We start from the raw sequence: 57,138 nt of genomic DNA, 5'->3' as shown, positions 1-57,138 counted from the left end.
CCATATGGAACCATAAACAAACCAACTACAAAATCTAAAATCTCCAAAATCCAGAAAAAGAAAGACCGTCCCAAATTTTGTTTTGAGACGGCCTCGGACGGGTGGTGACGACCTTAAAAGAACAGTTTAACATCTTCTAATAGAAAGAATGGCATTTAATTCCTAAAAGCGATTTCCCTGCAATCGGTTCACGCTGATTGAATACTTTGGCGACGTTTCACCCCCACATTCCACAAAAAATGCAAGTTCCCCTCTTTTTCAGGTAATAAAAAACTCCGCCATGCGCGGAGCTTTTCATTATTGTGTACCAAAGCGTTTTTACTTCGCTTGCTGAAAAATTCAGAAACTGCCTTCTTGCGTTTACCGAACAGCGAATTGCAACCACGAACTGTTTTCGTGGTACTCTTCCACCACCTGTTCGTTGGCCGTTAGGTTGAAAGTGCCCATCAGCTGGCGGATTTCCTGCTGGAGCATATTGATGCCGCCATCAATCAGATCACTACGGAATCCCTCGTCGGCCAGTTTATGCACCAGGTCCATCGAAATAACGCGGCCCATCACCTGCCCCAACTCCACCAGTTTGCGCTGCGGCAATTGCAGGTTCAGGTTGAAGTTGAACAAGTCTTTCAGTTGGTCGGCAGAGCGGCTGGTCAGTTCATAGTCTTTCAGAAAGCGGAACAGGTTGGTTTCCTTCACCCGTTTCATTTGTTTTACCAGTCCTTCCGAAATTTGCGCATACAAAATATCGTTCGAACCCTCGAAAATCTGGAACGGACGGCTGTCGGTAATCCCGCGCCCGGCAATGTGGCTGTTGCGGTAAGCTTTCGCTCCCACCAGCTGGGTAACCGACTGGGCTGCCTGCTGCATCAAATCGGTCACGACCGATTTTACGGCGTTGGCTTCGATGCCAATGCCCGTCAGGTCTTTATCGAGCCCTGCATTCTTGGCGCTGTTGGCGCACATGGCCGAACAAACCGTAAACGATGCCTGCAATTTCGACAGGCGTTGCTGCACCTGGTCGTAGCTGAAGAGGCTTTTACCACCCACCAAACGCTGTTTGCAGTGGTTCAGCCCTTCATCCAGCATGCGGTGGATAAAGCCCATGCCCATGCCCGGAAATTGCATCCGGCTGCGGTGAAGCAGGTCGAGCATCATCTTCACCCCGGTACTTTGGGGCTGTAATTTGTGCGTTTTCGGGATTTTTACATCAATATGGTTGCGTCCGTAAGGAATTTGATACAGCCCGAGGTTGTCGTAAAACTCTTCCACTTTGATGCCCTGATCGGGTTGGGTGACATCGCAAATAAAAAAGTCGATGTCGCGTTGCAGGTCGCCTGCCGGAGTTTTTTGCCGGGCGGTGAGCAGCCAGAATTCGGCCCAACCGGTGAGGCCGGCCCAGTGTTTCTTGCCGTTCAATTGAAAATGGTCTTCTTCTTCGGTAAACGAAGTTTGCATATTCAAGGCATCGCTTCCGTAATCGGGTTCGGTAATCATCAGTCCGCCCATGTTTTTCTGTTCCAGAAAGCGTTTAAAAACTTCGGCTTTGGCCTTATGCGAGGCATACTTGCCAACCGGCTGCAGAAACAGGGCCGAGTTGATCCCAAATGTAAGTGAAAGCGCCAGCGACTCGTAGGAAGCCGCTTCGAGCAGCGCCAAATTTTCGTGCATCAGAGCACCGCGCCCGCCGTACTCCGTGGGGATGCCTATCGAAAGCGGATTGCTTTCCATGATCTCACGCAATACAAAGGGGGGTAATCCACGCTGCTGCGCATATTGGTTAATATCGCCACGCTGGTGATATACCAGTCTCATTTTGGCTTTTAGCTTTTCCAGAAATTGTTGGATCGGTTCTGTTGTATGAAATTGGGTCTCCAAGGTGAGGGTGTCCGTTAAAATAGTTTCATTCATTCTTCTAATAATCTGAGTAAAAAGGGAAAAAATTACCCCTGTGCAGAATGTAACACGGACTTGGGTTGAATGTTTTCAGTCGGGGTGTATTTAGAATGGCTGGGATTATGTGTGGCAGGCTTTCGCCCAAATGAATCGCTGTCGGAAACCGGCACTTTGGGGTATAAAAAAAAGCTTGTTCCCACGTGGAAACAAGCCTTTTATATATTAAGCTTTGTTTATGCTTATTCAGCAGGCGTTTCTTCCTGAGCTGCATCCTGGGCAGCATCCTGAGTTTCCGGCACTGTAGTCGGGAAGTTAGGAACAGCATTCGGATCAACTGCATTCTCAATCTGGTTTTTCATCGACGATTGATTGATCTGCTCGGCGGTACGCGGGATAAAAGCGCTTCCGGCAACCGACAGGAACAATAAGGCCCCAGCCAAAAACCAAGTTGCTTTTTCCAGGAAATCGGTGGTTTTACGAACCCCCATAATCTGGTTGGATGATTGGAAGTTGCTGGCTAAACCGCCACCTTTTGAATTTTGTACCAAAACAATCAGGATCAAAAGGATGCAAGTGATGAAAATTAAAACCGTGATCAGCGTGTACATGATTTACGTTTATTTAGTTCATTAATCTTTTTATTTCTTCAATTTGACCGGCAAAGTAAGTATTTTTTTCCGGATATTTCAAACTTAATTTTTCGTAGGCCAAAATTGCCTGCTTGTACAGTCCTTGCCGGGCATAGATCTTGGCCAACGTTTCAGTAACAAATTCGCTTTCAGCCTTTTTTGCAGAATTCGCGTCCTCGCTTGCCTCCGGCACCAACGCTTCTTTTTCAACCTGCTTTTTGCGGAACGATTTCACCAAGTCGGCCAATGATTCTTCCTGTTCTTCATGGCGGTTCAGCTGATAAGCTCCGGTCGCCAGATATTCCTTTGAAAGTAAATCCAGTTCATCCGCAGATTGAGCTGTATCCCCGGATTGCCCTTCCTCCATCAGGAAATAGTACAAGCGGCGGCGGTCTGCCACCCGGATCGCCCCTAATTTCAGGTAGTTGTCAAACTCCGGATCGTTCAGCGTTTTCAGGTTTTTCAGCAGCAACATCCAGGCCGCTTGAAATGCCGGATACTGCTGCACCAACGACTTCAACAGCGGTAAACTGTTTTCATCCAACGTTTCGGGATGTTGCAGGTAATTATGAAAATCGGAAAACAACATTACCAGTTTGCAATTGACGCGTTGAAAATATCTTCAGTAAGCTTCACCAGTATTTCCTCCATCAGGGCATCCTCTACTTCGTTCAACGATTGGGTGCTGTTGTAATCTTCATAAGCCGAGAATGATTTCTCCCAGTCATCGTCGTGATTCTTATTGTTGGTGTACTTTACTTTTATAGTGACAGTCAACCGGTTTTGGGCAGCTACATCCCCTTCCTTGATATTCATCGGGCGGGTTTCGTAGCCGGTAATTTGCCCTTCAAACTCCAGGTCTCCACTTTCAGAAAGCATGTCCAACGAGGTTTGGCGGGTTAGCTTGTCCTGCAACGCCTCGGTTAATTGCTGGCTCAGATTGGGGTTTACCAACCGAGCCCTATTGGGAAAGTAATATACGGTAAATGTCGCCACCTCCGGGGAAATGGCTGCCCCTGTAAACGAATACGAAACCCGGCATCCCTGTATCAGCGGGAACGAGCACAGCGCCAGCATAACATAAAAGAGAATTTTCCTGAATGATTTAGTCGATATCATATTCTTTAATTTTCCGGTAAAGGGTACGTTCCGAGATGCCCAGCTCCTGAGCGGCATATTTCCGTTTTCCCTTGTGTTTTTCCAAGGCTTTCTTAATTAATTCAATCTCTTTGTCTTCCAGCGAAAGCGACTCCTCCACAAACTCTTCGGTATCCTGGATATCATCGCGGTCAACAGATTCGAACTGCACCGGGTTTTGCGGAGCAGGCTCGGCTACAAAATGAGCTGGCTCTTTGCTATACAGGTTCCGGATGATCTGGGCATTTTCGGCATGAAACTCAGAGGGACTGGCTCCTTCATGCATCAGGTCGAGCACCAACTTTTTCAGGTCGTTCATATCCTTTTTCATGTCGAACAAAACCTGGTACAGGATCTCCCGTTCGTTGGAAAAGGTTTTTTCATCCACGCCCCGGTATAAAGCGGGCAGCTGCGGCTTGCCACCTGAGGGCAGGTAACTGCGCATGGCAGGCCCGGTAATGTTGCGTTCCTGTTCGATGATCGAGATTTGCTCGGTAATGTTTTTCAACTGCCGCACATTGCCTGGCCAACCAAAATGTTCGAGTACCTGACGGGCCTCCTCGTCCAGGCGCACCGGGGGCATACGATAGCGCTCGGCAAAATCCATGGCAAACTTACGGAATAGCAGAAAGATGTCTTCGGGACGGTCCCTAAGCGGCAACACCCGGATGGGCACCGTGTTGAGCCGGTAATACAAGTCTTCGCGAAACTTTCCGTTTTCGATGGCAAGAGGAATGTCCACATTAGTAGCGGCCACCACCCGCACATTGGTTTTCATCACCTTCGACGAACCCACCTTGATAAATTCGCCGGCCTCCAAAACGCGGAGCAAACGCACCTGGGTAGAAAGAGGCAACTCGCCAATTTCGTCCAAAAAGATGGTACCGCCATCAGCTTCCTCAAAGTATCCTTTCCGGTCGGCTAGAGCGCCTGTAAAAGCGCCCTTCTCATGGCCAAACAGTTCCGAATCGATTGTCCCCTCGGGAATGGCACCACAGTTTACAGCAATATATTTGCCGTGTTTCCGGGTCGAAAACTGATGGATGATTTGCGGAAAAACTTCTTTCCCGGTACCACTTTCACCGGTAATCAGAACCGACAAATCGGTAGGCGCTACCTGAACGGCCACTTCGATAGCCCGATTCAGCCCCAAAGCGTTTCCAATAATACCAAACCGTTGTTTTATTTCCTGAACGTCCATATTTCGGTATCCTAATTAATTCAGCAAAGTTACAATTTTAAGGCTAACTTTGGTTGCCGCATCAAGCGGCATACGAATAAAACCAACGTGTTTAACATTGCTTAAGAAAACCTTTCAGAAATAAATATACTCATCCGTCATGCATATTAATCATTTTTTGACAGGAGTAAATTGCTGATTTCAATATTGGTTGCTAAATTACCAGCGCCGTGACACTCTTCGAAACAGAGAAACTTAAAAACAATTGAACATGGGAAAAATTCTACTTATCCAATTCACATTCCTGCTTTTATCAGGCTTTCCCTCATTTGCGGCCACACCTGACCACAAAGAAGCAGACCTGGCCGAACTAAGCACGTGTACCGAAAACACCCTCATCCCGTTTAAAGCCAAAGGGGACTATTTTTCGGTGTGGGACGGAAAAGATTACACCCGGCTTTTTCTGAAAGGAATGAACCTGGGGATTGCCGTGCCAGGAACCTTGCCGGGAGAACTGGCTGCATCCAGCGAACAATATGCCCGCTGGTTTGCCCAGATGAAAGCAATAGGGTATAACAACTTGCGTATTTACACGCTGCACTTCCCACGGTTTTACGAAGAACTGGCCAAGTATAACGAAGCCCATCCGGAGAGCCCCTTGTTGCTGTTTCAGGGAATCTGGCTCGACGAACAGGAAACCGACCTGGATTTGTACCACCAAACCGATGCTTTCAACACCGAAATTGAGGAAGTGATTGATTGCGTACATGGCAACAGATCGATCGGGTTCCGTTACGGAAAGGCATATGGCACTTATACTGCTGATGTATCACCCTGGGTAATTGGCTACATCATCGGGCGCGAAGTTTTTCCGGGCGAACTTACCGTGACCAACGCGAACAACAGCGGTGTCAATTCATTCGCAGGCGATTTTTTGTCAATCAGCAACAGCACTCCAGCCGAGGCCTGGGTTTGTGCGCGGATGGACAAAACAGTTGCTTACGAATATGCGCAGTATGCCACCCAACGACCGGTTTGTTTTTCCAGCTGGCCAACCCTAGACCCACTCACCCACCCCACCGAAACCAACCGATACGACGGCGTGGAAGACCGCGAGTCGATCGACCTTTCCAAAGTGGACGGGTCGAAGGCAGAGGCAGGCTTTTTTGTTTCGTACCATGCCTACCCATATTACCCGGAATTTATTTCCGACCAGCCCGATTATATCCCCTATTCCGACGATTACGGTCCCAACAGTTACCTGGGCTATTTGTACGATTTGAAAGATCATTACCACAATATCCCCCTGGTAATTGCCGAGTTTGGAGTTCCTACCAGTTGGGGGATAGCCCATCTGGCGCAAAGCAAGATGCACCACGGAGGGGTGACGGAAAAACAACAGGGGACCTACACGATTCGTATGTTCGAAAATATGGAAACCGCCGGGCTTGCCGGGGGCATGCAGTTTTCGTGGCTGGATGAATGGTTCAAGCAGGCCTGGATTACCAACCCGTTGTCGGACAGCGAACGGAGATTTGTTTGGCACAACCTGACCAACCCGGAACAAAACTTCGGGATCATTACCTTCTCACCGGCTCCCAAAGCCAAAACGTCTATCGGGAAATATGCCTCATCCGCCATTACGGAGATCAAAGCATCAGCCGATCCAACCTACTTCAACCTGGACATACTCACTAAAACGCATAAATCCTTTGGCGAAGACTATTGGGTTGCGCTGGATACTTACGGGCCGGACATGGGTGAATCGATTTTGCCAAACGGAGAAAGCATTACGAACAACGGCGAAACACTCCGTGCCGAATTTGCACTGAGAATAAACCTGGCTGACTCGATGGCGCAACTTTATGTGACCAAGGCCTATGACACTTACGGCATCAAACTGCTCGACCGGTACGACACCATCATCTCGACGGTGACAGATGGTGAGCCCTGGAACGAGGTACGCTGGAAGGTAAACTATTCCAAAAACGACATTCAATACATTGGCCAGCTAAAAATCAGCCCGGCCAGCGATCCGTACAGTTTCCTGTCGCCTGTAAGCTGGAACTCTGACAGCATCAGCATCAAGCTGCCCTGGACCCTGATCAATTTCCGCGATCCGTCGCAGAAAAAAGTCACTCACTATACTTCCGAGAAAGTGGGCGACGTACTGACCATCCTTACCCGTGATGAAACATCCACGGGAATTGCCGCAACCGTGCTGCACCAGACGGAGAAACTTCAGACCAGCCGCTACAGCTGGGACAACTGGGATGCGATCGACATCATCCAAAACCCGCAATATGAACGGGAAAAACAGTCGGTACACTACCTGAAAGAACAACTTGGCCAATTCAACAACGCCCCCATTGCCAACTGCGAAACCTACCAGGTGAATGTTGGCGAATACTTGGAAACAACCGATGTAAACGGCCTGCTGGCCAACGACTTTGACTACGACCGGGGAACACTGGAGGTGGTGATTCCCAATGGCTACACCACCATGCAAGGAAACCTGTTTGTACACCCCGACGGGTCGTTTGCCTACGAGCCTTACGAAACGGCCAGCGGTACCGACCAATTTATGTACTATGTAACCGACGGCGATAAATACAGCCGCTTGGTTACGGCAACTATCCAGATCAATACGAATGGCACTTCGGCCAATACACCAATTGCCGACAATAAGGTTTCTGTGTATCCCAACCCTTCATCCGGGAGATATCTGGTTAACTTTTCGGACAACCAACAGATTTCCGATATCACCATCACCAATTCAACCGGCATGTTGGTACGGAAGATCAACACCTTGTCCAACAACGAAACCATCGATTTGAGTGACCAACAACCCGGGATCTTCTTCCTCAACTTCGGGCTGAACAACAGGCGGGTAACCAAACAATTGATCAAGCTGTAAGAAACCTGCCATCGCCTCAAAATACAACAGCCCCATCCGGTTATCTTTCGGATGGGGCTGTCAGTTTGAATGATATTACATGTTATTTGGGCCGATTATTACGTTCCTCCATATTCCGCAATCCAACGCGCGCCATATTTCCCCAGCTCCTCTTCCTCAGCACAAAATAATCGAAGTTCCCCCGGATGGCCGAGTAAAGCACAATGGGGTGAAACAGGAGCGGCTCAAACAAAGCTGCAACTAACTGCCGCAGTACCATACTTTTCTTCTTGTACCGGTAAAAAGCGATATGGTCGAAAAGAATGGCATAGCTGGTAAAAAACACCGAAAAGAAATAAACAAAAAAGAGGGTTATAAAAAAGTAAGGCCAGTTTGCATACCCCAACAGGGCAATGGTAATAAAATATACAATACCAAATATTTCAACAATCGGGGCCATCCATTCAAACAAAACCCAGAAAGGATGGGACACCAAGCCCATGGTTTTGTATTTCGGGTTGAGGAAAATATTCCAGTGCGAAAATAAGGTTTCGATGGTTCCGCGGGTCCAGCGGTTTCGCTGGCGCACCAGCACCTTCAATTTACCGGGAGCTTCGGTCCAGCAAAGCGGGTCGGGAATATATTCCACCCGGTAATCTTTTTTATTTTCGGCCATGTACTTACGCATGCGCACCACCAGCTCCATGTCTTCGCCCACTGTAAACCGGTGATATCCGCCGCAAGCAATAACAATTTCCTTATCGAAGAGGCCCAATGCTCCGGAGATAATCAACAAACCGTTTAGACGGCTCCAAGCCAGGCGCCCCATCAAAAAAGCGCGGTTGTACTCCAGTACCTGAAACAGCGGCAAGGGCTTTTTGGGCAGGTTTATTTTCACCAAATGCCCGTCCTGAATTTCACACGAATTGGCAATCCGGATTACCCCGCCTGTTGCAATTACCTTGGTATCTGTTTCTTCCAGGAAGGGCTTCACCATTTTTTGCAAAGCATACGGATCGATGATCGAGTCAGCATCAATGGAAATGAAATATTTTCCACGGGCCACATTTAAACCGGCGTTTAAGGCATCGGCCTTTCCACCGTTCACCTTATCGATAACCGTCAGGTTGTTTAAAGCCCGCTTTTTCGATTTATAAACCCCCCTGATCTCCGTACAGAATATCCGCTCATCAATCACGTAGGGTACCTTTTCCAGGTCGAAAGCTTCGATGGTTTTCAGCAGCGTATCATCGGTGCTTCCGTCATTAATTACCACCACCTCAAAGTTTGTGTAATACAGGGCCAACAGCGCTTTGATGTTTTCAACAATATTCAACCCCTCATTAAAAGCAGGCGCCAGAATGGTAATAGAAGGGGCAAATGGCGACGAAAGCACCTCATCCTGCCCGGCAACCTTGGCAGATAAGTAATAACGACGAAGTACGAAAGCAGAAATTACGGCCAGGATGGTGTATGCGAAAAAGATAGCAATCGCATAATAGAAAATGAAACTCTCCACCCAAAACGATATGATTTTAGCGATGATATCCATTAGTTTCTTGTGTCTTTGATGTGTTCAACAAATTTATTCAGACTTATGTCTTCTGCTTCGCTATATTCTTTCAGAAAGGCTTTTCCTGCTTCTCCCATACGATAGAGGACCCGCGTGGCCTCAGTTTTCAGCCGAACATCATCGCCGGAAACCACTTCGGCCAAAAAATCAATGTCTGACTTATCGCCCAAAACATCCAGGACCTGCAGAATCTCAATTTTATTTTGATAATCTTCCTGTCCGTACCGTTTTTTAATTTCCGCCTTTGCCTCAAACAAATTCAAACTACGGATGGTCTGATAGACATAGGCACGGGTTTCAGCATTCGGGTGGTCCAACATTTTTATTAGTTGCTCCTCATTTTCGTTTTGTTGAAAATAGTTGATCATCCTCACCGAAAAATCCTGCACGTCCTTGTTGGGCGAATGAAGCCAGGCTCCAAACGAAGGGACTTCCTTTTCATGCAATTTCACATAGTTCAAAATATTCAGCTGAACCCACTTTGACAACGGGCTTTTCAAATCGTCCAGAAAATCAAAAGAGGCCTCTTTATCCAGATAAGCATATGCGATTTGGGCTTCGCTGCGGACAAGGTCGTTCTTGTCGCGAACGTATTTAATGATTAGCTCACGCGCACCCGACGGATACATATTGGAAAGCTCGCGGATGCCACGCACCCGGCGATGGGTATAAAATGAGGAGATGCGTTTTTCCGAAACCTTCTGCAAATCCAGTCGTTTGTATAGGTTCAGTATCCGGTCGCGGTATTCGCCCGAAAGGTTTCGCTGATAATTGAACAGCATATCAATCAGCACATTTCTGCCCAATGGACTATTCACCTTTCTCAATTTTCTCAGGGTTTCTTCTTCATCCACATCGTAGAACAGGTAATCCGTAAGCAACTGCTCTAATTGCTCATTCAATTTTTTCCGGTAAAGCTCACGGCCACTTTTGTAGAAAGTGGTAATTAACAGGAATAACGCCACCAGGATGATATTCAGGATAAAGGTCAGACTCAGAAAAATCAACAGAATTAACACGGGTATATCGAACACCACCCCCAGTACATATGCTAAAAATTCATGGGTTTTCGGAGAGAAAATACGCTCGCTGGTTGCCAGTAACAGCTGGTGCAACTCATTGCAACGTTCCGACCAGAAGGAGCGGTGAGGAATTTTATCGGCTTTTTGCTCAACGTATTTTTCAACAATTGACATGGCCGTCCCCTGACTTTCCGAAGTCGTTGTTTCGCCAACGTTGGTAGTTTCGGCTTCCTGGACATGGCCGGCCACGGCTGTTTCAGGAACAGGCTCCTGAGCAGCTTGTGCCCAAACTGACAGCTGACTGATCAGGAAAATGGCAAATAGGTTTAAAATTTTCTTCTTCATACGCTAAAACAAAAATGAAAGGGCGGTTCTGAAACTAAATTGGTCGCGTCTGAGATTATGCTGATATTCGGCATTTTCGTAACCCCCTTCGATTTCGAAAAGCAAAAAGTTCGAAATTTTTTGTTTCCACTCCAGCTCTACCCGCCACGAGCTCAGATCGGGAATCGCCTGTCCGCTGGTATAGAAATACGGATTATCGGGTGATATTCCTGTTCCCAGCACCAGTTCCAGGTAACTCTCATCCTTTTTCAGGTAGTTCCGGGCCGAAAGCATGTAGCGCGAAGAGGTATCGGTTCCGTCGTAAATGAAATACGGGCGGAACGAGAACCAGAACTTACCCAGGTATTTGGCCAGCGAACCAGTATAAATGTGGATATTCAGGTCATCGGCCCCGGCTAACGGAAAATTCATAAACCGATAGCCGAGCGAGGCTTCAATTTCGTACTTAAACACATGCCAATACTCAATGCCAAAGCGGTTTTGCGGGAAATAATCGTCGCCCGACCAGGCATAGTTCAGGAACATGTTATTGTGCTCATCGATCTTTGGATACAGTTCCAGCGCATATTGCGTGGAAACCTGGTTGGAAAAAAGGCTTTCGCCGGATTGAACCATATCGCCCCAATATACTTTCGCGTAAAAGTCGCCAAAGGTAGTACGCCGCCCGTAGCCCAATGAGCTCATGTGCCAACGACGTTTATACGGATCATCAAACGTATCGAAATAATGCTCCAGCCGGATGATGTGCTGGTAATCAGCTCCGGCGGCTTTCTTTAACTGCGGCAGGTCTTCCAACCCGGGGTCAAGCACTTCTATCGCACCCAGGGTTTGCCTGGCCGCTTTAAAATCACTGTCAGCCGTTTGTATTCGGGCTTTTTTCACCAGCAGGGGCACGTCGTCGGGGAACAAGATTAACGCCTTATTCACCTGATCCAAGGCTGATTTCAAATTCTCGTCCCACAAATAAAAATCCACCAATGCACTGTTGGCTTCGTAGTTTTTGGGATCGCTGTCCAGCACCGGCTGAATATTTTCGCGGGCAGCAGGATAATCCTTTTGCCAGGCATACGAACGGGCCATCAGGATCCGGGCATCGGTATAGGTGGGATAGGCCTCCAGTATTTTTTGTGTCAGCTCAATTGCCTCCTGATAATTACCGTCCACCGATTTCTGGCGGGCCACCTGGAATAAGGAGTCAGCATTTAAACTTATCTCCTCCTGGGAAATAGCCGGAACAACAAATAATAGCGTGAAAACGGAAAGTAGAAATAGTCTCATTTACTGAAGAAGTTTTCGGATTCGTATAGTGAGTTCACTAAGGCTGAATGGCTTGACTACATAATCGTCGGCCCCAAGCTCAAAGGCTTTCAGAACGGTGTCTTCGGCGCCGTCGGCCGATAAAACCAGGATTGGGGTTTTGTTTTGCCATTCGTTGCGCAGTGTATTGATTACTTCGTGCCCGTTCACATACGGCATGTACAGATCGGTGATCAACAGGTCCACCTCGTTGTTCTCCAGGTAACTCAGGCATTCTTTACCATCCTGCGCTTTGATGACTTCATAGCCATCCCGTAAAAGTTTATGATTGATCGTCTCCAGGATAAGTTTATTATCTTCCGCGACAAGGATCTTTTTCATGAAAGTGATTTTTGGTTAAGCAATTCCGATAATTCCAGCAAATATATTATATAGGTAATGATTATAAACAATTTAGATCATAATTGTGCCAAATTATAATTAATGAACGAAATTACCAATACAGTCTGAAAAATTTATTCTCATTAACTACCCCGCCAGATCGATTGTTCAGCTCAATTCGACTTTTTATTACCTAATGAACAGACCTACGTCCCTGCGTCGAATGAAAGCCTTGCATATATCCCTGCCAATGAAGAAATTAATCTATCGCTAAAGAATTGAGCATTTCACCCCGCCGGAAGAATATATTTTAGGTGTCAACCTGCCAAAAAAGCTGGTCTTTTCTATTTTTGCAAAACAAAAAAGTACGCACATGAAATTTGTTGCCATCATTCCGGCCCGTTACCAGTCCACCCGTTTCCCAGGCAAACCGCTGGCCATGCTGGGTGAGAAACCCATCATCCAGCACGTTTACGAAAATGCATCATCGGCCATCGATGCTGTTTACGTAGCAACCGATGATGATCGGATTGCCAGCGTAGTGAACAATTTTGGCGGGCAGGTGGTGATGACCCGTGCAGACCATCCAAGCGGCACCGACCGCTGTGCCGAAGCGGCAGCCTCTATTTCGAAGGAGTGCCCCGTGGATGTGATCATCAACATCCAGGGCGATGAACCCTTTGTCCGGGCAGAACAACTCCAGGCGCTGAGAGATTGTTTCGCCGACCCGGCCACCGATATTGCCACCCTGGTAAAAAAGATCGACAGCGAAGAGGTTCTTTTTAATCCCAACCGCCCCAAGGTAGTTTTCGATGCAAACCAGTATGCGTTACTGTTCAGTCGATCAACCATTCCGTACATTCGCGGAAAGGAACCACACGGCTGGCTGCACGCCCATCCGTTTTATGCACACCTGGGCATGTACGCCTATCGTGCCGGGGTTTTAGACGAGATCACCCGGCTCAGTCCCTCGTCCCTGGAACTGGCTGAATCGCTCGAACAATTGCGTTGGCTCGAAAATGGCTACAAAATTAAAATTGCCGAAACCGAATTTGAGAGCATCGGTATTGATACGCCGGAAGACCTGGAACAGGCAAAAGCATTTTTAGGCTTGTAAGATCCACGGCAAGACTTTGCATATTCGAACCTGAACAAATTGCCCTTTGTAACGTATTCATCTTGAAACAAAAACAGCACAAATGGCAAACCGACGTTTCTTTATCAAATCAATCGCAGCACTGACTGCCGGTCTTTCCGCGACTCCGGGAATTTCATCCAACCCGCAGAACAGCGAGTCTGACCGGTTGGGCAGCATACTGCCAAAACGAAAACTGGGAAGGACAAACGAACAAGTGACCATGCTCGGTACAGGCGGCTACCACATTGGCTGGACCACCGAACGCGATGCCCAGGAAGTGATTGAAGCGGCCCTGGAAGGCGGCGTCCGATTTTTTGATACGGCTGAAAGCTACTCGGCCGGCCTCAGCGAAACACGGTATGGTAAATACCTGACCCCCAAGTACCGAGACCTGATTTTCCTGATGAGCAAAACAACCGGCAAAGACGCCAAAACCGTCCGCGACCATCTGGAAGGCACGCTCCGCCGCCTGCGGACCGATCAGCTTGATTTGTACCAGGTGCATGCCATCAGCACGCCGGATGATGTGGACAACCGCATCAGCCAGGGTGTTCTGGAAGAAATGCAGAAAGCCAAGAAAGAAGGGAAAATCAGGCATATCGGCTTTACGGGACACCAAAATCCCTTTGCCCACCTGCGAATGTTGGAACAGACCAACAACCTGGAAGTATTCGATACCGTACTGATGCCTGTCAACGTACTCGACCAGTCGTATTTTAGTTTCATTGAAAATGTGATGCCTAAGGCCCTGGCCCGTAACCTGGGCATTTTGGCTATTAAATCATTGGCTGACGGTCGTTTCTTCTCCGAAAAAAACAAGCCAACTGGACCACTGACGATCCGGTCATCCCCAATTACCTGAGCATCAAAGAGGCCATGTACTTTGTTTGGTCGCTACCGGTCTCCGTACTGATCGCAGGTTGTGAAAATGCTACTTATATGCGTGAAAAAATTGAGTTGGCACGCAACTTCGGCTCCTTATCCGATGGACAAAAACAGGCGCTAATCGAAAAAGTAAAAACAAAAGCGCTGGAAGGCACCATCGAATATTTCAAACGAAAAGAAGCCTGATTCACAACCATCAACAATCCGCAGCAGCCGACTTAAGCGCTTACAACAACCTCATTATGAACTTGTTTCCGGATTTGTTCACGCAAGCAAGAGCCCCCAATCCGCAAATTACCGGATTGGGGACTATTGCTTTCAGGAAACCTGACAACATCTTCTCAGTCAGCCTTCGTGATCCCACAGAACAGCTAGCTATTGTTTTGCCACTTCCAGCGCTTTGGTGGTGGTATAGTACTTGGTGATCATGTTTGGCACTTCCCATTCGGGCAGTTTTCCCCATTTCAGGTAGCGCAGGTATTTTTCGGTAACCTGTCCGAAATGGGCCTCATGCCCCACTTTATACTGGTTCGGAATTTCAACCGTCCACAGTTTATCTTCCAGTTTCACCAGTTTAAGTCCGGGGTACATGGTAGCAATATCCTGGTTGATGGCTTTCGACAAACCTCCTTCAAAAGTTTCCAGCCCTTCGTCAATCGTGGCACGAATGTAAACAGTGGGCAGATAATTTTCTTCGGCTCCTTGTTTGATAACCACATCGCACAACGACCCGCGCATAATGCTGTAATGGGTATCGCCGGTACCTTCCGGAGCTTCAAAGTTCCAGATTACCGACACCTTGGCATATTTTCCTTTCAGTTTATACGTAAACTCACCGTTACAGAAATAATGCAATTTGCCATCCACAATGTCTTTTTGAAGGAAAGTCGGAAAATCATCCAGCTGGGTAACCTTTTTAAATTGGTCCAAGGTCATTTCGGTGGGCCAACGACTGGCTTTCAGCATTTCAACGTCCGATTTCTGCAGTGGCTGCTCCGGGAAGGCTTCCCATTGGATCAGGTCAACCAGGTGGGTGGTCACGTCAACAATCCCTTCGCCTTGCTGTTCGGTATCGAAAAACCAGTCGGGACGTTTCAGCGGATTGCCGGCCACGTATTTGAAGATATGGTGTACACTTTCCTTGGTGATGGCCGGTTCATCAGGCGTTCCTTCCTGTAGCACGCCAAACACCTCGGGCACTTTCGACAGCTCCCGCTGAATGATGGTGGTGATCTCATGGCGCTCGGTCATGATGTCGTACAGCAACACGCCGTTCGCCGCCGCCGACTGAAAAGCCTGCTCCAGCAAAGCAAAATCGCCGGTATTAATGGCCATGGGTTTGTCAGCAAAAATATGAATGCCGGCATCGGCCGCCGCCTTAATGTATTCTGTCTTTTTGGCGTTATTGCCCGAAACCATCATGACGTTTCCCGGCTTTTCGGCCAGCATCTTGTCCAGGTAATCAGCGCCGGTATATACTTTTTCTACCCAACTGGTTGGATCCATCTCCCGTGTATTAAACCCGTCAATCCGGGCCAGGTGGTCCTGCAGATCCGAACCTTCTGGAGCATAAACAAATACAGTGGGATCCACCTGTTCGTACATCGTTTTTTGAACCAGCGCAGCATGAAAATGCCCCGGATCAAGGGTCATCAGTTTCACTTCGCCTTTAGCGCCGGTAAAAGTGGATTGGGTTTTTTCCGTTTCGGTCGCTTTTTGTCCGCTGCCGGCGCAAGCTGCCGTAACAGTCACCAAAAGGATCAGGGAATAGTGGGATAGGTTTTTCATTTGTATCGATTATAAAAGATTAGTTTGCTCGTATTTACAAAAATAAACTTTTTCAGCCAGCAAACACAAAAGCCTGTCTATCCGCCAGGCTTTTGTTGTTTCTTCCAAGTTTATTCCACTACGAATTGGCCAGCATCCGTTCGATGCCCATCTCCAGGCCCGACAGCTCGGCCAGGCCTTTGAGCCGTCCGATGAGCGGATAGCCGGGATTGGCCGCTTTGCTGTAATCGTCGAGCATTTTGATACCGTGGTCGGGACGCACCGGGATGCGTACATCGGGGCGGCCTTCTTCGGCACGCCGCTGTTGCTCTTCGAGCAAAGCCTTCATGATCGGGAACATGTCCACATCGCCGTAAATGTGTCCCGACTCGTGGAAACAGCCATCGGGCAAAAACACATTGTTGCGCAGATGGGTGAAATGGATGCGGTGTCCCAGCTTTTTTACGATGCCGGGCAGATCGTTCTCACGATTCACCGACAACGATCCTGTGCAAAAGGTAATCCCGTTCGACACAGAATCCACCTGATCGCAAATCCATTCCAGGTCGCTTTGCGTGCTCACAATGCGCGGCAGCCCCAACACCGGGAAGGGCGGGTCGTCGGCATGAATGCACAATTTCATGCCATATTCTTCGGCTACCGGGACCACATCGTTCAAAAACATCGCCAGGTGCTGCCGCAAGCGGTCGGCGTCAATCTCTTTGTAGGTATCAATAAATTCGAGGAACAGCTTTTTGTAGTCGGGCGCCGAGCCATCCACCACCCCGTCGATAAAACCTTGGGTAACCACAATGATGTTGTACGCCAGCCGTTCCTGCTCTTCAACGCTCATCGTTTGCGCCAGCTTCCGGGCTTTCTCTATAATGTCAGGCGGATAATCCTGTTCGGCCCCCGGCCGTTTCAGGATGAAAGCATCGAAAGCCACAAAAGTCGGAAAGTCGAAAAACATGACCTCTCCCCCGCTGTCGAGCTTGTAATGCAGGTCGGTTCGCACCCAGTCGAGCACCGGCATAAAGTTGTAGCACACCCGGTCGATCCCGCACTTGCCCAGGTTGCGCAGCGATTCCTGGTAATTAGCCACCAGGCGGCCATAGTCGGCGTTGTGCGTTTTAATGCCTTCGGATACCGGCAGGCTCTCCACTACCGACCAGCGCATGCCGTGTGCTTCAATCTGTGTTTTCACGCGCATAATTTCGTCCACCGGCCAAACCTCCCCGTTCGGGATGTGGTGCAAGGCTGTCACCACCCCCTCGATGCCCATCTGCCGCAAATCGGCCAGGCTCACCTGATCGTTGGCGCCAAACCAACGCCATGTTTTTTCCAATCCCATAAGAAGTTTCGAGTTACAAATTCCAAGTGTTTACTCCGGCCACTGCCGGATTCAAGTTACAAATTCCAGGTTGTCCATTGTAAATCACCAACCGCCAATCGCTAACCACAAATCCCTCTCTGTGTCTCTATGCCTTTGCGGTAATACGGGTTTCAAATCATTAATCGTTGATCTTTAATCGTCAATCATCATTCATCATTCCCAAATCCCTACACGCCGCTAAACGAACTGAACCCTCCGTCAACGGGGATGATGGTTCCGGTGATAAAGCTGGCTGCATCGGAGCACAAAAACTGCACGATGCCGTTCAGTTCTTTGATATCGCCAAAGCGTTTCATCGGGGTACGGGCCAGCACTTTCTTGCTTCGTTCGGTATATGAACCATCCGGGTTAATCAACACAGCGCGGTTTTGGTCGCCAATAAAAAACCCTGGCGCAATGGCATTTACGCGTACCTTTTCGCCAAACTTCAGGGCCATCTCCATCGCCATCCACTGCGTGAATATGTTGATGCCGGTTTTGGCTATCGAGTAGCCCATCACACGTGTGATGGCCGAATAAGTCGCCATCGACGAAATATTGATGATATTTCCCCGTCCGGCCTTAGCCATCACCTCGCCAAAAATGAGGCTCGGCAAAACGGTACCGTGCAGGTTCACATCGGTTACCTTTTTGTAGTCTTCAATTTTCATGTCGAAGATGGTCTGGTCTTCCGTCAGGGTGGCGCCGGGTATATTTCCTCCCGCCACATTGAGCAGGATATCAATTTTCCCAAACTGGTCGAGAATGAGTTGCCGTACTTCATGCAACCGTTCCTCATCGATCACATCGCAGGGATAGGCAACAATGTCGCCAAGATGTTCCAGCTCGGCCACCTTTTTCATCAGCCGTTCCTCATTGCGGCCCAGAATGACCACTTTCGCTCCTGCTTCCAGCAAACTTTGCGAAATGCTGCCTCCCAGCACACCGCCACCTCCGGTAACAATGGCTACTTGTCCTTCAATACTAAAATTATTCATAGTTCCTTTCTTTTAATTAACAAGACATAGCGTTTCAAAAATACAGGAAACCGGGAACTTCCTCCAGTACTATCCTTGCGTGAAATTATACTATATTTACAAAGTTTTCAAAGATGCTGCTATGAAAATCATGCATGAGCAGGTAAATTTTAAAGGGGCCAACTCATTCAATATAAAATGGGACGAGTTCCCTCACTTTACGTTCCCGTGGCATTTCCATGCCGGGTATGAATTGGTATATGTAATAAAAAGTTATGGGAAACGATTTGTTGCCGATCATGTTGAGGCCTTTTCGGATGGCGACTTGGTTCTTTTAGGCCCTAACCTGCCCCATTTTTGGAAAAATGACGAAGCGTTTTTCAACCATGACCCCAGATATAAAGTCAATGCCATTGTCATTCATTTTCCACCCGATTTTTTTGAGCACCAATTAAAAAATTACACTGAATTTTTGCCTATTAATGAACTGTTAAAACGAGCATTAAGGGGGGTCTGCTTTCACGAACAGGTCAGCAACTCGATCGGTAAAGAATTGCGCAAACTATTGCGGTTAAAAGGAGTTGAAAAGATCCTCCAATTATTAAGAATCCTGGATAAGTTAGCCCGGACAAAGAATTATAAATTATTGGCAAGTGAAACTTATTGCCCCGATTTGCACGACTGGTCAAGCAACCGGCTCGAAAAAGTGATGCACCTTATTAATTCAAGCTACAGGCAGCCCCTGAAACTGGAACAGGTTGCCAGTCATATCGGGATGAACCCAACCGCATTTTGCCGGTATTTCAAAGAAAAAACCGGGAAACCCTTCATTGGTTTTGTCAACGATATGCGAATCGGCTATGCCTGCAAACTATTACTGGAGGGGCGTCAAAATGTTTCACAGATCTGTTTCGAAAGCGGGTTTAACAACCTGTCCAATTTCAACCGTTGTTTTAAAAAGAAAACCGGCTTTGCACCGGTACATTACCGCAGCCAATTTCACAAAGCCAACCAGGGCCAACCCCTTTCGCCGGATACCGGCAATCGGTAAAATCCATTAGCCCAGCTGCCTGTGACGAAGGTAAACGCTGGTCGATCATCAGTTGCTTCAATTCGATTTATAGAGCTGCCTAAGTATGATGCTTTCATTCATTGAGATTTTCCAACACTCTTCTATTATCTTCTTTTGAAGTTTCATGTCAACTGGGAAGGTAATATTTTTTCCTGAACGGTAGTATCTAACGATACTGATTTCTGTTGTGCATCCTTGCCTTGCAACTGAACAGACAAACGGAAAATCTTTTCAATGCCTTCCTTCCCAACCCGGTGACGGAAATGGACCAGGTCGCTCGGGTCGCAGGGAATCGACCATTGAAAGTGGGTTTCGCCGCTAAAATACTGGAAGTACGGATTTTCAACCCACCTTTCCACGACCGACTCATCGCTCAGGTTGTACAACTGCCTTAAAATCAACAGTGAAACCATCAGCCTGACCGGTTTGGCCGGACGTCCAAAATTGGTGTAATACTCCGCAAAGTCCGAATCAACCGCTTTCCAGTCAATTTTGGCACTTAGCTGGTACAGCGGGTGTTGGGGGTTCAACTGATCTTTTAACGTTTGGAACAAGAAATTCATTTGCCCGGATTGTTTGTTTTTCCCAATCATATTTCTGCAAGGTTTTCCACTAAATTGCTAAAATCCTTGCAAATAATTCCATACTTCCCAAGTGCGAAATCAACAAAATCGTGTTAATAATCAACATATTCGCATATTTTTAAGGGACGACTAGTTATTAATAAAATTATTAATAATTGGGTTATCCCAAAATTTACTTGCTCCATAAGAGGAAAAAATTGTTACACCACATCTCCATCCATACTGTTTGGCAATATTGGTATTTTCATTGGGATCTGGTTTCGGGTAAAAACCTGCAGATGAAACCGAGGGTTCTAATTGAAACGATTTTCGAACGAGGGGATCCAACATATAAATCAATTCAATGTGGCACTGCAAGTGCCGTACCTCCTGCCCTCCGTTATAAACGAAGGACAGGAGGTGTATCTCCAAATTTAGATAAGCTACAAGAGAACTTTCAATCGTAACATATAGAATCTAGAATTATTAAATTATTCCCTCGAATTTGCTCATAAAGCCTAAATTAATTCTACTCCGATTTGTTAATTACCGTTACAACCCAATCAAACCAAAGCTTATTCGCAACTTCTGCTATTTTCAGGTTTAAGTTATTGAAGCCATGTGCACATTCTGGGAATAATGCGAGGTAGGTCTCATTTCCTGCCATCCGCCAACGAGATTCCATGAAATTGGTGTCATCAATAAAAGCATCTGCTGTACCACATAGAAAGAAAGTGGGAGGTAATCCTTCCAAATCGGCATACAAGGGAGAAAAACCTGGACTTTGAAGTCGTGCGAGTGAAAATTGACCATAAGCAACTCGCATGATTTCTTCCAAAAAAAGTTTATTTAAACCTGGTGTGTCATTTGTCGCTAGTCTATGAGAGGGAGTTTTACTCAAATCATAAATTCCATAATGAAGGCATAATCCTAAAACTTTGCTTGCAGCATTCAAGGTATCACGAACATAGAGCATCGTTGCAGCTGCATTTTGTGCTCCCGCGGAACCTCCGCCAATCAAAATCTTTTCGGTACCAAAAAGCTGTTTCGAATTTTCTAATAACCATTTTGCGGCAATGCTGCATTCTTCGATTTGTGCGGGATAGGGATACTCAGGAGCTAGATGATATTCAATACTTACAACAGCTACTTGACAAGTTCTTGCCAATACATCATTTATTGAATCGTCAGAACATGAAGATCCCCATAAATTTCCACCGCCATGAATATGTAAATAAACTGCATCAACCATTTCAGGTTGAAAAATCCTTAGTCCTATTGTTCCATAAGGACCATCTATTTCTTTTTCTGTTGGAGTAAGAACAGTAGATTGAGGTTTATCAAAGAGTTTTCTAGCCATTTTTATACTCTCCGGTGTCAGTGTAATTTTTGGAAATGGCGGCTGCACTGCATAAAACGACCGAATTTCCGATAGGTAAGATGAATAATCCTCATCAAGGTTATTTTGTTGGGCAATACCTAAATTTCCACAACCTAGAAATGTCAATAAAAATAGTATTTGCGTTAGTTTCATTCCTTTACTTTTTTTATTTAATCAAAATGTTTTTGTAACCTTTTCTACCCACTCTGTTTTGGGAATTTCTAAAGAAGGTTTTGCTTTCAGTTCTTGCGAAGAAGCCCCTACTAAAACGTCATTACTCCCTGCATCTACAATCCAGGCTTGTTCTGGTATATTAAACGAGGCTAAATCCGCTTTCTTAAACGCCATGTTTAGGTGGTCGATTAAAACTCGGAAACGAATGTATAGGTACCTGACTTCAATTCGGCGACAACTTTGCCTGACTCAAATTTTACATTAGAGATTCCGTTGGTTTTAGTTACCGGATTGCTACCTTCTTTGACTGCATTTAAAGTTTTTGCCGGCAGGTGTAAGGTCGCGGTTGTATTTGCCGGAACAGTTGCGGTGTAAATAAGATTTCCGTTTTCTATTTTCCACGCACTTTCAATGCGTCCATACATGGAATCGTAGTACCCTTCGGCCCAAGTCATTTCTCCTGTCGGATCGGGAGTTGGCTGAAGTATGAACCTTTGGAACCCAGGTTCATCCCGCTGAATTCCCAGTGAGTAAGCCATCATCCATTGCCCTACGGCGCCAAACGAATAATGATTGAATGAGTTCATGCTGTTATTCCCGCCAAAACCGTTTTCAACTGTATAACCATTTAGTCGTTCCCAAATGGTAGTTGCTCCCTGATCGATGGAATATAACCACGATGGGTATTGGTTGTTTTGCAATAGCCTGTATGCTTGCTCATTATACCCATGATCGGATAGTGCCTTGCTAACCCATGCAGTGCCAATAAAACCAGTCATCAGGGAATATTCGGGGTGAAGGACACCCTCATCGTCTGTATTTTTTCTTTCGATTGCGGTTGCCAGATTTTTAGCTATTTGAGAAACAAGGTCATCATCAAAAGCCCCAAGAGCCACACCAACCGCATATGAAGTTTGCGTGTCGGCAAGTCTGAATTCTGGTTTTTCCGGACCAACTGGACCAAATCCACGAGCGCCGCCAATCAGTCCCATGGTTTTTCCTTCTTCATTGATAAAGGTTTTATTGAAGAATGCTTTTCGTTCGTTATGCATCTTTTCAAAACGTGCTGCATCAGCTTCTTTTCCGAGCGCATTCGCCACGTTTTTCATGATCCATAAATCGAAAACATGGTAAGCTGTTGTCAGGAAAGGTGTTCCCAGGATATTATTTTGCGGGCCGAGCCAGTCGCCCAGCTGTCCGTCGCTGGTGATGCCGGTTTCCGGGTTGATGGTGGTTGCCAGATAATCGATGTAATCAATCATGGCATCGTAATGCTCTTCCAGCAAGGCAAGGTCGTTGTATTGCTGATAAACTTCCCAGGGAACAGTTATTCCTGCGCTTCCCCACAGGACACCACCAAAACCACCCCCAATGGGAGCAATATCAGTAAACTTGCCACTTTCCTTTTGTAGATCACGCATGGAAAACATGTGCCGTCTCAAAAACTGATCGCTGTTGGAAATATAAGTCGCTGTACGTGAAAATACCGAAATATCACCCGACCATCCCATACGTTCATTCCTCTGCGGACAATCGGTAGGAAGTGTCAGGAAGTTATCGACATTTGACCAGACTAAATTTGACCACAGTTGATTGACTTTTGAATTAGAGGTTTTATAATCAGCAGTAAGATCAAGTACTGAACTGATGACAATGCCTTGGACAGACTCCAGTTGCAATGGTTTGTCAACGCCGGTAATTTCAATATATTGGTATCCGTGTGAAGTGAATTTAGGCTGAAAAACCTGTTCTCCATTTTTCATGATATAAATATCCTGACTAATTGCTGCCCGGTAATTCTCGGTCATAATCATCCCCACATTGTCACCTGATTCCTCCAGATCGGGATAAAGAATCTCGGCATACCTAAGAACCAGCGTATCACCGGCTGTTCCGTTGGCAATCGAAATCTGCGGAACTCCCACAAAATTCTGACCCATATCGTACACATAAACTCCCGGGCGCACCTCACTTATGCTTTGTGCCCTCAATGTTTTAAAAACGCCAGCGTTATTTCCTATCTGACCGATTAATTTTACATTATTGAAATCGAACTGAGTAACATTACCCATAAACTCTCTTTCTTCTCCGGAGAAGGTAGTTTCTGCCAACGGAACAATTTCGACTTGTTTCCAAGATGAATCATCAAATCCGCCCTTGGCCCATCCTGCTATTTCTTCCTCTTTAGTGGCGTCAAATATTTCCCCTAAATTGAGGCTGCTGTATCTAATCGGACCATCGTTATAAAACTTCCAGTCTTCATTTGTAACGATAACTTCCTGCGAACCATCGCTAAACGCTACAACCAGTTTTGCAAGCAGTGACTGACGATCACCAAAATGATTCCAAACAGACCCAAAACTCAACAGTCCACTCCACCAGCCTTCTGCCATCATAGCCCCGATCGCATTAGAGCCTTCTTCCAACATATCGGTTACATCGTATGTTTGGTAGAAATGTGATTTATTGTATTGTGTTAGACCTGGATTATAAAAATCCTTGCCTACCTTTTCGCCATTGATTTGTACTTCATATATCCCCCGTGCAGTAACATATAATCTTGCAGATTCAACTTTTTTATCCAGGCTAAATTCTGTCCTCAACATTGGTACAGCATTTTGACTTGGATCGGTTACGATAAACAAACCGCTTTGTCCTCCATCAAGCAGGTATGCACCGTTGGATATCGAAACATGAGGGGAAAATATACTCTTGTTGGAGCCAGATAGTTCCTCTTTAAAAAGCGTAATATTAGGCTTTCGGTCGTTGAATATTCTCAGGTTTGAAAAAGTTGCTTTTTGACCGGTTTCCATCGCAAATCCTATATCACATAGCATTCCAAAGGGAATGTAGTTTGCCCCATCGCCAACCGGATTGAGATTTACCGAAGCCCCTTTAAATTCAGCTTGTAACCATGGTGGCATTGGATCGCCCGATGCTTTATCTTTTGCATTAAAATCAGGATTGTCATCTACAACTATGGTGATTTTACCAAAAGCACTTCTTACCAGAAAATCATGCTTATCGTGTTTGTTTTTATTATTAATCACCGATGATTGTATCGTGAAAGTTTCAAATGGGGTATCTGATCTATCAGTAGGCGAATAGCCTACCCTGTACACTTTCAATTTAGCCAGTCCATTTGATGAACCATCAACATCAGATATATCCAATTCCAGTTTTATGTAGCTTTCGTTTCTTTTATTTTCAAGCTGATAAATATTTTTGTATTTATCCATCAGCCGCATATCATTGGCCCCATAAACCAATGCTGCTTTGGAACTGCCCTCGGTAATGGCCAACGAATATTTCAATATAAAAAGAAGCTGGTAGTGTGAATAAAAGACCAGATTATTGTCACCTCCGCCTATCCATTGCGCACCCTCCCAAGCTGAAATTTCGGTATTCATCAAACCGGTTTCGAACCACGAACTAGCCAAATGTTGTTCGTTTTTTTGATCCCAAACTGTGACCGTCCACTCATACCGTATAGCAGGTTGAAGCGCGGAACCTTCATATTTGATAGCCAGAGAGGTGCTTTTTCCCACTTTCCCGGTGTTCCAAACTAATTCACCTTCCGGATTTTTCACTTCTATCTGATAAGCAGTCTGATATACTCCCCGAACATTGTCAGCGACTTGCATTTGCCATGCAAAACGAGGTTGAGTTTCATCAATTCCCAAAGGTGTACTGGTATATTCTACAGTGAGATTGTCAATAGTAATTGATTGTTTGAAAAATCCCTTGAATGAAAGGAGACCTACAGATAGGATAACAAGCAACATTGCAAGCCTTCCCTGATTTTGATAATATTTGATTTGCTTTTTCATCTTTAGTGATTTGCTTTAAAAGTCCATTGCATATTGACAAATATCCTTTACTTTCATACCTGTTTTTATATAGTTTCGTACTCAATTTTCACTTCCAGCCCATCTCCAATTATCTTCACTTTGAACTCATGTTCACCGATCTTTTCAATTTTTCCAATATTAACTTTAGGCAAACTCGTACTGTTAAAAATAATGTATCCTTCACCTTCAGTTGCAGTCACCCTAATTTCTTTTTTAGCTGCATAAACGTCTATATTCCCATTGGGAGTAGGTACTCTGCTTTCAAACCATTCCAATCCACCCAAAACCGGTCGGATTTCAAATTCTTCGTAACCTGGTTTTGTTGGTTTTACCCCTACAAAATATTTTCCCAAAAGATAAACGGGACTTGCTCCCCATGCGTGGCAAAGGCTTTTCCCATAAGGACGACCGTACATGGTATAATGCTCAAGTCCGGTTTGTTCAGGGTTATATTTTTCCCAGAATGATGTAGCTCCCAATTTGAGCATTCCGCCCCAGTAGTCTTTCATTTCATTTAAAACATAGTCTTGTTCACCTAAACTGCACATGGCTTCCAGTTCATAGAACCGCATGTAGGGGGTTGAGATAGCGGGAATTTTAGGGTTTAAAATGACGGCGTTTTTTATTTGTTCCTTTTGTTTTTCAGAGACATAATCGTAAAATACTGCAAACATATTGGCATGCTTGGTGATCTGTTCGCTGTTTTCCCCATTTTTGCGGTTAAAGACGATGGCATGTTTTTCTTCGTCCCAGAAATCACCTAATTTTGATTTTACATCATTAACCAGTTTTTCATATTTTTCGGCTTCACGGTCGATTCCAAGTATATCTGCACACGTAGCCATGGTTTCAAGACTTTTGCAAAAAACAATCTGTTCAAAGCTTACTTCACCAGTTATGTCAACATCGTGATCAAACCAGTCAATATAAACCCAGTCTCCCTTCAATCCTTCAACCAATCCACGCTCATTTCTGCGTTCGAGAATGAAATCCATCAGCGATTCCATTTTAGGATATATTTGCCTTAAAAAATGTTTATCTCCTGTGTAAAGGTAATAGTCATAAACGCCAATAAACCAATAGAAAGAGTAATCCAAAATGTTATTCAGATGGCATATGACAGGGTCGTTTCCACGCAAGGTGTACATGGTCCTTTTGGTTGTTTCCTTGTCAAAGAACATATAATAGTTCATCAGGTAGCTTTGTAGTGCATCTCCTGACCATGCCCAACGGTCGCGTTTTATTCCGTCGATAAAAACCTCCCGGGTGGTTAGTTGAAGGGTGTATCTGCCCACCTCCCAAATTTTATTTAATTCGTCATCGTTACACTTAAATGATGCACGGTATTCAACGGGAGAATATTCATAAAGCAGGGAAACATCATCAAATTGAGCGTTTTCAGCTACTATGAAAACATACCTCAAAGAATTTGAGTGTGCAACTATATAATCAGCTTTCCCTTTTGGAACATCATAGGTTCGAAAAGTCTCACAATGTTCACTATCCAGCGCTTCTTCCGCAGTTTCTCCATATTGAAGTTTTATTTTGCCGGTACCGATGAGGTTATGAAATTTTACAAATCCAAAAGTTTCCTTTCCAAAATCATAAAGTTTGCCTCCTGCCATTTCTTTCAGTTCAACATATCCCATGGGAGTAGTTGGAAGTTTAAATTTAGAAGGCTTCACGTTTGGATCATTTAGGTTTCCCGAACCGGCATTCATATAATATCCGGATGGCGAATCGGGATGTTTCATATTTACAGTTATCCTTTGATTTTCCAAAGGACTTGCCATCCAAGAAGTATCTGTTTTTATTGTATTACCTTTTACGTATATGGCAGGGACAGTGGCATAATTGACAACTTTGATTTCGATCACGTTTTTACCAACTGGCAGCGTAATTCTCGTTGGTCTATTCTTGTTCCCGTTAACTCTCAATCTCCAACCGGCCCGAATAACATATTCGCCTTCAGCATAAACTTCAATTTCTTCCGGTTTCTCCAAATTAACTTCTTTTGTAAAAATCATAAGAGGTTCATGGTTATCCAGCTTCCATTGCACAGGGACATCAATACCTCTTTCCGTGCGGCGATTGTTCATTTGGTTTCCAAGCCAATTTTCATAATCGCCTGGAAACCAAACCCAGGTTTGAGCAGAGGAAGAGAAAGAAGAATAAATAATAACCAATAAGAATATAAGTTTGACTCTTTTCATTGATCTAAAATTGATATTTGATTACATGACTCATATAATTTATACAAAAAGCTGGCAGAATGATCGCGAAATAAAAGCGGAGAACTGATGGTTTAAATTCAGTCTCGCTTTATGTTGTTAAAAATGATATAATTCAACTTTAAAACTCTTTACCTTTTCCTTTTCCATTAGCGGGTATAGGCCAGTCATAGAATCTCCGTTTCTGCGTCTTCCAGGAATAAACCGGTTATCATTAAATGCACCCTCATCGATCGAAAGCACACCGGCAAATTCACTTTTTACTCCTTCTTTTGTTTTCACTTCAAACTTAAATCCACAACCCAGAATATAGAATTCATTCTCGCTAATTTGAATGATTAATCCGCCAGCGTTGAAAGGCTTTTTTGGTAGTTGAGATGGAGGATCATCGACAAAATCGAATTGTGGACGAAAAGCTGTGGGAAACAATTTAAACTCGTAGTTACCCATTACCAATGTCTGTATTGGATTGTACTGATTTAAATAAACGCCCCGCATTTTATCCGATCCATAGTTGGATGTAATCAGGCTATCCATGTTCGCCATCTGCTGATACGCATCAATAGACTGTTTCACCTCAGTTTCTGAAGAGTGTTCAACTGCATCGCCGTCAATACCAAACGGAGAAAAACCAAGGGCGTCATATTCTCCAACTGCATACATAGCACGAACAGCTCCGAAACCACTTTCAGGAATAAAAAGCGGATTGTCTTTCCTGGTATATACATTACATACACTATCAAACTGATCAACATAGATATCCGGAGCTAAAAAGTCAATACTTTTCCCTGCGGCCTTCCATGTATCAAATGCTTCAGCATTTGGGCCACCACTGGGGAATGAACCTGGTAGTTGTTTTGTAGCATATCTAAGCCATGCATTGCAAAAAACCGGAAGATTTAAAACTTTCTTTCCTGCTTCGGCAATTTCATTAATGTACTTTGCGTAATAGTACGACATAAAAAGCTGTTCGGTGTAAAACGGATAATCCCCTTTTTCCCGACTTTTCCCAAACACTTCGTCCCAATTACCACGAGTTTTTTCCCCATTCTCAACCCACACTTTCTTTAATTCACCGTGAAGATTTTCTTTGTTATTTTGAAGATATTGAATTAAATCAGCGGGAACATCACTTGTCCATTTTTTCTCAGCTAAAGACGAATGATCCCGTGCAGTTCGAAAAACACCCACTTCATTTTCACACTGTACCATAATGACAGTATGATCATAATCTACTGCTTTAATATGCTCCAATAGTGTAGTATAGGCTTTTCGGTCAGCCTTCAAATTTTCTTCGGAAAATGGAGATAATATTTCAAGCGTTTTTCCATTGGCATCCTTTGCACGGAGAAATCTTTTTGGATCTTTCTTCACCCAACGTGGAGCATAAGTTGATTCCCCGTTTTTCCAACTTCCGAACCAGACCAATACAATTTTTATATTTTCTCTTCGGGCACCTTCAATGATGGCATCGACCAAACTAAAATCAAATTTACCTTCTTCCGGTTCAATAAGTTCCCAAGATGCAGTAGGAAGAACTGTATTTAAATTTAGATCGGCCATTTTCGACCAAAGTCCATCCATATACTCAATACTGGAACCTGTGCTATTGTGTAGTTCTCCAGCTAACATGATAAATGGTTTGTCATCAACAATCAATTTTACAGTACCATTGTTTTTTTGCAGGTATGGTAGTTGCGAAAATGTGGTTGACGCTAAGAGGAGAATAAAAGAAACAGTATAAATTAGTTTTGATACTATGTCCATAATAACTGATGTTTCAAAGTTTAATATGTTGAAAGAAAAGTGAAAGAAAAGATTTAATAGAATCCAGACGAGTTTAATAGAATTCGCTATCAAGTATTGAAGAATCTGAAAACAAAATAATCTCCATACTCCCTTTAGAATCCATAGGATAAACTCGCCCGGATTTAATCAAAGCTAACTTTTAGTAACCTGTGTTTTGAATCAGATTTTTATTAACATTCATCTCATGTTCCGGGAACGGAAGTAATTCATTTTTCCCTGGTTTGAACCCGTAATTTGTATTTTCAAATGGATAGGTTACTTCATAAGTGCCATCATCTTTCAATCCGGCAAACGTCGGAATTTTAGCTCCTCTACCAGCTAGCACATTTCCAGCATCCCCCCATCTCACAAGATCCTCAAATCTTACTTGTTCCAAGCATAACTCCAGACGTTTTTCGTTTTTAATATCATCCAAGGTTACGTTTGCCAAATTCGGTAATTGTGCTCTTTCCCGAATTTGATTGATATAATTTAGGGCACTGGCTTTATCACCAGATAATAAGCAAGCTTCTGATGCGAGAAGGAGAACTTCTGCATACCTCATAAACCGATAATTATTTGAGCCGGCAAATCCCCAAGTATTGGGAATAACTTCTGAACCTAAATATCTCAATTTCCAGTTGAAGTATCCCTCATGTCCATATAGTTTTGAACCCGGTCGGATGGTGATTGGTGCTTCAGGAGAGATTGCCATCACCTGCTCGTACGTCTTAATAGTAGCATTTAACCGGTAACCGTCAGCACCTTCCATGGCAACAAACGCATCATAAAGCTCTTTAGTAGGGTTACAAAAACCCCAGCCAGTCGGAATCAAATCATGATGACCCTCGTTGTACCCTGTTGACAAATCCATTAATGATGAATTCCAACCAAAAGCCGGACTGAACCACGATGTACCTTGCTCCCAGGGATTATCGGGATCAGGAAGCGAATTCACCTCAAAAATATTTTCAGGACCAAAATCCTGAACTGCCCTTAAAACATTTTCGTAATCTGCTATTAGACGATAATTTTCTGAATTTATAACAGCTTTTAACGTGGTTGCAGCTTCACTGTGCTTCTCCTGAAAAAGTTGTGCTTTACCTAAAAAAGCTTGGGCTGCCTGTTTCGTAATTTTTGCACCAATAGACTTGTCATCTGGCGAACTTTTCTCCGATAGTGCCCCTGATGAAATGGCTTCGGTAAAATCCTTTTCAATTTGCGCCCAGACCGCAGAAATTTCAGCATTAGGTTGTTGGTACTCACTCGGAGCAAGTTCTGTAGTTACCAATGGCACTTTCCCCCACAATGTTACCAATTTAGAATAAGCCCAAGCTCTTGCTACTTTCGCTTCGGCTATCACTCTGGCTTTTACATCTGTATCACTTTCAATTCTTTCAGTTACAAGATTACAGCGATAAATCATGGTATATAAGCCTCTAAAATAGTCGTTAACCCATGAATTTGCAGAGGAAAAACTATATTCGCAAAGTTGTTCAAGAAAAGGATTATCACCACGAGCTCCCCCTCCTGAATGTATTTCATCCGATAGTCCGTTCAAAAGAAAGAAATCGGAGCCTATCATACTACGCCACTGAAGATATACCGCAGTAATAGCTTCTTCAGCGTCTTCATCGGTTTCATAAAAATTATCAATTGCGACAACACCTTGTTGCGGAATATCAAGTTTTTCTTCACATGCTGTTACTAAAAATAAGCAACAGATGAATATAATTGGAAATAAATTTTTCATTTTCATTTAAATTTTCGTTTTACTAAAATGTAAGATTAACCCCAACCGTTGTTTTACGAGAAATCGGATAAGCTCCCTTATCGACACCAAGAGAAGACGTTGCACCTGCCGATGATTCAGGATCGAAGCCAGGATAATCGGTAAATGTGAACCAGTCATCCAGAGAAAGATAAACTCTTAAATTTTTCATAGCTAATCTATTTACAATCCTTTGAGGAAGATTATAACCCAATTGAATTTGTTTAATTCGGAAATAAGAACCATCAAAAACAACATCATCACTTATCCAATATTTATCTACGCCATTACTATTGGGTCTTGGTTTACTAGCCGTTGTGTTTGTCGGGGTCCAACGCTCATCATAGTACAAAGTTAATCCGTTACTACGGGGACGGTCATTTCTAGTCATCGCCAGAAAGATGTCATTACCTTGAGATCCTGCCCCAAATAAGGTCAGATCAAGTCCTTTCCAACTCGCATTGAAAGTCAATCCATAGGTAAAATCAGGAATAGCACTACCAATCATTACTTTATCATTATCATTGATAATTCCATCTTTTTGATCTTTTACTCCATCATTGTCTGTATCAATGGTCAACTGGTCTTCATATATCGGATCACCTGTCTCATCATCAACATCAAGTAACTTATAGCCTCTCATATACCAAATCGGGTAACCTTCTTCGAAAACAGTAATGCCTTGATTGGTATGGAAATTGGCGCCAGATATTCTTGATATACTTGGATCTAAATAAGTTACCTCATTGTGTAGCGTAGAGATATTTGCACTTAATGAGTAGTTAAAATCCTTGATTTTATCCCTCCAACTCATTTCAAACTCCAATCCTTTATTCAAAACATTACCAGCATTGACTGTTACCGAACCAACACCTGTTTCATAAGGAGGGACAACATCTACGAGTAGATCACGTGTTTTTTTATTGAAATAATCGAATGCAAATACAAGACGGCTGTCAAATGCCAATAAGTCGAAGCCAAGATCAAGTTGTTCAGAGGTTTCCCATTTTAACTCCGGATTTTCAAGTTTATTGGGATAGGAACCGACCTGATACCTAATTTCTGGTCCATAAGGATAGACTCCAGGTGACGAGATGGTTGCAGCGTATCTATATCCTCCAAGCGGACCGATACTACCATTCTGCCCCCAACTTGCTCTGATTTTTAAATGATCAATGGGTGTAGATTTTGGGAAAAAATTCTCTTTTGAGATAACATAACCAAGAGATGCCGCAGGAAATGTCCCCCACCTATTGCCTTCTGGTAAAACAGAAAGGTCACTGGCATCCCTCCTTAAAGAAGTTTGAAATAAATATTTTTCTTTAAAGTTGTAACTTAAACGACCAAAGTACGAGAACTGTCTGCCAGTATTTGAGTAACCACCAGATACACCTTTGGTAGCACTTGGCGTCAGGTAATTCAGATCTCTGAATAAAGGATTATTTTTCGTTATCTCGTTTCCGCTACCAGTAACAGATGTTGAATAAGGTTCGGAATATGAAATCCCCGCCATTCCAGCAAATGTATGTTCTCCAATGCTCTTGCTATAATTGGCATAGTTTTCCCATTGATAGTACACACTATTCGAATTCGTGCGGCTAACATTGATTTTATCGTTATGAACAACGTTATTGGCATAAAATAAGTTGGAAAAGCTATAACTTCCGTTCGATGAAACTCTGTACCCCAGTTTCGAAGTAAAAGTCAGATCTTTAAGGGGATTTAGTTCGGCATAAATTGTTCCAATTAAATTAACCCCTTGCCCTTCTGAATCAACCCGATCTCTTATAATTAAAGGATTGATATGATCTGATTCAAAAAACTGCGATAACCCGTAATAATTCCCTGACTCATCAGTTAATAAAGTATTTCCTGAAGTAATCAGATTTCTCATGAACACAGGTAAATTATCTGGAGTATAAACCACTGGAGTTAAAGGATCCATTGCTAAAACAGCCCCAAGTAAACTTCCGTATTCATTACTCTCGGCTACTGACTTGCCTTTCCATCTTTCGAACATGTTATTTGTTCCAACTTTAAGCCAATCTTTGATCTTATAGTCGGCATTCAACATTCCTGAAACTTTTTGTAGATAGTCATCATTCCCTTTAACAATACCATCGTAATCGAGGTAAGAGAGTGACAAATTATAAGATCCACGCTCATTTCCACCCTCAAAAGCAAGATTATGCTTCTTCATCATTGAGGTCTCAAATGCTGCATCTGCCCAATCTGTATCAGTTTTTCCATCCCAAAGAGAATTAACTTGATCGGAAGTAATCAAATCGCCTTCAGTCATATAGTTAATATACTGACTGGCATCCATTAGTTTTGGAATATTTGCAAGTTCGTTTGTTACCATTTGGTAACTATAAGAAATACGACCTTCTCCTTTTTTCCCCTTTTTCGTAGTTATAAGGACAACTCCATTACCAGCTTCAGCTCCGTAGATCGCGGCTGATGATGCATCTTTTAGGACTTCGATCGATTCGATGTTATTGGGATCGATTAGTCCTATATCATTAGTTCTTAGCCCATCAACAATGAATAAAGGAGGAGTGGCCACATTTGAACTAAATCCACGAACTCGTATCGCCGGACTCGCTCCCGGAGCGCCGGAAGTTTGTATAATTTGAACTCCGGCAGTTTTACCTTGTAAAGCTTGTTCCGCACGGGTGATTGACCGGTTTTCCAAAGCCTCGTTTCCTACTTTTGAAATTGCCCCAGTCAAATTACTTTTTTTCATGGTTCCGTACCCAATAGCAACAACCTCTTCAATGCCAACAGTCTCTTCTTCCATGGTCACATTCACACTAGTTTTGTTTCCAACAACAAATTCCTGCGATTTCATGCCGATAAACGAAAACACCAAGGTGCCATTAGCGGGAATATCTGCAATCGTATAATTTCCATCAAAATCGGTGATTGTTCCGGTTGTCGTCCCTTTAACCAACACGGTTACTCCGGGAAGTGGTTGGTTCGATAAGTCAGTCACACGCCCGGAAACAGTTGGGGATTGTTGCTGTATTGTTTTCTTAGGCATTAAAACGATGTTCGAGCCCACCACGCCATATTCCACATTAGAATCACCGAACAGCTGATTGAGCACCTCGGCAACCGACTGATTTTCGGCATTGACATCTACCGGGCGGGTCAGGTCGATCTCATTTTTATCATACACGAACAGGTAATCGGTCTGATTTTCAATAGCCCTGATTACCTGAATAACAGAGGCGTTTTTCAGTGCAATATTCACTTTGGCAACCTGAGAATTAACATTGGTTGCAAAAAGTGACGATGCAAACACGATAATCAATAGACATGTTGTCCTCATTTTTCGTAGAAGTTGCTTGGTTAAGTCAAAGAATTCCTCTGACAAATAATTTTTCATACATTTGTTTTTAGGTTGTAAATACTTGAATTGTTTTAGTGAGCAGGTCAGGTATCGACCTTTAACCGGCAGGTGTTGCAAGCGCCTTCCGGTTTTCTTCTTTTTAGTTAAGTCATAAGCATTTTCATTTTCCTTGGTTCGGTTATTCGTTTATTCAATGGTGATTTTATTTCGTTTATCATCTATGGTGTACGAGAATTTGTTCTCCAATTGAAGCACTTTCAGGATGTGTTCCACTCCGTCTTTTGTTCTGAATTTTCCGGTGCAGTGGTAATTCAAAGCCCGACGGCTTTTAACTTCGATGGTCAGGTCAAAATAAAGCTCCAACTGATTAACCAATTCAGTGAAAGTGGCGTTATCAAAACTCAGAATGCCCTCCCTCCACACAAAATGGTCCATATTCCGGATTGGTGCAACAACTATTTTATCTTCCCTGAGAGATGCCTGTTCATCCGGCTTAAGCATGATTCCGCTGGAATTGCCTTGCTTCAATACTTCAACAGCACCTTCCAAAAGCGAAGTCTCAAAAACCTCAGTGCCAGCATAAGCCATCAGGTTGAACTTTGTACCCCAGACTTTAACATTGTACTCGCCTGCCGTTACGATAAATGGCTTCGATTTATCAGTAGTCACCTCAAAAAAGCCTTCCCCGTCGAGTTGTACTTCGCGGGTATCTCCCGAAAATTGGTTAGGGAAGGTCAAAGTCGTTTTTGCGTTTAGCCAGACTTTAGTACCATCACCCAAAGTGATTTCGGCACGCTGCCCGGCAGGAACATGCAAGGTTTGCATGGCGGTTTCCCCTTCCGACATCATATTTTCAGGCAAAAAGTAATGAGATACGAAGAACGCGACAACGAATATGGCCGCTATTTTCAGGGCTTCGATAACGTATCTATTTCCTCGCCTGATGGCTGCTTTTTCGTTGGATTTTTTCTGAGGGGCAATAGCAGCATCTGCTTGCCAGATCATGATGTCGTTTAATTTCCGAAGAGCGAGGTATTCCTTCATATTTTTAGGGTCAGCATCCAACCAAGTGATTACCGTCACCTTTTCCGCATCAGTGCAGTCCCCGTTGATGTATTTTAAAAGAAGCTCTTCCATGCTTGAAACGTTTAGTTTTCAGTAGAGGCATTTCCACATTTCCCCTAACTGACAAGAAAACGATTGAAGATGGAGTATCCCTAGTCGATTTTTAAACTTTTTTAATAATTCAGGAAAGAAAAGAATCCAACGAGTGGAAGGTAATCATTCAGAGCTACTCTTAACTCTCTTATTGATTGAGCAATATGATACTCAACCCCCTTCTGTGAAATCTCAAATAATTCTGCAATTTCTTTATGCGATTTATTCTCAAAACGACTCATCAGAAATATTTCCCGTGTCCTTTCAGGAAGTGTTTGGAGCGTAGCGTGAATAATATGCTGTATCTCTTTGGAAAAAATTTCATTTGGGTCGCTGGACTCAAGCGATGTCTTTCTGATTTCCAGCTCCCTGGTCAATGCTTTTCCGATTGTACCGTGAACATCCCGTTTAATGGTTTGATGTTTTAAATAGTCGAGCGAGCTGTTTTTTAAGATCGAAAATAAAAAAGGCCTGACCGGATCTACCGCTTCCCGTTTCATCCGTTCCCATAATTTAATAAGGGCATCAGAAACAATATCCTCGGCAGCCATATCGTCATGAACATACGATTTCACGTACAGGTACGACTTCCTGTAATAGGCAGTATAAATCTCATTAAAGCTATTGGCCTGATTGAGATACATTTCTTTTCCGTTTCGTTTTGGATCAGCAAATTTAGAAAAATTATCCACTTTACTTCTTTACGTAAAACTGTCCACTTCAGTTCAATTTACCCATGTAACTATTGGCATACCCTCCGGAAACAAAAAACACCTAAACCATTGGTTTAATAATACTTGAAACACGCCAATCCCGTGTTTGGTCATTTAATAACCGCCCGATCGACACGGGAGATTGCCCCGGCATGCTCTCCGTTCGGTCAAAAATGGCGCATGCAGGCAATGTCCCGTTGACAAAGCTTTCGTAACGGTATTCCCCCACTTCAGCCAACCGGTTTTTGGCCCGGAACAAACGCTTCCTTTCCTCCTGTCAAATCCAGATCTTCTGTATATCTTCTGCGTATCTTCTCTGTATATTCTATATTGAAAAATACATAAGAAACAGTGTAAAAACACAGAAACAAATCCGAATAAATGGAGTTGACCAGTCACTAATACAAAAGTGAATACCCGAATTCTACTGATTGAATATTCCAGCGCCCAAAAAAATGAACGCCAGGGCTTTTGCCACAAACAAATACCACCGGCAGGTTCCACCCTAACGATGTACTTCTTGGGCTCAGGCAAGCGAGGCAGGAAGATAGAACAGGCATTCCGGGATCCCTTTCCAGCGGCAGAACCCTCCGCGATCAAGCCGGACTCAGTATTTCCTGTCAGCCTGTCAGATAAAATGACAGCGCATTAAATGTCAAATTTCAAGACATTTAGACCGTTAATGAGTACAACCGTCGCAAAAAATAGATGTAAATTTGTCTTTCTTTCATCCGGTTTTCAAGCCCATATCCTTTGGCACAAAATTCGATAAGGAAGGGTGTCAATTTAAAAATATGTCTAACTAAAATAATTTGTAAAATGGCAGATTTAAAAGGTAAAATCCTTGCAGGTAAGATTCTTGTTCAACCGCAGGAAGCAGAAACTAAAACAGCAAGTGGAATCATTATTCCTGATTCGGCAAAAGAAAAACCACATGCAGGAAAAGTGGTTTTAGTTGGAGCTGCAAAAAAAGATGAGCCAATGGAAATCAACGTTGGCGATACTGTTTTCTATGGCAAGTATTCGGGTACCGAACTGAACATCGACGGTCACGATTATCTGCTGATGTCACAAACCGATGTGTTGTATATCGCATAAATTATTTGGTAACAATTTAAAAAGAGAATAAAAATGGCTAAAGAAATTAAATTCAATATCGAAGCTAGAGATCAATTGAAAAAAGGGGTTGACAAATTGGCTGATGCCGTAAAAGTAACCCTGGGACCGAAAGGCCGCAACGTGGTGATCGAAAAGAAATTCGGCGCACCTCAAATTACCAAGGACGGGGTAACCGTAGCCAAAGAAATTGAGTTGGCTGATGCTTACGAAAACATCGGCGCCCAAATGGTGAAAGAAGTAGCCAGCAAAACGGGTGACGATGCCGGTGACGGTACAACTACTGCCACTGTATTGGCCCAGTCAATCATCAACGTTGGCTTGAAAAACGTGACTGCCGGCGCCAACCCGATGGACCTGAAACGCGGTATTGACAAAGCTGTTGCCAAAGTGGTGGAAAGCATCAAAGCCCAATCGCAAAACATTGGCGACGACTTCAACAAAATTAAATCGGTAGCTAAAGTTTCGGCCAACGGCGACGAGTCCATTGGCGCCCTGATTGCCGAAGCCATGCAAAAAGTTCACACCGAAGGCGTTATCACCGTTGAAGAAGCCAAAGGAACTGAAACTTACGTTGACGTGGTGGAAGGTATGCAATTCGACCGTGGTTACATTTCTCCGTACTTCATCACCAACACCGAAAAAATGGCTGCTGAGCTGGATCATCCTTTCATCCTGATCCACGACAAAAAAATCAGCACCATGAAAGACCTGCTTCCGGTATTGGAACAAACTGCTCAAACCGGCCGTCCGTTGATGATTGTTGCCGAAGATGTTGACGGCGAAGCACTGGCTACCTTGGTGGTTAACCGTCTGCGTGGTTCGTTGAAAGTTTGCGCTGTGAAAGCCCCGGGCTTTGGCGACCGTCGCAAAGAAATGCTGGAAGACCTGGCTGTGTTGACCGGTGGTACCGTTATTACCGAAGAAAAAGGCATGAAACTGGAAGATACTTCGCTGGACATGCTGGGTGAAGCTGAGAAAATTACCGTTGACAAAGAAACTACTACGGTTGTTGCCGGCGCCGGCGACCAGGAAGCTATCAATGCACGCGTGGCCATGATCAAACGTCAGATTGAAGCGACAACTTCGGATTACGATCGTGAAAAACTGCAGGAACGTTTGGCTAAACTGGCCGGTGGTGTTGCTGTATTGTACGTTGGCGCTGCTTCGGAAGTGGAAATGAAAGAGAAAAAAGACCGTGTTGACGACGCTTTGCACGCTACCCGTGCGGCTGTTGCCGAAGGTATCGTTCCCGGCGGCGGTGTAGCCTACATCCGCGCTATTGATTCTCTGGAAGGCATGACAGGCGACAACGACGATGAAACAACAGGTATCGAAATCGTGAAACGCGCAATTGAAGAACCGCTTCGCCAGATTATTGCCAACGCCGGAAAAGAAGGCGCCGTGGTGGTACAGAAAGTAAAAGAAGGTTCAGGCGACTTCGGCTTCAACGCCCGCGTTGACGAATACCAAAACCTGCTGGAAACCGGAGTAATCGACCCGGCCAAAGTAACCCGCGTTGCCCTGGAAAATGCCGCTTCTATTGCCGGTATGTTCCTGACAACGGAGTGTGTTTTGGTTGAGGAAAAAGAAGAAAAAGGCGCTCCTGCTATGCCTCCAATGGGTGGTGGTATGGGCGGCATGATGTAATCGTCGGCCAAAGCCTGAAGAAGTATTCTTCAAAAAAATTCTATACAGTAAAAGCGGTGTAGCCTTGGGTTATGCCGCTTTTTTCTCTATAAGCCTCCTCATTTAAGCCGATTAAAGACCGTCTTTACTATTTCAAACGAACTAAATTCTCATAAAGAATCTCTTATCAGACGGATTTTACTCTTTCAATACGCATGTACCTCAAAAACGTCCAATGGCTGAGGCATTTCCAGTAGGGGCAGGATAAGTTAATATGGGCTTTCCACGTGGCTATGGCATTTCGGTCACGACGTATTGTGACCATACTTGGCTTTCCCGTTTTAGGGCGTTTCAGATTTTATCCGGCGTGTAAAGCCACGGTATGCCGTGGCCGGACGGATGGTGACAACCTTAAAAGAGCAGTTCAACATCTTCTAATAGAAAGAATGACATTTAATTCCTAAAAGCGATTTCCGTGTCAAGCCAACTTGACAAGCCTTCGTTTAATCTACTATTATTACTTTCTGTATGTGATTCTCGGGGATCATGTTTGTTTTCTTATCACATGTTGCTTACTTCTGCCCAAAAGGAAGGGTGTAATATACGCTGTAGGTAAAATCGAAATTGAAGCTGTTGGTAGCATTCCCATAGCCGGGCGTAAAATAAACCGGCGGCATTTCAAACTCCTTCTGGGCCAGCATCACTTTTCCCCGGATAGACCAGCCCATGAAGAAATTCTCAAAAATTTCGCCCTTCATGCCCAACACAAATTCAAGCCAGTGCGAATGGTAGTTCTGCGAAGGAAATGATCCGGTGGTTTGTTCCCAATAGTTTTCAAACGAATACGACGACACCCGCTGTTTGGCCAGACTAAAACCGTAGCGAAGCCCCACGTACAGCATATCTTTATCCAATTTGTGCTCGGCCGGCAGGAAGTTGTAATCGCAGCCCAATCGGGTGTATGAACCCGAACCGCTGTACGAAACGTAATCGTGGTTCATTTTAAACTTTTCCCAACCCGTTTCAACCACCGGAAAAAAATTGGGCAGCAGCTCCACATCAGCACTAAACTCGGTGCCGTAACGGCTGCCCTTGTTCCAAAAATCCTGAAACGGGCGGGTAACATCCATACCCAGACGGATGCCCTGCATACGGATAAACTTATCGGTCCGTTTGGGCATTTTCTTCAGTTCCTGCTCCTGTCCGAAGCTATTCTGTGTCAGCAGGCAGATTAGCAATATAAAGCCGAATATTTTCATGCCAGAATTGGTTTACGGTGCTGTCAACTACCATCAACGAGTCGATCCGGTTCCAGCTGTGCTTGATGCCGGTAATAAAATGTTCGGTAAAAAAGCCCGATTCCATCGATTCGTAACTCAGTTTGGTATCGTGGTAAATGGTCAGCGTGTCGGGGATGGAGTCGAAAAGGACGACAAACGAGGAGCTGTCGTACTTGGTCAGCGGAAGCCTGAATTGTTTTGTTTGCAGCTGATAAATCCAGATACTGTCGCGATCAACGCCCTGAACCGAAATGGCCGGAGATCCGGTTTGTTTGCCGTCGGAATAAGCAACGGCAACTTCAACCAGCGATTGGGGCGGGGTTTCGAACACTTCCTTGCAGGCGGCAAAAGCCATCAGCAGCAGCAACATGATTTTGATCTGTTTCATAAGCTTGATCATCCAGATCACTAATTTACACATATTCACAAGGAATCAAACCCCCGCAAAAAACTTTCTGCGCTTTCAGGTAAGCTGGCGCCCGAGCGGTTCGGGGTGAATGGTGGCCACCATGTCAAACTTCAGCAGGATCATCCTTTCGATTTGGGTACAGATGTGGTGTGCCTCGTGCAGGGGCATTTCGGGTGGCAATTTGATGTGGCAGCTCAGCTCGTTGTGGTGGCCATACTGGTGGAGGTGAAAGTGGTGGATATAAACTTCCCTGTTCAGCAAAAGGGCCACTTCTTCTTTAATTGTCAGTACCAACTCGGGAGCCACCTCTTCGCCCAGCAGCGATTTGATTTCTTTCGACAGGATCTCGTAACTGGCATAGGCAATCATCAGCGCCACGATAAAGGCCAGCACAGCATCGATCCACCAGAAATACCTGCCGATAAAAATACCGACCAAAATGATGATGGACGAAAGCGAGTCGGTGCGGTGGTGCCAGCCATCCGCTTTTAAGATGGATGAATTGGTTTTGCGAAAGCCCCAAAAGGCATATTGCGCCAAAGCTTCTTTCAGCACGATGGAAATAATGGTAACCACAATGGCCACGGTGCCAAAATTGCCCGGTTCGCGCAGTTGTAGTTTCTCCCAGGCGCTCAGCACAAAATCGAAAGCAACGATGGCCAGCAAAACGCCAATGATGATGGCGGCAATATGCTCGGCCCGACCATGACCAAATGGATGCTCCTCATCGGCCGGTTTACTGGATATTTTCCCGCCAATCAATACGATCACCGAAGAAATGGAATCGGTAAGCGTGTGCCAGGCATCGGCAATCAGGGCAATGGAGCCGGAAACGATCCCGGCCCAGTACTTCAGGCCAAACAGCAGGGTATTCACTACAATGGAAACCCACCCTTCCTGAATGATGTATTTTTGGTTGTTTGGCTTCATGCCGAAGATTTTCGGGGTAAAAATATAAAAATCGGGAGATAATACAGAAAAGAAACAGGTTCGGCGTGCGATAAAGCTATTTAATTACCCGATCAACTTCCGCTTTGTAATTCCGGCCGATTGGAATTTTGTGTTTCCCGATTTCAATCAGCCCGGGTAGCAAAGCAGTAATTTTTGACAGCGCAACCAAGTAGCCCCGGTGCACGCGCAGGAACTGAGGACGGGGGAGTTGGTCTTCCAGGTGACTGATCCGTTCCTTTACCGTAAATTTCTCCTTTTCAGTATAAACATGCAGGTAATCGCCAAAACTTTCGGCAAAGAGCATGTCGGACAATAATACCCTGTGCAGCTTTTTATCAACTTTCAAAAAGATGTGGTCCGGAATAGCCGGACTTGTTTCCGGTTGAATCATTCTCTGTGGTGAATCATTCATGCGCTGATAAAACCGGTTGATGGCTTTTGAAAAACGAACCAGCGAGATTGGTTTCAGCAGGTAATCCACAACATCCAGTTCAAAAGCTTCAATGGCATAGTCACGATAAGCCGTGGTGAAAATTACCTTTGGCTGCTGGTTCAGGTTTTTCAAAAACTCAACACCGGTGATTTGCGGCATTTGGATGTCCAAAAAAATCAGATCAATCTTTGTTTTTGACAACATTTCGATGGCCTCGATTGCATTACTGCATTCACCCGCCAGGTGCAGATTTTTGAATTCCGCCAGGTGGTTTTTAATTACCCGGATGGCAATGGGTTCATCGTCAACAATCAGACAGTTATATTTTAATTCGTCCATTGATTTTCCTTGTTTTGGTTTGAACCCTTATCGAGGATTAACTGCAAATCTATTTCAAAGATATCCGGTTGGGAAATAACCTGCAACCGGTGTTCCGGGTACAACAGCTCCAACCTCTTTTTGACATTTTTCAACCCGATACCCTTAGTGTAATCCTCTTCATTTTGCGTATCCGGGGTGCAGCGGTTCACCATGTTCAGCCGGAAGTTGTTTCCATCAATCCAAATCCGGATGCGAACAAAAGGATTGCTGATCGATTTGCTAACGCCGTGTTTAAAGGCGTTTTCAAAAAAGGCCAGTAGCAGCATAGGGGCTATTTCCAGTTGATCAACGCTTCCTTCTGTTTTAAAATCGACATGTAATTTCTCGCCATACCTAATGCGCTCAATTTCCATATAATTTTTCAGGTGTTCCAGTTCACTTTTTAAACTCACCCGCGGTTTGTTGCATTTGTAAAGCATATAATCCATCAGGTCGGAAAGTTTCAGTACCAGTTCGGGCGCAAGGTCGGATTTCTCAAGGGTCAATCCGTACAAGTTGTTCAGGGTGTTGAACAGGAAATGCGGATGGACCTGTGCCCGCAGCAGCTTCAGTTCCGATTCCCGAAGTTTCAGTTCTGTTTCCATCTGATGTTTTTCCAGGCGGGTATTTTCCTGTTTCATTTCAAATGCCCGCTTGATTTGTTCAATGGCAACAAAACCAATAATAATAAAATACAAGCCAACCAGCAGAAAGACCACGTCGAACGAGGTTGGATCAAGCCTGGAAACCTGAAAATCGCTGACAATAATAAAAACAAACAGGCTGATCATCACTTCGGACCACAGCGTAAAAACCAACGTGTAGAAAAGAAACAGCAAAAAACGCCAGTACTCCGCTTTATAAAGGTAGCGGGGGATCAGAAAATAGTTCAGAAAATAACTGGTGAAAATTGCCAGCGGAAAAAGCATGGACGCAAATATGATCGTGGTTTGATAATCGCGGTTGGCTCGTCCGAAAAAAAGAATAAAGAATAAGTAGGCAGCCAGCCAAAAGGCAAAGTGCTGACCGGCTTTCATTAAGTTTCTGCCGGAAGAGATCCCCTGATGTGCCATTCGAACTGAATTCATCTTGGTCAAGCTGTTAGACAGTTCAAATTACTGAAATTATCGTTTGACAGTGAAATTTTATCGATGAATTACATCAAAACGGGCAGTTTCGCCAATAAAGCCATTGGAAGCATGGCCCATGTCGAAATTGGTTGTATCCGATTAGATAGAAACAGTTTATCGACAAAAACTGCAAAAAAGACAAGCTTGCCGTAACCTTGTTACAGATTTTTAAACTTAAATTTATACGCGATGAAACTGATTGATTTATTTTATGAAGGCGGACCATTGTTTATGTCGATTATCACCATATGGGGAATTGGCATGCTGGTCTTTTCGGTACAGAAAATAATCCATTTTTTTGTGCAGCAAAAGTTTACCCAAAACAGCCTTGGTTTGATTTTGCTTTTTGGAAGTCTGGCCATTGTCACCGGGTTTCTCGGGCAGGCAATTGGCATGCTGATGGCCTTTGATGCAATCGAAGCAGCCGGGGATATTTCACCTGCTTTAATTGCCGGAGGGCTGAAAGTAAGCATGATCACTCCGCTTTACGGGACTATAATCTTTATTTTTTCACTGATTGTCTGGGGCGTATTGCGCGAAATATTGATCCGCAAAACGGAAGCATAGATTCAAAATTGGACAGATCCCCTGAATTCATTTCAGGGTCTGTCTATTATCCGGGGCTGAAGCCGGAATAAATCCGGGTTGACGCGATTCATGCGCTCACCGTCATTTCTAAGCTTCGTTACGAATTGATTTCCCGGTACCAATCCACGAAATCCTTCACGCCTTCGTCAAATGAATATTTCGGCTGATAACCGAAAAGCGCTTTTGCCTTTTCAATGTTGGCAAAGGTGATGTCCACATCGCCGGGCTGCATAGGCAGTTGTTTGATGTTGGCCTTTTTGCCGGTCGCTGCTTCGATGGCGCCAATCATGTCGGTCAGTCTTACCGGCTGGTTGTTGCCCAGGTTCACGGTTTCGTACACCTTTTCGTTTTCGAAAAGATAGTTAACGGCGCGGTAAATGCCGTCAACCGTATCTTCGTAATACGTGTAATCGCGCGAAGTACTTCCGTCGCCAAACATGGGGATTTCGGCGCCGTTCATAATCAGCTTGGTGAACTTGTGAATGGCCAGGTCGGGGCGCTGGCGGGGGCCGAAAACCGTAAAGAAACGCATGTTGATGATGTCCAGCCCGTGCAAGGCATGGTACGTATAATTGATCAGCTCGCAGGCTTTTTTGGTGAAGGCATACGGCGAAATCGGGTTGCTCACGTCCTGTTCTTCGTGAAAAGGCGTTTCTTTAGTATTTCCGTAAACCGACGACGAGGATGCAAAAGCCATTTTACGGATGCCTTTCTCTTTCATCACATCCAGGATGTTTTGCGTGGCCACAATGTTGGCACGGATGTAGCCCTGCGGATCTTCGATGGAGGGGCGCACACCAGCTTTCCCCGCCAAATGAACGACGACATCAATGGCCTTGTTTTTCAGGCTCTTTTGCAACAGGTCAACATCGGCCAGGTCAAGCTCGAGGAATTCAAAATTGGGGTGAGCGATGAAGCCCGACAAGTTGCGTTCTTTCACCGACCGGTCGTAAAACGGATCAAAGTTGTCGATCCCCAAAACCAAGTGGCCTTCTGCCAGCAGTTTTTCACATAAGTGAGAACCAATAAAACCGGCGCAACCGGTCACCAGGATGTTTGCCATCGTATTTTATTTGATTTTGCCCGAAACAAAGGCAATAAGTTTATCAAGTGCAGGAATTTCCAGTCGGCTGAAAAGGCTTTTCTGGTTGTAGTGCAGCAAAATATTCCGAAGATAAATGAACATGCCGAAACTATGTGCGGCAAGCAACACCAAATCGAAACGCAGAAGACCGTAAAGGAAGATCATGGCCGAGCCGCAAATGCTGATCACCCAGAAACCAACCGGCAACACCGATTCTTTTTTGTTCTCGGAATACAACCACTGGTAAAAGAAACGCGAGATAAATATCAACTGAGCCGCAATGCCCCAAATCAGCAAAGGCAGCGGGTTTTCTTCATTTTTAAAGAAGGTGGCCAGCGAATAAGAAGTGCCGAAGAAAAGGTAACCGAGAATAGCCACCGGCGCCAGCAGGACAATTCCTCGCGTAAACACAGACATGGGTTTCCAGTCATCTTTCAGCTGAATATTGCGGATGTAAATAAAATACACCAGGATTTGCCCGATCAGAATCGCAGCGTCATCTCGCAAAATGCCGTACACCAGCATTAATACCGAAGCCAGCAAACTGATCTTCCAAAACAAGGTGGGCGACAATACTTTTCCTTCGTGTTCCGATTTGAACCATTGCACAATGGTTCGCGCGAAAAAGAGGATCTGGGCGATAAAACCAATCGTATAAACAAGATAATGCTCCATGTAGAATTGTTTTCGGCATGACAAAGATAATGCAAATCTCGCGGTTGATCGTAAAATCAGGGCCAAATACCCCACTGTTAGCGAATTATTAAAGTTTTTTAACGGCCGGGCGGGCCTGCAAATGTTCCCAAAAATTAAATATCTTTGCGGCAATCCGAAAGCGGAGTAATTGACTTATAGTATATTGAAGACCGATCAGATGAACAGAATACGCAACTTTTGCATCATTGCACATATCGACCACGGAAAGAGTACCTTAGCCGACAGATTGCTGGAAATCACCAAAACGGTGAGCGAGCGCGACATGCACGAGCAAGTACTCGACAACATGGACCTGGAAAAGGAACGGGGCATTACCATCAAGAGCCACGCCATCCAGATGGATTACGAGCAGGAAGGCCAAAAATATGTGCTCAACCTGATTGATACGCCGGGACACGTGGACTTCTCGTACGAAGTATCACGCTCCATAGCAGCCTGCGAAGGCGCTTTGCTGATTATCGATTCAACGCAGGGGATTCAGGCCCAAACCATTTCCAACTTGTACCTGGCCTTGGAGCACGACCTGGAAATTATCCCGATCCTCAATAAAATGGATCTGCCCAATGCCATGCCCGAAGTGGTGGAAGACCAGATTATCGACCTGATTGGCTGCAAACGCTCCGACATCATCCGGGCCAGCGGCAAAACAGGCGAAGGTGTGGAAGAAATTTTGCGCCGCATCGTTGAAGTGATCCCCGCCCCCAAAGGCGAACCCGAAGCACCGCTGCAGGCCTTGATTTTCGACTCGGTTTTCAACTCGTTCCGCGGAGTGATTGCCTATTTTAAAATCTTAAACGGTACGATCAGAAAAGGCGATTTGGTTAAGTTTGTCAACACCAGGAAAGAATATAATGCCGACGAGATCGGTGTATTGCGTCTGGGATTGGAACCACGCGCCAGCCTGAGCGCCGGCGATGTGGGCTATATCATTTCCGGTATTAAAATGGCCAAAGAGGTAAAAGTGGGCGATACCATCACCCACAAAGCCAAGCCCTGCGACAAGGCCATTGAAGGTTTTGAAGAAGTAAAGCCCATGGTTTTTGCAGGGGTTTATCCCATTGATGCCGAGGATTACGAAGACCTTCGCGCTGCCATGGAAAAACTTCAACTCAACGATGCTTCGCTCACCTACGAACCGGAATCATCTGCCGCGTTGGGCTTTGGTTTCCGTTGCGGTTTCCTGGGCATGTTACACATGGAAATCATCCAGGAACGGCTCGACCGCGAGTTCGACATGAACGTAATCACCACCGTTCCCAACGTTTCGTACCTGGTAAAAACCACCGACGGCGAAACCATTCAGGTGTACAACCCCAGCGGGATGCCTGCAACCACCAAAATTGAAGAAATTGAAGAGCCGTTCATCCGGGCACAGATAATCACCAAATCCGACTTTATCGGGCAGGTAATGACCCTTTGCCTCGACAAACGCGGCGTGCTGAAAAAGCAGGACTACCTCACCGCCGAACGGGCCGAGCTGACCTTCGACATGCCGCTTGGCGAGATTGTTTTCGACTTTTACGACAAGCTGAAATCGATCTCAAAAGGTTATGCCTCGTTCGACTATCACATGATTGGCTACCAGCCGGCCAAACTGGTTCGTTTGGATATATTGCTGAACGGCGAGATGGTGGATGCCCTGTCATCGCTTATCCACTTCGACAATGCCTATAACCTGGGCCGCCGCATGTGCGAGAAGCTGAGAGAACTGATCCCGCGCCAGCAATTCGATATTGCCATCCAGGCCGCTATTGGCGCCAAAATCATCGCCCGAGAAACCATCAAGGCCGTGCGCAAAGATGTGACCGCCAAATGTTATGGTGGCGACATCACCCGAAAACGAAAACTGCTCGAGAAGCAGAAAAAAGGAAAAAAACGCATGAAGCAGGTAGGCAACGTGGAAGTTCCACAGAAGGCCTTCCTGGCTGTACTGAAACTTGATTAAAGAGACACTCAACATACATCACATTACAGGAAATCCGGTACCCGAAAGTGCCGGATTTTTTATTGAACAATTTTCCTGACTAAAAAATTAAGGCGAAGTTTTTTGAACCTTCCCTCATCCGGTAAAAGAAATTCTGCGGGAAATGTATTACCTTATTGCGTATTTTTGTAGCAGGCAATGCCGATCCTCTCTCCGGTTGATTCATTAAAATATGAGCTATGGAATTTAGTTTTTTAAAAGATATTCTCCTCATTTTTGCCTTATCTACCTTTGTGAACTTCCTGTTTACCAAGATAAAGGTACCCACCATCATCGGTTATTTGCTGACCGGAGTTATAACCGGTCCCTATTTCCTGGGGCTAATCAGCTCGCCTCACCAGATTGAGCTGATGGCCGAAATTGGCGTGGTGCTGCTGATGTTCACCATTGGCCTCGAATTTTCGGTGCAGCACTTGTTCAAAATACGAAAGATCGTCTTTGTTGGCGGGTTTATGCAGCTAATCCTCACCACAGGCATTACCATGCTTATTGCCCGCCTGTACGATCTGAGCTGGAACGGCGCTCTGTTTGTAGGCTTCCTCACAGCGCTGAGCAGTACGGCCGTGGTACTGAAACTGATGCAGGAGCGTTCGGAAATCACTTCCAACTTTGGGCGCACCGTGGTTGGTATCCTTATCTTTCAGGATGTCATCCTGATCCCGTTATTGTTGTTTACGCCCATGCTGGCTGGGCAGTCTGGCGGACAAGGCAACGAACTTTTATTGCTCACCGGCAAAACAATCATACTTGTGGGGTTGGTTTATGTGGGCAACCGCTGGCTGATGCCCAAAGTATTACGATGGATCGCCTACACCAAAAACCAGGAACTGTTTATGATGAGCATTTTCGTGATCTGCCTGTCGGTGGCCCTGCTCACTTCCGAGATGGGCATTTCGCTTGCCTTTGGCGCGTTCCTGGCGGGCTTGATGATCTCCGAATCGGAATACAGCCACAATGCTTTTGGACAACTCATTCCGTTTAAAGACACGTTTACCAGTTTTTTCTTCGTAAGTATCGGCATGTTGCTCGACCTGAGCTTTGTCGCGGCTCATCCCGTTCTGGTTTTTTCGACCGTGATGCTGGTCCTGTTTGTTAAAATGTTGCTGGCCGGGGGTACTGCTTTTGCCTTGGGGCATACCTTCCGCGGCACCATTATGGTAGGCTTTGCCCTCTGCCAGGTGGGTGAGTTTTCCTTCATCCTGGCCCAGTCGGGGATGAAGTATGAAATCATCCCGCCCTATTATTACCAGCTGTTCCTGGCCGTAGCTGTCATAAGCATGTCAGTTACACCGTTGCTGATCATGTCGTCGCGAACGGTGGCCAACGCCTTACTGAAACTTCCCCTGCCACCAGCATTGGTCAACGGCTTGTTTCCCCTGCCCCAAATCGAAATTCCGGAGTATAAAAACCATGTGGTATTTATCGGAAAAGACTCGCGCTCGCTCAACCTGTCGGTCATGGCCAAGTACCTGAAATTGCCCTACATTTCCATAATTTTCGACCCGTCCACTGTAAAAAAGATGCAGGAGCGAGGTGAAACTGTCATTTATGGCGATGCGACCAACGACCCCATCCTGGAAAAGGCCCACATCGACCTGGCAGATATTGCGGTCATCTCGGTTGGAAATTTAATTACGGCCATGTCAATTACCGAACGGGTGCGGCGAATGAACCCGGGGATCTTCATTATTGTCAGGACCAAGTACGTTTTTGATGTGGAAGAACTCTACCGCATTGGCGCCAACGAGGTCATTCCCGAAGAATTTGAAACTGCTATCGACTTATTTGAACGCGTACTTCAGAAAAGGTTGGTGCCTCAACGCGAAATCAACCTGGTGATCGCCAAGATACGGAACGACCATTACGGCATCTTCCGGGAAGGGACCGACGATTCGAGCCAGATATTTAAAGAGCTGCCCAATGTGGATATATCGGCCACAAAAATACAGGATGGATCATTTGTCATTGGTAAAACTCTGAAAGAAATTAAGTTCCGCAAAACCTTCGGCGTTACCCTGGTGGCTATTTTACGAAACGAGAAACTAATTGAACATCCCGAGGCTTCAATCTGCCTCGAAGCCGGCGATACGGTTTACATCATGGGGCGCAAAGAGCAGATTGCCCATGCACTGGAATTGTTCGGGTTGAGCGAGGAACCGGTGACCGTTTCCGGTTAGTATCCCGAGAAATTTTTAACCGTTCAATATAAAAACCGAATGCCATGCCAATCATGTTAAACACTATTTTGCGTGAGGCTGGATTAGATCCAAAAGATATCCGTTTAATCCGTCACAAAGATAATAGGGCAAAAAAAGGCCGATCACCTTACGAATTATGGAGGGATGATCGCCCAAAGTTCGAACTGTATCAATCCACCCAAAGTTTTGGAAACAGAAAAAAACTAACTGCCCCATTCTGGGCTGTTTTTGTTGTAAATCACGAAGAAAAAACCATGTTTACAGGTCTGTATTCAGTTAAATATCGTGGTCTTTTAGAGCAAGATCTACCTATGCCTCACGATGATGGAATTGAAAAAGCGGGAAGTTGTGATGTTTTTGACCTTACACTTCAAGACAAGCTGACGGATCTAATTGGACGGCTCTTTATTGACTGGGGACCAGGAGCGCTAGCATGGATCCAGTATGCTGAGCGTAATGAAAAAACCATAACTGAACTTCGCCATTCCTTTACAGAACCAGAATTTCCTGGCTTTATGAATTTCATTGAGCCGCTCTCTCAACTAAAAAAGTTACCGGCAAGCTGGATTTCAGTCCTTAAAAATTCACGCGGGATATATCTACTAACTTGCCCAAAAACAAAAGAACAATATGTGGGATCGGCAAGTGGTAAAGATGGATTTTGGGGCAGATGGCAGGATTATATCCAAACAGGTGACGGTGGTAATGTCGCGCTGAAAAACAGAGACACAAGCGATTATCAGGTTTCCATTTTGGAAGTGGCTGGAACATCAGCAAACATTGAAGAAATCCTAGGCATGGAATACAGATGGAAGAAAAAATTGCAAAGTAGAGAAATGGGTCTAAACCGAAACTAAAAAAACAAAAATGATTCCCGGGAATCACCAACAGGAATGAAAGTGGGTTAAAAGAAGACTTGTCAAGTTGAATTGATCGTTGGTGGAACGGACCGGCCTATTTTTATCAAAGCCGGAATCAAACTAAAAGCTTAGTGCAAACGGGAAGTTCCGACGTAAGGAGGAAATCACCCGTTGAACTTAGCTTTTAGGAAGATGTAGGTTGCAGATAAAAATCAGCCTTGAATTTTCTGTTTACTCTTTGTTTCAAGACAAAGAGTAAAATCCGTCTGATAAGACATTACTTGTGAGAATAGAGTTAGGGCAATACAGCAAAAACCGCCTTTGATAGGTTATAAATGAAGAAACTTTCAGAAAAAAAGAGGGAAACTCATCTCCCCCTTCTAAACCAAAATATTTTACTTCGGTTAATTCATTTTTAACGCTGACTGAAACAGGCTTGCCACATCTTCCCAGGCCACCAGCTTAAAATTTTGCGGCTCGTCTTTCCCCTTTTTATCTTTATTGAAACCGTCCTGCACCACCAACAGCCCATGCTGAAAGTCATCGTTCAAGGGGAAACTGCAGATTTCAAGCCCGTCGGTTTCTTCTGCACCATCCACCACCCCACCATCAATACGGAAACTGCCCAAATAAACGTGCGGTGACTGGCGGTTGAAAACCGCATACGAATAGTTCCCCTGGCTGGATGCCACCAAATAACCTTCGCCCTCGGGCAAATAATAAAGCGCCAATCCTTCCAGATCGTAACGGATGTTTTCATTCTCTTCCTCGGTGGACATCGCCAGCTTTGTGCCATCTGTGCTACCATCGGGTTCCGCATCGAACTTCCAAATCCCGGCCACTTCTTCACCAATAAACAGGGTTTGGTTTTCGTCGTCGGCCACCATGCCTTCTACCTGCGTACCCAGCGAAAAGGTACGCACCCGACTGCCTTCCATTTTTCCGTCAACGGCCAGCAATTCCCACTGTTCCACTTCGCCGGCCTTGCTATTCACAAAAGCATAATATTTGCCACTCACCGGACTCTGGTACATGCAAAAGCCATACACTTCGTCCTGCATAGCCGACTGCATTGGATCGCCGGCAATATTTTCCAGCGATCCGTCTTGGTTGATCTTATATACCGAAATACTTTGACTGGAGCGGTTGCTGGCGCAAACGAGATCGACGGTATCATTGCCAAGCACAAAACCGTAACGCAGATCCACATTGTTCATATTTCCGTCGGGATAGTAAAAAAGTTGCTCACCTTCCAGGTTGTAAATAGCCAGCCCTCCTTTTTTGTCGGTACCGATAATTTTACTGTCGTCCGGGTTCTGCCAGTTAACCCAAATAACCGGATCGTCGGCAGCATCTTCATCTGTGGCTTGCGACATCGGATCGGTTTCGAACCGGGCAGTAGTAAAGCGTTTAATTTTTTCGGATGCCTTTTTCGAGCCTTCACTGCCGCGCTGGCAAGCGGCATAGCCAATCATAGTCAATAAAAAGATGGCTATGTATAAATCTCGCTTTTTCATGCTAATAAGTTTTAAAGGATTATCCTTCGGATTCCTAATTAAATCCGAAGATACTATTAATTGAAAGAATCCCTGCCCGGAGGCAGGGATTCATCAGACGGCTACAGATCAAACTTCAGCCCGAAATTAATTTTTGCATTGTAATATTCAGCCTGCATAGTGTATTTCGATTCACCCTGATAATAGCGCAAGGGGGTGTTCAGTAAGTTGTTGACTTCGGCAAACACACGAAGTTTGTTACTGAAGGCATAGCTGGTGTTAAAGTCCATGTAAGTTACCTTGTCGTAATAACGATCTTCGAATGCTTCACCACCCACTTCATCTATAAAATCGCTGGCATAATTGAATGAAAGCCGGGCGGAAAGCTTTTTGCCTTCGTAATACAAGGAGGCGTTGAAATTATTCTCAGGGGTTCCCGGCAGCGACAATTCTTCGTTTTCGCGATCTTCAATTTTAAAGTCGCTCACCTCAGATTTAGTGTAAGTATAGTTGGCGTAGATGCCAAACTGACGCAGGAAACCGGGCAGAAAATCAAGCTGACGCTGAAAGGCAACCTCAAAACCATACAAGGTTGCGTTTCCGGCATTGATGGGTTGTGAGAATTCGTCCCAGGTATTGTTCATAAACGAGTAATCGTCTTTGACTTCTTCCACAATAAAATCGTTGATATCCTTATAGAAAACACCACCAGAAATCAACCCCACCGATTTGAAATAATGTTCCAGCATCAGGTCGAAATTCATTGAGGTTGTTGGTTCCAGGCCGGGATTTCCAATGGTAAGCTCATTGTCCTCGCGATTGGTTTCCACGTGGGGAACCAGATCATAATAGCGCGGCCGGGCAATGGTATTGGTCCAACCTGCTTTGAGTTGGGTATTGTTACTGAGGGCATATTTCAAGAGTAAAGAGGGAAGCACATTGGTATAGCCGCTTTCCTGTGTTTGGGTTTTATTCAGGCTTTCAAAATCGCCGTCTTCATCCAGTACAATCTCATAACCAGAATATTCCAGCTTGGTATCTTCAATACGCAAACCAGCCAGAACATCCAACTTACCGATTTTTTGGTCGAAACGAATATAGCCTGCCAAAACATCTTCTTTGGCATCGAAGTTACCCGCCAATTCTTCCGGGTCTTGTTCTTTCTCAAAGTTTGCAACATTTTCAAGATCGAGATTGCCTAAAAATTCCTTTTTGACAAACGTTCCTGCTACATAATCGCCAGCCAGAAAATTATCTTTTGTCTGCACCTTGGTCTGACTGAAAGCATCGCTATTAAAGGCAGTTTCGTCCTCCGGCGAGTATTCGTAGAAATCGTTTTCGCGGTTTTTACTCTTGCTTTTATATTTAGCGCCAACCCGCAATATACTATTTGCTCCTTGCGGTGAAAGTGGAAGTTTGAAATCAACTCCAACTACTTTGTCAATATCTTCGGTGTATTGGTATTGTTCGGTCAACTCGTCAAGCTCCCAGTTGCCATTAAAATCAACCGCATCCGGCTCAGTAACGATGAGATGTGGTTTTTCGGTGTCACTCAGATCCTGGTTGATGGTCACATCTTCGTACACATATTGCAAATAACGCTCGTTTGGCCTCTCTTCGCTGGCTTTGGCATAGGCCCCTTTCCATTTGATCCCCAACATACCCAGCTGGTGCTCACCTTTCAGCGATACATGAAATGTGCGTTGGTCTTCCAGGCGGGCATCTTTATCTTTGCCGGCTTTTAACTGCCGTTCAATGGTCGATTCTCCCGGTTCGTCCAAATCGGCATATACCACCCGGTATCTGTTTTCCCAGTCGTTCCGGTGATTATACATCACTTTTGCATCAATTTTATGGGAAGGATTGAAGGCATAGTCAAAAGCTGCCGAGTAACTTTGGCGCAGGCGTTGCACATGATACGTACGAACCTGAAATTCTTTCATGATCATACCATTGTCGGCCTCATCCCATTCGGCCTCAATATTATCCGATCCCAATTGATGGTTCTGATACGATCCGGCAAGGGTCATGCCCAGCTTATTATTCAAAAAACGGTCGGCATACAGGAGTGATATATTCTCCGTTGGTTTTTCACTCAACAGATTATAAGTAGTTCCAACAGTGCCAGACAAGCGTTGTCTGTAGGGATTCGACCTGGTAACCAGGTTTACAGATCCCCCAATAGCATCGGCATCCATATCGGCGGTAACCACCTTATTAACCTCCATGCTTTGAATCATATCGGCCGGCACCAGATCGAGCTGTACCGCTCTGATCTCGGCCTCGGCCGAAGGGATACGGTCGCCATCGATTGTGACTGAGTTATACTCGGGCGAAGTACCGCGAATGTGGCCAAAACGAGCCTCACCCTGGTCGTATTGTACATTGATGCCGGGAATTCGTTTCAGTGCATCACCAATGTTGGCATCGGGGAAGCGCCCAACCTGATCGGAGGAGATGATATTCGTAATATTTACGGTGTTTTTCTGCTGGTTCAAAGCTTTCGACTGCCCTTGCAGACCGCCGGTTACAACAACTTCATTCAGCTCAATCCCCGCCTCCATGCGGAAATCGGCAATGGTAGTTTCGCCTGCTGCAACCCTTACTTGCTGCGATTGTGCTTTAAAGCCGATATAAGTAACCGTGAGCTCATAGTGTCCCGGTTCAATTTTTACCAAGCGGTAATATCCGTTCACATCGGACACGGTTGCTTCGTTCAAACTTTTAATCAATACGGTAGCACCGGGTAATGGTAAATTTTGCTCATCAATGATGCGTCCTGCGATGATGCCTTTATTACTTTTTGAATCGTCAGCAGGATCCACATCCGCATGTAAGAAATTATGAAAGAAGATGATACTTAAGATCGTCAATAAAAATTTTGTTGTTTTCATTTTTAGAGATTTGGTTCTGATTTTTGATTAGGCAAATGTAGAACCAGCGCTCCACGATTATATTAAACGGCCATTAATGAATAGTTAATCCATCAAGAGAAAAGGAATCACACAACAAACAGAAATACTGACAATTACGAATAAAAGAATGGTTTAACCAAATATGATCTTGCGGGAGTGAAATATTATCACATCGTTAATACGATACAACTAAGCGCTATCTGTCAATTCGTTAGAAAGCTATCGGATTTGAGATTTGTGATCAACTGAACCTTAATTTTTTGTTTCAGAATGATTACACCATGCTTTTTTTGAATCCAGGCCTGCCAAAAAAAGAAGTGATAAAAGTAAAAAAAGCAGAAGTTTAACTAAACTCCTGCTTTTATCACTTTCTCTTTAACCAATTGGATTGAGTCTGGCGGTGCCGCTTTCGTTTCCGAACTCATGCGTGGGGTGGCCAGCTCTACGGGACTTGCTTGTGTCTTTTCGGTTTTTCGGTTGAAGGCCGCAAAAACAACCAGACAAGCCAGTAAGCCCAACATGTAATAATCCCTTTTCTTCATCTCAGTCTTCAACTTTTGGGTTCTAACTTCATCTGCTTATTAAAAAGCGGGGCAAAAGTAAAAAATACCCTTAAACGAAATTCCCACGAATCACCATTGTTCGATTTCTTAATACTTTGGTAATATTATACCGGCAGCCTTTATTGAATTGTTTTTCCTTGTTATTTTGCGAAGAAATCCGGAAAACAAATGGGCCGCAATCATTTTTTTCAGTTTAAGCAGTTCCGCATAGTACAGGAAAAAGCCGCCATGAAGGTAGGCATCGACGGAGTAATGCTGGGTGCCTGGGCCCGGCTTGAAAAGGCCTCGCGGGTGCTCGACATTGGCGCCGGTACCGGATTGCTGGCGCTGATGGCAGCCCAACGCTCGGATGCAATTGTTGATGCCGTGGAACTGGAACGGGAAGCGGCCGATGATGCCCGGCACAACTTTGAAGCCTCACCCTGGAACAACAGACTCCATCTGTTTACCGCAGCTTTCCAGGATTTTGAAACTGAGCAGAAATACGACCACATCTTGTCGAACCCGCCGTTTTTCGAGAACTCGCCCAAATCGTCCGACCACAAACGTGCCAGGGCCCGGCATTCGGATAGTTTAAGTCTGGAAGAATTGCTCGGCAAATCAGCCGGTTTATTGACCGAACAAGGTCGGATCAGCTTAATCCTGCCTGCTGAAAAAGAAGAGAAGCTGCGGTCTTTGGCACGCCAAAATGGTCTTTTTGTGAACCGCCTCAGCCGGGTGTCGCCCGACGAAACACGTCCTCCACACCGGATTCTGGCCGAAATGTCCTTCTCCCCCATGCTGGAAGAAAGCCCGGAAATATTCATCCGCGAATCAGCAACGGGCAACTACACGATCCAATATCGTGAGTTGACCAAAGATTTTTACCTTGCCTTTTGAGATTATATGAGCAACAAAAACGGGGCAATGGTTTTTT

General features: G+C 44.8%; 44 protein-coding genes. 12 read left to right on the top strand and 32 right to left on the bottom strand.

The features are described from left to right. Positions 1-360: 360 nt before the first annotated feature. From N2K84_RS14715 to N2K84_RS14695, 5 genes are all read right to left on the bottom strand, one after another. Complete coding sequence (locus N2K84_RS14715) at positions 361-1,908, bottom strand: acyl-CoA dehydrogenase family protein (protein ID WP_282592585.1); 1,548 nt, start codon at positions 1,906-1,908, stop codon at positions 361-363. A gap of 224 nt (positions 1,909-2,132) precedes the next feature. Beyond that, on the bottom strand, positions 2,133-2,501 hold the full coding sequence (gene secG / locus N2K84_RS14710) for a preprotein translocase subunit SecG (RefSeq protein ID WP_282592584.1): 369 nt from the start codon (positions 2,499-2,501) through the stop codon (positions 2,133-2,135). 13 nt (positions 2,502-2,514) lie between these two features. After that, positions 2,515-3,111, bottom strand: a complete 597-nt coding sequence (locus tag N2K84_RS14705; RefSeq protein WP_282592583.1) for a hypothetical protein — start codon at positions 3,109-3,111, stop codon at positions 2,515-2,517. Continuing rightward, positions 3,111-3,641 (bottom strand): LptE family protein, encoded by a 531-nt coding sequence (locus N2K84_RS14700; protein ID WP_282592582.1) that lies wholly within the window; start codon positions 3,639-3,641, stop codon positions 3,111-3,113. Before N2K84_RS14700 ends, N2K84_RS14705 begins: the two co-directional genes overlap by 1 nt. Beyond that, entirely contained in the window at positions 3,628-4,860 is a 1,233-nt protein-coding gene (locus N2K84_RS14695; protein WP_282592581.1) for a sigma-54 interaction domain-containing protein, read from the bottom strand. The genes N2K84_RS14700 and N2K84_RS14695 overlap by 14 nt, the downstream gene beginning before the upstream one ends. A gap of 250 nt (positions 4,861-5,110) precedes the next feature. Between N2K84_RS14695 and N2K84_RS14690 the strand changes: the two genes are divergently transcribed. Continuing rightward, positions 5,111-7,756: a T9SS type A sorting domain-containing protein gene (locus N2K84_RS14690; protein WP_282592580.1), complete on the top strand. Its 2,646-nt coding sequence runs from the start codon at positions 5,111-5,113 to the stop codon at positions 7,754-7,756. 82 nt (positions 7,757-7,838) lie between these two features. Here the strand turns inward: N2K84_RS14690 and N2K84_RS14685 are convergent, their stop codons facing one another. Genes N2K84_RS14685 through N2K84_RS14670 form a run of 4 tightly spaced genes read right to left on the bottom strand, consistent with a single transcriptional unit; the run spans position 7,839 to position 12,313 of the window. Beyond that, positions 7,839-9,254: a glycosyltransferase family 2 protein gene (locus N2K84_RS14685; protein WP_282592579.1), complete on the bottom strand. Its 1,416-nt coding sequence runs from the start codon at positions 9,252-9,254 to the stop codon at positions 7,839-7,841. Positions 9,255-9,286: 32 nt separating this feature from the next. Continuing rightward, on the bottom strand, positions 9,287-10,675 hold the full coding sequence (locus tag N2K84_RS14680) for a HEAT repeat domain-containing protein (RefSeq protein WP_282592578.1): 1,389 nt from the start codon (positions 10,673-10,675) through the stop codon (positions 9,287-9,289). A gap of 3 nt (positions 10,676-10,678) precedes the next feature. After that, positions 10,679-11,953: a YaiO family outer membrane beta-barrel protein gene (locus tag N2K84_RS14675; RefSeq protein ID WP_282592577.1), complete on the bottom strand. Its 1,275-nt coding sequence runs from the start codon at positions 11,951-11,953 to the stop codon at positions 10,679-10,681. Continuing rightward, positions 11,954-12,313, bottom strand: coding sequence for a response regulator transcription factor (locus N2K84_RS14670; protein ID WP_282592576.1), 360 nt, complete (start codon positions 12,311-12,313; stop codon positions 11,954-11,956). A gap of 373 nt (positions 12,314-12,686) precedes the next feature. Here N2K84_RS14670 and kdsB point away from each other — a divergent pair, with 373 nt between their 5' ends. From kdsB to N2K84_RS14655, 3 genes are all read left to right on the top strand, one after another. Beyond that, a complete protein-coding gene (kdsB, locus tag N2K84_RS14665) occupies positions 12,687-13,430 on the top strand; it encodes a 3-deoxy-manno-octulosonate cytidylyltransferase (RefSeq protein ID WP_282592575.1) in 744 nt (247 codons plus the stop codon). A gap of 82 nt (positions 13,431-13,512) precedes the next feature. Then, positions 13,513-14,313, top strand: coding sequence for an aldo/keto reductase (locus N2K84_RS14660; protein ID WP_282592574.1), 801 nt, complete (start codon positions 13,513-13,515; stop codon positions 14,311-14,313). A gap of 77 nt (positions 14,314-14,390) precedes the next feature. After that, entirely contained in the window at positions 14,391-14,522 is a 132-nt protein-coding gene (locus N2K84_RS14655; protein WP_282592573.1) for a hypothetical protein, read from the top strand. Between the two features lie 189 nt (positions 14,523-14,711). On the opposite strand, the gene N2K84_RS14650 is transcribed toward N2K84_RS14655, so the two are convergent. The 3 genes from N2K84_RS14650 to N2K84_RS14640 form a co-directional block, all read right to left on the bottom strand. Beyond that, complete coding sequence (locus N2K84_RS14650) at positions 14,712-16,124, bottom strand: putative oxidoreductase C-terminal domain-containing protein (RefSeq protein WP_282592572.1); 1,413 nt, start codon at positions 16,122-16,124, stop codon at positions 14,712-14,714. A gap of 118 nt (positions 16,125-16,242) precedes the next feature. Further along, positions 16,243-17,454, bottom strand: a complete 1,212-nt coding sequence (gene uxuA, locus N2K84_RS14645; protein WP_282592571.1) for a mannonate dehydratase — start codon at positions 17,452-17,454, stop codon at positions 16,243-16,245. 209 nt (positions 17,455-17,663) lie between these two features. Then, on the bottom strand, positions 17,664-18,473 hold the full coding sequence (locus N2K84_RS14640) for an SDR family oxidoreductase (RefSeq protein ID WP_282592570.1): 810 nt from the start codon (positions 18,471-18,473) through the stop codon (positions 17,664-17,666). A gap of 121 nt (positions 18,474-18,594) precedes the next feature. On the opposite strand from N2K84_RS14640, the gene N2K84_RS14635 reads away from it, so the two are divergent. Continuing rightward, on the top strand, positions 18,595-19,503 hold the full coding sequence (locus N2K84_RS14635; protein ID WP_282592569.1) for an AraC family transcriptional regulator: 909 nt from the start codon (positions 18,595-18,597) through the stop codon (positions 19,501-19,503). A gap of 143 nt (positions 19,504-19,646) precedes the next feature. Here the strand turns inward: N2K84_RS14635 and N2K84_RS14630 are convergent, their stop codons facing one another. The 10 genes from N2K84_RS14630 to N2K84_RS14585 form a co-directional block, all read right to left on the bottom strand. Then, entirely contained in the window at positions 19,647-20,087 is a 441-nt protein-coding gene (locus N2K84_RS14630; protein WP_282592568.1) for a transposase, read from the bottom strand. A 529-nt stretch (positions 20,088-20,616) separates the two neighbouring features. Continuing rightward, positions 20,617-21,621 carry an alpha/beta hydrolase gene (locus N2K84_RS14625; protein ID WP_282592567.1) on the bottom strand — a complete coding sequence of 335 codons (1,005 nt, stop codon included), beginning with the start codon at positions 21,619-21,621 and terminating at the stop codon, positions 20,617-20,619. A gap of 21 nt (positions 21,622-21,642) precedes the next feature. Then, positions 21,643-21,816, bottom strand: coding sequence for a hypothetical protein (locus N2K84_RS14620; protein ID WP_282592566.1), 174 nt, complete (start codon positions 21,814-21,816; stop codon positions 21,643-21,645). Positions 21,817-21,830: 14 nt separating this feature from the next. Beyond that, on the bottom strand, positions 21,831-25,472 hold the full coding sequence (locus tag N2K84_RS14615) for a family 78 glycoside hydrolase catalytic domain (protein WP_282592565.1): 3,642 nt from the start codon (positions 25,470-25,472) through the stop codon (positions 21,831-21,833). A 65-nt stretch (positions 25,473-25,537) separates the two neighbouring features. Then, positions 25,538-27,706 (bottom strand): alpha-L-rhamnosidase-related protein, encoded by a 2,169-nt coding sequence (locus tag N2K84_RS14610; RefSeq protein ID WP_282592564.1) that lies wholly within the window; start codon positions 27,704-27,706, stop codon positions 25,538-25,540. Between the two features lie 117 nt (positions 27,707-27,823). Continuing rightward, entirely contained in the window at positions 27,824-29,491 is a 1,668-nt protein-coding gene (locus N2K84_RS14605) for a GH35 family beta-galactosidase (RefSeq protein ID WP_282592563.1), read from the bottom strand. A 181-nt stretch (positions 29,492-29,672) separates the two neighbouring features. Continuing rightward, positions 29,673-31,271, bottom strand: coding sequence for a RagB/SusD family nutrient uptake outer membrane protein (locus N2K84_RS14600; protein WP_282592562.1), 1,599 nt, complete (start codon positions 31,269-31,271; stop codon positions 29,673-29,675). 16 nt (positions 31,272-31,287) lie between these two features. Next, positions 31,288-34,674 (bottom strand): TonB-dependent receptor, encoded by a 3,387-nt coding sequence (locus N2K84_RS14595; RefSeq protein ID WP_282592561.1) that lies wholly within the window; start codon positions 34,672-34,674, stop codon positions 31,288-31,290. Positions 34,675-34,824: 150 nt separating this feature from the next. Beyond that, the gene (locus tag N2K84_RS14590) at positions 34,825-35,775 is read right to left on the bottom strand and encodes a FecR family protein (RefSeq protein WP_282592560.1); all 951 of its coding nucleotides are present in this window, start codon (positions 35,773-35,775) and stop codon (positions 34,825-34,827) included. Between the two features lie 101 nt (positions 35,776-35,876). Next, positions 35,877-36,440, bottom strand: a complete 564-nt coding sequence (locus N2K84_RS14585) for an RNA polymerase sigma-70 factor (RefSeq protein WP_282592559.1) — start codon at positions 36,438-36,440, stop codon at positions 35,877-35,879. Positions 36,441-37,328: 888 nt separating this feature from the next. Here N2K84_RS14585 and N2K84_RS14580 point away from each other — a divergent pair. Then, the gene (locus N2K84_RS14580; protein ID WP_282592558.1) at positions 37,329-37,607 is read left to right on the top strand and encodes a co-chaperone GroES; all 279 of its coding nucleotides are present in this window, start codon (positions 37,329-37,331) and stop codon (positions 37,605-37,607) included. 33 nt (positions 37,608-37,640) lie between these two features. Further along, positions 37,641-39,275, top strand: a complete 1,635-nt coding sequence (gene groL / locus N2K84_RS14575; protein WP_282592557.1) for a chaperonin GroEL — start codon at positions 37,641-37,643, stop codon at positions 39,273-39,275. Between the two features lie 551 nt (positions 39,276-39,826). On the opposite strand, the gene N2K84_RS14570 is transcribed toward groL, so the two are convergent. From N2K84_RS14570 to N2K84_RS14550, 5 genes are all read right to left on the bottom strand, one after another. Further along, positions 39,827-40,513 carry a DUF6048 family protein gene (locus N2K84_RS14570; protein ID WP_282592556.1) on the bottom strand — a complete coding sequence of 229 codons (687 nt, stop codon included), beginning with the start codon at positions 40,511-40,513 and terminating at the stop codon, positions 39,827-39,829. Then, positions 40,464-40,922 carry a DUF6452 family protein gene (locus N2K84_RS14565; protein WP_282592555.1) on the bottom strand — a complete coding sequence of 153 codons (459 nt, stop codon included), beginning with the start codon at positions 40,920-40,922 and terminating at the stop codon, positions 40,464-40,466. The genes N2K84_RS14570 and N2K84_RS14565 overlap by 50 nt, the downstream gene beginning before the upstream one ends. 75 nt (positions 40,923-40,997) lie before the next feature. Continuing rightward, positions 40,998-41,873, bottom strand: coding sequence for a cation diffusion facilitator family transporter (locus N2K84_RS14560; protein ID WP_282592554.1), 876 nt, complete (start codon positions 41,871-41,873; stop codon positions 40,998-41,000). A 76-nt stretch (positions 41,874-41,949) separates the two neighbouring features. Beyond that, positions 41,950-42,666: a LytR/AlgR family response regulator transcription factor gene (locus N2K84_RS14555; protein ID WP_282592553.1), complete on the bottom strand. Its 717-nt coding sequence runs from the start codon at positions 42,664-42,666 to the stop codon at positions 41,950-41,952. Beyond that, positions 42,654-43,775 carry a sensor histidine kinase gene (locus N2K84_RS14550; RefSeq protein WP_282592552.1) on the bottom strand — a complete coding sequence of 374 codons (1,122 nt, stop codon included), beginning with the start codon at positions 43,773-43,775 and terminating at the stop codon, positions 42,654-42,656. Before N2K84_RS14550 ends, N2K84_RS14555 begins: the two co-directional genes overlap by 13 nt. 231 nt (positions 43,776-44,006) lie before the next feature. On the opposite strand from N2K84_RS14550, the gene N2K84_RS14545 reads away from it, so the two are divergent. Further along, positions 44,007-44,384: a MotA/TolQ/ExbB proton channel family protein gene (locus N2K84_RS14545; RefSeq protein WP_282592551.1), complete on the top strand. Its 378-nt coding sequence runs from the start codon at positions 44,007-44,009 to the stop codon at positions 44,382-44,384. 118 nt (positions 44,385-44,502) lie between these two features. Here N2K84_RS14545 and N2K84_RS14540 read toward each other — a convergent pair whose 3' ends face one another. After that, positions 44,503-45,468, bottom strand: a complete 966-nt coding sequence (locus tag N2K84_RS14540; protein ID WP_282592550.1) for a GDP-mannose 4,6-dehydratase — start codon at positions 45,466-45,468, stop codon at positions 44,503-44,505. Positions 45,469-45,474: 6 nt separating this feature from the next. Beyond that, positions 45,475-46,164, bottom strand: coding sequence for a lipid-A-disaccharide synthase N-terminal domain-containing protein (locus N2K84_RS14535; protein WP_282592549.1), 690 nt, complete (start codon positions 46,162-46,164; stop codon positions 45,475-45,477). Positions 46,165-46,363: 199 nt separating this feature from the next. Between N2K84_RS14535 and lepA the strand changes: the two genes are divergently transcribed. The 3 genes from lepA (at position 46,364) to N2K84_RS14520 (ending at position 51,245) form a co-directional block, all read left to right on the top strand. Next, positions 46,364-48,151, top strand: a complete 1,788-nt coding sequence (gene lepA / locus N2K84_RS14530; protein WP_282592548.1) for a translation elongation factor 4 — start codon at positions 46,364-46,366, stop codon at positions 48,149-48,151. A gap of 218 nt (positions 48,152-48,369) precedes the next feature. Next, a complete protein-coding gene (locus tag N2K84_RS14525; protein ID WP_282592547.1) occupies positions 48,370-50,367 on the top strand; it encodes a monovalent cation:proton antiporter family protein in 1,998 nt (665 codons plus the stop codon). 44 nt (positions 50,368-50,411) lie between these two features. Then, entirely contained in the window at positions 50,412-51,245 is an 834-nt protein-coding gene (locus tag N2K84_RS14520; protein ID WP_282592546.1) for a GIY-YIG nuclease family protein, read from the top strand. A 407-nt stretch (positions 51,246-51,652) separates the two neighbouring features. Here the strand turns inward: N2K84_RS14520 and N2K84_RS14515 are convergent, their stop codons facing one another. The 3 genes from N2K84_RS14515 to N2K84_RS14505 form a co-directional block, all read right to left on the bottom strand. After that, a complete protein-coding gene (locus tag N2K84_RS14515) occupies positions 51,653-52,765 on the bottom strand; it encodes a phytase (protein WP_282592545.1) in 1,113 nt (370 codons plus the stop codon). Positions 52,766-52,866: 101 nt separating this feature from the next. After that, positions 52,867-55,638, bottom strand: coding sequence for a TonB-dependent receptor (locus N2K84_RS14510; RefSeq protein WP_282592544.1), 2,772 nt, complete (start codon positions 55,636-55,638; stop codon positions 52,867-52,869). Positions 55,639-56,006: 368 nt separating this feature from the next. After that, entirely contained in the window at positions 56,007-56,201 is a 195-nt protein-coding gene (locus tag N2K84_RS14505) for a hypothetical protein (protein WP_282592543.1), read from the bottom strand. Between the two features lie 189 nt (positions 56,202-56,390). Between N2K84_RS14505 and N2K84_RS14500 the strand changes: the two genes are divergently transcribed. Then, on the top strand, positions 56,391-57,101 hold the full coding sequence (locus N2K84_RS14500) for a tRNA1(Val) (adenine(37)-N6)-methyltransferase (RefSeq protein WP_282592542.1): 711 nt from the start codon (positions 56,391-56,393) through the stop codon (positions 57,099-57,101). Positions 57,102-57,138: the final 37 nt, after the last annotated feature.

Source organism: Gaoshiqia sediminis, from assembly GCF_025907915.1.
GTDB classification, from domain to species: Bacteria; Bacteroidota; Bacteroidia; order Bacteroidales; family Prolixibacteraceae; genus Gaoshiqia; species Gaoshiqia sediminis.
This window is presented reverse-complemented; position numbering and strand designations above follow the sequence as displayed.

Coding starts and splice junctions, on each gene's coding strand:
- N2K84_RS14700 (WP_282592582.1), bottom strand. CDS start 3,641: ATGATATCGACTAAATCATTCAGGAAAATTCTCTTTTATGTTATGCTG.
- N2K84_RS14650 (WP_282592572.1), bottom strand. CDS start 16,124: ATGAAAAACCTATCCCACTATTCCCTGATCCTTTTGGTGACTGTTACG.
- N2K84_RS14705 (WP_282592583.1), bottom strand. CDS start 3,111: ATGTTGTTTTCCGATTTTCATAATTACCTGCAACATCCCGAAACGTTG.
- secG (WP_282592584.1), bottom strand. CDS start 2,501: ATGTACACGCTGATCACGGTTTTAATTTTCATCACTTGCATCCTTTTG.
- N2K84_RS14550 (WP_282592552.1), bottom strand. CDS start 43,775: ATGAATTCAGTTCGAATGGCACATCAGGGGATCTCTTCCGGCAGAAAC.
- N2K84_RS14560 (WP_282592554.1), bottom strand. CDS start 41,873: ATGAAGCCAAACAACCAAAAATACATCATTCAGGAAGGGTGGGTTTCC.
- N2K84_RS14570 (WP_282592556.1), bottom strand. CDS start 40,513: ATGAAAATATTCGGCTTTATATTGCTAATCTGCCTGCTGACACAGAAT.
- N2K84_RS14595 (WP_282592561.1), bottom strand. CDS start 34,674: ATGAAAAATTATTTGTCAGAGGAATTCTTTGACTTAACCAAGCAACTT.
- N2K84_RS14505 (WP_282592543.1), bottom strand. CDS start 56,201: ATGAAGAAAAGGGATTATTACATGTTGGGCTTACTGGCTTGTCTGGTT.
- N2K84_RS14655 (WP_282592573.1), top strand. CDS start 14,391: ATGCGTGAAAAAATTGAGTTGGCACGCAACTTCGGCTCCTTATCCGAT.
- N2K84_RS14660 (WP_282592574.1), top strand. CDS start 13,513: ATGGCAAACCGACGTTTCTTTATCAAATCAATCGCAGCACTGACTGCC.
- N2K84_RS14605 (WP_282592563.1), bottom strand. CDS start 29,491: ATGGACATAGTATCAAAACTAATTTATACTGTTTCTTTTATTCTCCTC.
- uxuA (WP_282592571.1), bottom strand. CDS start 17,454: ATGGGATTGGAAAAAACATGGCGTTGGTTTGGCGCCAACGATCAGGTG.
- N2K84_RS14555 (WP_282592553.1), bottom strand. CDS start 42,666: ATGGACGAATTAAAATATAACTGTCTGATTGTTGACGATGAACCCATT.
- N2K84_RS14695 (WP_282592581.1), bottom strand. CDS start 4,860: ATGGACGTTCAGGAAATAAAACAACGGTTTGGTATTATTGGAAACGCT.
- N2K84_RS14520 (WP_282592546.1), top strand. CDS start 50,412: ATGCCAATCATGTTAAACACTATTTTGCGTGAGGCTGGATTAGATCCA.
- N2K84_RS14675 (WP_282592577.1), bottom strand. CDS start 11,953: ATGAGACTATTTCTACTTTCCGTTTTCACGCTATTATTTGTTGTTCCG.
- N2K84_RS14580 (WP_282592558.1), top strand. CDS start 37,329: ATGGCAGATTTAAAAGGTAAAATCCTTGCAGGTAAGATTCTTGTTCAA.
- N2K84_RS14640 (WP_282592570.1), bottom strand. CDS start 18,473: ATGAATAATTTTAGTATTGAAGGACAAGTAGCCATTGTTACCGGAGGT.
- N2K84_RS14510 (WP_282592544.1), bottom strand. CDS start 55,638: ATGAAAACAACAAAATTTTTATTGACGATCTTAAGTATCATCTTCTTT.
- N2K84_RS14540 (WP_282592550.1), bottom strand. CDS start 45,468: ATGGCAAACATCCTGGTGACCGGTTGCGCCGGTTTTATTGGTTCTCAC.
- N2K84_RS14535 (WP_282592549.1), bottom strand. CDS start 46,164: ATGGAGCATTATCTTGTTTATACGATTGGTTTTATCGCCCAGATCCTC.
- N2K84_RS14600 (WP_282592562.1), bottom strand. CDS start 31,271: ATGAAAATGAAAAATTTATTTCCAATTATATTCATCTGTTGCTTATTT.
- N2K84_RS14585 (WP_282592559.1), bottom strand. CDS start 36,440: ATGTATCTCAATCAGGCCAATAGCTTTAATGAGATTTATACTGCCTAT.
- lepA (WP_282592548.1), top strand. CDS start 46,364: ATGAACAGAATACGCAACTTTTGCATCATTGCACATATCGACCACGGA.
- groL (WP_282592557.1), top strand. CDS start 37,641: ATGGCTAAAGAAATTAAATTCAATATCGAAGCTAGAGATCAATTGAAA.
- N2K84_RS14625 (WP_282592567.1), bottom strand. CDS start 21,621: ATGAAACTAACGCAAATACTATTTTTATTGACATTTCTAGGTTGTGGA.
- N2K84_RS14715 (WP_282592585.1), bottom strand. CDS start 1,908: ATGAATGAAACTATTTTAACGGACACCCTCACCTTGGAGACCCAATTT.
- kdsB (WP_282592575.1), top strand. CDS start 12,687: ATGAAATTTGTTGCCATCATTCCGGCCCGTTACCAGTCCACCCGTTTC.
- N2K84_RS14525 (WP_282592547.1), top strand. CDS start 48,370: ATGGAATTTAGTTTTTTAAAAGATATTCTCCTCATTTTTGCCTTATCT.
- N2K84_RS14615 (WP_282592565.1), bottom strand. CDS start 25,472: ATGAAAAAGCAAATCAAATATTATCAAAATCAGGGAAGGCTTGCAATG.
- N2K84_RS14680 (WP_282592578.1), bottom strand. CDS start 10,675: ATGAAGAAGAAAATTTTAAACCTATTTGCCATTTTCCTGATCAGTCAG.
- N2K84_RS14515 (WP_282592545.1), bottom strand. CDS start 52,765: ATGAAAAAGCGAGATTTATACATAGCCATCTTTTTATTGACTATGATT.
- N2K84_RS14670 (WP_282592576.1), bottom strand. CDS start 12,313: ATGAAAAAGATCCTTGTCGCGGAAGATAATAAACTTATCCTGGAGACG.
- N2K84_RS14635 (WP_282592569.1), top strand. CDS start 18,595: ATGAAAATCATGCATGAGCAGGTAAATTTTAAAGGGGCCAACTCATTC.
- N2K84_RS14610 (WP_282592564.1), bottom strand. CDS start 27,706: ATGAAAAGAGTCAAACTTATATTCTTATTGGTTATTATTTATTCTTCT.
- N2K84_RS14590 (WP_282592560.1), bottom strand. CDS start 35,775: ATGGAAGAGCTTCTTTTAAAATACATCAACGGGGACTGCACTGATGCG.
- N2K84_RS14500 (WP_282592542.1), top strand. CDS start 56,391: ATGGGCCGCAATCATTTTTTTCAGTTTAAGCAGTTCCGCATAGTACAG.
- N2K84_RS14630 (WP_282592568.1), bottom strand. CDS start 20,087: ATGAATTTCTTGTTCCAAACGTTAAAAGATCAGTTGAACCCCCAACAC.
- N2K84_RS14545 (WP_282592551.1), top strand. CDS start 44,007: ATGAAACTGATTGATTTATTTTATGAAGGCGGACCATTGTTTATGTCG.
- N2K84_RS14620 (WP_282592566.1), bottom strand. CDS start 21,816: ATGGCGTTTAAGAAAGCGGATTTAGCCTCGTTTAATATACCAGAACAA.
- N2K84_RS14565 (WP_282592555.1), bottom strand. CDS start 40,922: ATGAAACAGATCAAAATCATGTTGCTGCTGCTGATGGCTTTTGCCGCC.
- N2K84_RS14690 (WP_282592580.1), top strand. CDS start 5,111: ATGGGAAAAATTCTACTTATCCAATTCACATTCCTGCTTTTATCAGGC.